Source organism: Streptomyces sp. NPDC104367, from assembly GCF_055583825.1.
Genome location: NZ_JBVJND010000028.1, coordinates 1 through 56,881 on the forward strand (window position 1 = coordinate 1; position 56,881 = coordinate 56,881).

At 72.5% G+C, this 56,881-nt stretch carries 51 protein-coding genes (1 of these 51 cut by a window edge); 40 read left to right on the plus strand and 11 right to left on the minus strand.

Annotated elements, in window-relative coordinates; all coding sequences use genetic code 11:
• The 3 genes from ACZ619_RS33265 to truA all read left to right on the plus strand — a co-directional run.
• A partial coding sequence (locus tag ACZ619_RS33265; RefSeq protein WP_469606919.1) for a DNA-directed RNA polymerase subunit alpha C-terminal domain-containing protein occupies positions 1-321 on the plus strand: 321 nt, incomplete at its 5' end.
• A 117-nt stretch (positions 322-438) separates the two neighbouring features.
• Positions 439-933, plus strand: a complete 495-nt coding sequence (gene rplQ / locus ACZ619_RS33270; RefSeq protein ID WP_351487365.1) for a 50S ribosomal protein L17 — start codon at positions 439-441, stop codon at positions 931-933.
• A 127-nt stretch (positions 934-1,060) separates the two neighbouring features.
• Positions 1,061-1,918 carry a tRNA pseudouridine(38-40) synthase TruA gene (gene truA / locus ACZ619_RS33275; protein WP_469606922.1) on the plus strand — a complete coding sequence of 286 codons (858 nt, stop codon included), beginning with the start codon at positions 1,061-1,063 and terminating at the stop codon, positions 1,916-1,918.
• Positions 1,919-1,934: 16 nt separating this feature from the next.
• Here truA and ACZ619_RS33280 read toward each other — a convergent pair whose 3' ends face one another.
• Positions 1,935-2,816, minus strand: coding sequence for a hypothetical protein (locus tag ACZ619_RS33280; RefSeq protein ID WP_469606923.1), 882 nt, complete (start codon positions 2,814-2,816; stop codon positions 1,935-1,937).
• A gap of 314 nt (positions 2,817-3,130) precedes the next feature.
• Here ACZ619_RS33280 and rplM point away from each other — a divergent pair, with 314 nt between their 5' ends.
• The 3 genes from rplM (at position 3,131) to glmM (ending at position 5,682) form a co-directional block, all read left to right on the plus strand.
• The gene (gene rplM / locus ACZ619_RS33285; RefSeq protein WP_020941688.1) at positions 3,131-3,574 is read left to right on the plus strand and encodes a 50S ribosomal protein L13; all 444 of its coding nucleotides are present in this window, start codon (positions 3,131-3,133) and stop codon (positions 3,572-3,574) included.
• A gap of 42 nt (positions 3,575-3,616) precedes the next feature.
• On the plus strand, positions 3,617-4,144 hold the full coding sequence (gene rpsI / locus ACZ619_RS33290; protein WP_469606926.1) for a 30S ribosomal protein S9: 528 nt from the start codon (positions 3,617-3,619) through the stop codon (positions 4,142-4,144).
• A gap of 179 nt (positions 4,145-4,323) precedes the next feature.
• A complete protein-coding gene (gene glmM, locus ACZ619_RS33295; protein ID WP_469606929.1) occupies positions 4,324-5,682 on the plus strand; it encodes a phosphoglucosamine mutase in 1,359 nt (452 codons plus the stop codon).
• A 112-nt stretch (positions 5,683-5,794) separates the two neighbouring features.
• Here glmM and coaA read toward each other — a convergent pair whose 3' ends face one another.
• On the minus strand, positions 5,795-6,784 hold the full coding sequence (gene coaA / locus ACZ619_RS33300) for a type I pantothenate kinase (protein WP_469606932.1): 990 nt from the start codon (positions 6,782-6,784) through the stop codon (positions 5,795-5,797).
• A 168-nt stretch (positions 6,785-6,952) separates the two neighbouring features.
• On the opposite strand from coaA, the gene glmS reads away from it, so the two are divergent.
• From glmS to ACZ619_RS33340, 8 genes are all read left to right on the plus strand, one after another.
• Positions 6,953-8,800, plus strand: coding sequence for a glutamine--fructose-6-phosphate transaminase (isomerizing) (gene glmS / locus ACZ619_RS33305; protein WP_469606934.1), 1,848 nt, complete (start codon positions 6,953-6,955; stop codon positions 8,798-8,800).
• Between the two features lie 16 nt (positions 8,801-8,816).
• Entirely contained in the window at positions 8,817-9,188 is a 372-nt protein-coding gene (locus ACZ619_RS33310; RefSeq protein WP_469606937.1) for a holo-ACP synthase, read from the plus strand.
• Positions 9,189-9,243: 55 nt separating this feature from the next.
• Positions 9,244-10,680 (plus strand): NAD(P)H-hydrate dehydratase, encoded by a 1,437-nt coding sequence (locus ACZ619_RS33315; protein WP_469606939.1) that lies wholly within the window; start codon positions 9,244-9,246, stop codon positions 10,678-10,680.
• Between the two features lie 152 nt (positions 10,681-10,832).
• A complete protein-coding gene (locus ACZ619_RS33320; RefSeq protein ID WP_469606942.1) occupies positions 10,833-11,735 on the plus strand; it encodes a L,D-transpeptidase family protein in 903 nt (300 codons plus the stop codon).
• A 71-nt stretch (positions 11,736-11,806) separates the two neighbouring features.
• Positions 11,807-13,003 (plus strand): alanine racemase, encoded by a 1,197-nt coding sequence (gene alr / locus ACZ619_RS33325; RefSeq protein ID WP_469606945.1) that lies wholly within the window; start codon positions 11,807-11,809, stop codon positions 13,001-13,003.
• Between the two features lie 122 nt (positions 13,004-13,125).
• Positions 13,126-14,379 (plus strand): alpha/beta fold hydrolase, encoded by a 1,254-nt coding sequence (locus ACZ619_RS33330; protein ID WP_469606947.1) that lies wholly within the window; start codon positions 13,126-13,128, stop codon positions 14,377-14,379.
• The gene (tsaE, locus tag ACZ619_RS33335; RefSeq protein ID WP_469606951.1) at positions 14,345-14,857 is read left to right on the plus strand and encodes a tRNA (adenosine(37)-N6)-threonylcarbamoyltransferase complex ATPase subunit type 1 TsaE; all 513 of its coding nucleotides are present in this window, start codon (positions 14,345-14,347) and stop codon (positions 14,855-14,857) included. The genes ACZ619_RS33330 and tsaE overlap by 35 nt, the downstream gene beginning before the upstream one ends.
• Before the next feature lie 130 nt (positions 14,858-14,987).
• Positions 14,988-15,149, plus strand: coding sequence for a hypothetical protein (locus ACZ619_RS33340; protein ID WP_469606954.1), 162 nt, complete (start codon positions 14,988-14,990; stop codon positions 15,147-15,149).
• A gap of 7 nt (positions 15,150-15,156) precedes the next feature.
• On the opposite strand, the gene ACZ619_RS33345 is transcribed toward ACZ619_RS33340, so the two are convergent.
• Positions 15,157-15,720, minus strand: coding sequence for a hypothetical protein (locus tag ACZ619_RS33345; RefSeq protein ID WP_469606955.1), 564 nt, complete (start codon positions 15,718-15,720; stop codon positions 15,157-15,159).
• 112 nt (positions 15,721-15,832) lie between these two features.
• On the opposite strand from ACZ619_RS33345, the gene tsaB reads away from it, so the two are divergent.
• Genes tsaB through ACZ619_RS33365 form a run of 4 tightly spaced genes read left to right on the plus strand, consistent with a single transcriptional unit; the run spans position 15,833 to position 18,342 of the window.
• A complete protein-coding gene (tsaB, locus tag ACZ619_RS33350) occupies positions 15,833-16,489 on the plus strand; it encodes a tRNA (adenosine(37)-N6)-threonylcarbamoyltransferase complex dimerization subunit type 1 TsaB (protein WP_469606957.1) in 657 nt (218 codons plus the stop codon).
• Positions 16,490-16,506: 17 nt separating this feature from the next.
• Positions 16,507-17,004: a ribosomal protein S18-alanine N-acetyltransferase gene (rimI, locus tag ACZ619_RS33355; protein WP_469607219.1), complete on the plus strand. Its 498-nt coding sequence runs from the start codon at positions 16,507-16,509 to the stop codon at positions 17,002-17,004.
• A complete protein-coding gene (gene tsaD, locus ACZ619_RS33360; RefSeq protein ID WP_469606960.1) occupies positions 16,997-18,085 on the plus strand; it encodes a tRNA (adenosine(37)-N6)-threonylcarbamoyltransferase complex transferase subunit TsaD in 1,089 nt (362 codons plus the stop codon). The genes rimI and tsaD overlap by 8 nt, the downstream gene beginning before the upstream one ends.
• The gene (locus tag ACZ619_RS33365) at positions 18,082-18,342 is read left to right on the plus strand and encodes a hypothetical protein (RefSeq protein WP_469606962.1); all 261 of its coding nucleotides are present in this window, start codon (positions 18,082-18,084) and stop codon (positions 18,340-18,342) included. Before tsaD ends, ACZ619_RS33365 begins: the two co-directional genes overlap by 4 nt.
• Positions 18,343-18,380: 38 nt before the next feature.
• Here ACZ619_RS33365 and ACZ619_RS33370 read toward each other — a convergent pair whose 3' ends face one another.
• Positions 18,381-20,678 (minus strand): beta-xylosidase/alpha-l-arabinosidase, encoded by a 2,298-nt coding sequence (locus ACZ619_RS33370; RefSeq protein WP_469606964.1) that lies wholly within the window; start codon positions 20,676-20,678, stop codon positions 18,381-18,383.
• A gap of 171 nt (positions 20,679-20,849) precedes the next feature.
• Between ACZ619_RS33370 and ACZ619_RS33375 the strand changes: the two genes are divergently transcribed.
• The 5 genes from ACZ619_RS33375 to ACZ619_RS33395 all read left to right on the plus strand — a co-directional run bounded on the left by ACZ619_RS33375 (position 20,850) and on the right by ACZ619_RS33395 (position 26,359).
• Entirely contained in the window at positions 20,850-21,881 is a 1,032-nt protein-coding gene (locus ACZ619_RS33375; protein WP_469606966.1) for a LacI family DNA-binding transcriptional regulator, read from the plus strand.
• A gap of 121 nt (positions 21,882-22,002) precedes the next feature.
• The gene (locus ACZ619_RS33380; protein ID WP_469606968.1) at positions 22,003-23,343 is read left to right on the plus strand and encodes an endo-1,4-beta-xylanase; all 1,341 of its coding nucleotides are present in this window, start codon (positions 22,003-22,005) and stop codon (positions 23,341-23,343) included.
• A gap of 95 nt (positions 23,344-23,438) precedes the next feature.
• Positions 23,439-24,500: an LCP family protein gene (locus ACZ619_RS33385; protein ID WP_469606971.1), complete on the plus strand. Its 1,062-nt coding sequence runs from the start codon at positions 23,439-23,441 to the stop codon at positions 24,498-24,500.
• Positions 24,501-24,683: 183 nt separating this feature from the next.
• Positions 24,684-25,040, plus strand: a complete 357-nt coding sequence (locus ACZ619_RS33390; protein ID WP_469606974.1) for a YciI family protein — start codon at positions 24,684-24,686, stop codon at positions 25,038-25,040.
• A gap of 47 nt (positions 25,041-25,087) precedes the next feature.
• A complete protein-coding gene (locus ACZ619_RS33395; protein WP_469606976.1) occupies positions 25,088-26,359 on the plus strand; it encodes an RNA polymerase sigma factor in 1,272 nt (423 codons plus the stop codon).
• Here ACZ619_RS33395 and ACZ619_RS33400 read toward each other — a convergent pair whose 3' ends face one another.
• A complete protein-coding gene (locus ACZ619_RS33400; protein ID WP_469606979.1) occupies positions 26,360-27,529 on the minus strand; it encodes a THUMP-like domain-containing protein in 1,170 nt (389 codons plus the stop codon).
• 90 nt (positions 27,530-27,619) lie between these two features.
• Between ACZ619_RS33400 and ACZ619_RS33405 the strand changes: the two genes are divergently transcribed.
• The 4 genes from ACZ619_RS33405 (at position 27,620) to groL (ending at position 31,574) form a co-directional block, all read left to right on the plus strand.
• Positions 27,620-28,519 carry a polysaccharide deacetylase family protein gene (locus ACZ619_RS33405; RefSeq protein WP_469606980.1) on the plus strand — a complete coding sequence of 300 codons (900 nt, stop codon included), beginning with the start codon at positions 27,620-27,622 and terminating at the stop codon, positions 28,517-28,519.
• Positions 28,516-29,328: a polysaccharide deacetylase family protein gene (locus ACZ619_RS33410; RefSeq protein ID WP_469606983.1), complete on the plus strand. Its 813-nt coding sequence runs from the start codon at positions 28,516-28,518 to the stop codon at positions 29,326-29,328. Before ACZ619_RS33405 ends, ACZ619_RS33410 begins: the two co-directional genes overlap by 4 nt.
• Positions 29,329-29,531: 203 nt before the next feature.
• On the plus strand, positions 29,532-29,840 hold the full coding sequence (groES, locus tag ACZ619_RS33415) for a co-chaperone GroES (protein WP_004955293.1): 309 nt from the start codon (positions 29,532-29,534) through the stop codon (positions 29,838-29,840).
• A gap of 111 nt (positions 29,841-29,951) precedes the next feature.
• A complete protein-coding gene (gene groL, locus ACZ619_RS33420) occupies positions 29,952-31,574 on the plus strand; it encodes a chaperonin GroEL (RefSeq protein WP_469606986.1) in 1,623 nt (540 codons plus the stop codon).
• An 87-nt stretch (positions 31,575-31,661) separates the two neighbouring features.
• Here groL and ACZ619_RS33425 read toward each other — a convergent pair whose 3' ends face one another.
• From ACZ619_RS33425 to ACZ619_RS33435, 3 genes are all read right to left on the minus strand, one after another.
• Positions 31,662-32,369 carry an ester cyclase gene (locus tag ACZ619_RS33425; RefSeq protein WP_469606988.1) on the minus strand — a complete coding sequence of 236 codons (708 nt, stop codon included), beginning with the start codon at positions 32,367-32,369 and terminating at the stop codon, positions 31,662-31,664.
• A gap of 61 nt (positions 32,370-32,430) precedes the next feature.
• Positions 32,431-33,204 carry an SDR family NAD(P)-dependent oxidoreductase gene (locus ACZ619_RS33430; protein ID WP_469606990.1) on the minus strand — a complete coding sequence of 258 codons (774 nt, stop codon included), beginning with the start codon at positions 33,202-33,204 and terminating at the stop codon, positions 32,431-32,433.
• Between the two features lie 97 nt (positions 33,205-33,301).
• Positions 33,302-33,970 (minus strand): MOSC domain-containing protein, encoded by a 669-nt coding sequence (locus ACZ619_RS33435; RefSeq protein ID WP_469606993.1) that lies wholly within the window; start codon positions 33,968-33,970, stop codon positions 33,302-33,304.
• An 80-nt stretch (positions 33,971-34,050) separates the two neighbouring features.
• On the opposite strand from ACZ619_RS33435, the gene ACZ619_RS33440 reads away from it, so the two are divergent.
• Entirely contained in the window at positions 34,051-34,953 is a 903-nt protein-coding gene (locus ACZ619_RS33440) for a LysR family transcriptional regulator (RefSeq protein WP_469606996.1), read from the plus strand.
• Positions 34,954-35,008: 55 nt separating this feature from the next.
• Here the strand turns inward: ACZ619_RS33440 and ACZ619_RS33445 are convergent, their stop codons facing one another.
• A complete protein-coding gene (locus ACZ619_RS33445; RefSeq protein ID WP_123974752.1) occupies positions 35,009-35,338 on the minus strand; it encodes a WhiB family transcriptional regulator in 330 nt (109 codons plus the stop codon).
• Between the two features lie 381 nt (positions 35,339-35,719).
• On the opposite strand from ACZ619_RS33445, the gene ACZ619_RS33450 reads away from it, so the two are divergent.
• The 4 genes from ACZ619_RS33450 to ACZ619_RS33465 all read left to right on the plus strand — a co-directional run bounded on the left by ACZ619_RS33450 (position 35,720) and on the right by ACZ619_RS33465 (position 40,106).
• The gene (locus tag ACZ619_RS33450) at positions 35,720-36,331 is read left to right on the plus strand and encodes a response regulator transcription factor (RefSeq protein WP_003948568.1); all 612 of its coding nucleotides are present in this window, start codon (positions 35,720-35,722) and stop codon (positions 36,329-36,331) included.
• 277 nt (positions 36,332-36,608) lie between these two features.
• Positions 36,609-37,196 (plus strand): sigma-70 family RNA polymerase sigma factor, encoded by a 588-nt coding sequence (locus tag ACZ619_RS33455; protein WP_469606999.1) that lies wholly within the window; start codon positions 36,609-36,611, stop codon positions 37,194-37,196.
• Between the two features lie 177 nt (positions 37,197-37,373).
• Entirely contained in the window at positions 37,374-38,876 is a 1,503-nt protein-coding gene (gene guaB, locus ACZ619_RS33460) for an IMP dehydrogenase (RefSeq protein ID WP_469607002.1), read from the plus strand.
• Between the two features lie 105 nt (positions 38,877-38,981).
• The gene (locus ACZ619_RS33465; protein WP_469607005.1) at positions 38,982-40,106 is read left to right on the plus strand and encodes a GuaB3 family IMP dehydrogenase-related protein; all 1,125 of its coding nucleotides are present in this window, start codon (positions 38,982-38,984) and stop codon (positions 40,104-40,106) included.
• Between the two features lie 194 nt (positions 40,107-40,300).
• On the opposite strand, the gene ACZ619_RS33470 is transcribed toward ACZ619_RS33465, so the two are convergent.
• A complete protein-coding gene (locus ACZ619_RS33470) occupies positions 40,301-41,509 on the minus strand; it encodes a nucleotide sugar dehydrogenase (protein ID WP_469607007.1) in 1,209 nt (402 codons plus the stop codon).
• 289 nt (positions 41,510-41,798) lie between these two features.
• On the opposite strand from ACZ619_RS33470, the gene ACZ619_RS33475 reads away from it, so the two are divergent.
• Positions 41,799-43,505, plus strand: coding sequence for a glycerol-3-phosphate dehydrogenase/oxidase (locus tag ACZ619_RS33475; protein WP_469607010.1), 1,707 nt, complete (start codon positions 41,799-41,801; stop codon positions 43,503-43,505).
• A 97-nt stretch (positions 43,506-43,602) separates the two neighbouring features.
• Here ACZ619_RS33475 and ACZ619_RS33480 read toward each other — a convergent pair whose 3' ends face one another.
• A complete protein-coding gene (locus tag ACZ619_RS33480) occupies positions 43,603-44,646 on the minus strand; it encodes a serine hydrolase domain-containing protein (RefSeq protein WP_469607013.1) in 1,044 nt (347 codons plus the stop codon).
• A 171-nt stretch (positions 44,647-44,817) separates the two neighbouring features.
• Here ACZ619_RS33480 and ACZ619_RS33485 point away from each other — a divergent pair, with 171 nt between their 5' ends.
• From ACZ619_RS33485 to ACZ619_RS33515, 7 genes are all read left to right on the plus strand, one after another.
• Positions 44,818-46,986, plus strand: a complete 2,169-nt coding sequence (locus ACZ619_RS33485) for a serine/threonine-protein kinase (protein ID WP_469607221.1) — start codon at positions 44,818-44,820, stop codon at positions 46,984-46,986.
• A 137-nt stretch (positions 46,987-47,123) separates the two neighbouring features.
• A complete protein-coding gene (locus ACZ619_RS33490; RefSeq protein ID WP_469607016.1) occupies positions 47,124-50,093 on the plus strand; it encodes a protein kinase in 2,970 nt (989 codons plus the stop codon).
• Between the two features lie 110 nt (positions 50,094-50,203).
• Positions 50,204-51,844 carry a serine/threonine-protein kinase gene (locus ACZ619_RS33495; RefSeq protein WP_469607223.1) on the plus strand — a complete coding sequence of 547 codons (1,641 nt, stop codon included), beginning with the start codon at positions 50,204-50,206 and terminating at the stop codon, positions 51,842-51,844.
• A gap of 112 nt (positions 51,845-51,956) precedes the next feature.
• On the plus strand, positions 51,957-53,576 hold the full coding sequence (locus ACZ619_RS33500) for a serine/threonine-protein kinase (protein ID WP_469607018.1): 1,620 nt from the start codon (positions 51,957-51,959) through the stop codon (positions 53,574-53,576).
• A 114-nt stretch (positions 53,577-53,690) separates the two neighbouring features.
• Positions 53,691-54,743, plus strand: coding sequence for a serine/threonine-protein kinase (locus ACZ619_RS33505; protein ID WP_469607021.1), 1,053 nt, complete (start codon positions 53,691-53,693; stop codon positions 54,741-54,743).
• Positions 54,744-54,878: 135 nt separating this feature from the next.
• Positions 54,879-56,507 carry a succinic semialdehyde dehydrogenase gene (locus ACZ619_RS33510; RefSeq protein ID WP_469607023.1) on the plus strand — a complete coding sequence of 543 codons (1,629 nt, stop codon included), beginning with the start codon at positions 54,879-54,881 and terminating at the stop codon, positions 56,505-56,507.
• 44 nt (positions 56,508-56,551) lie between these two features.
• Positions 56,552-56,881 carry the 5' end (the start) of a GMC family oxidoreductase N-terminal domain-containing protein gene (locus tag ACZ619_RS33515; RefSeq protein ID WP_469607026.1) on the plus strand. It continues 1,461 nt past the right edge of the window, so the window shows 330 of its 1,791 coding nt (coding positions 1-330); the start codon lies at positions 56,552-56,554; its stop codon lies beyond the right edge, outside the window.

A 56,881-nucleotide genomic window follows, 5' to 3' on the forward strand; every position in this document is an offset into this window, starting at 1 on the left:
GGCCCGTCCCCGACGGACGCCGCCCTCGCCGCCGACCTCGCGCTGCCGATCGAGGAGCTGGAACTGACCGTCCGCTCCTACAACTGCCTCAAGCGGGAGGGCATCCACTCGGTGGGTGAGCTCGTCGCGCGTTCCGAGGCCGACCTGCTGGACATCCGCAACTTCGGTGCGAAGTCCATCGACGAGGTCAAGGCGAAGCTGGCCGGCATGGGCCTGGCCCTGAAGGACAGCCCGCCCGGATTCGACCCGACCGCCGCCGCGGACGCCTTCGGCGCGGACGACGATGTGGACGCGGGCTTCGTGGAGACCGAGCAGTACTGAGTCCCCACCTTTCCGGGGCCCGCAGCGACGGACCCCGGATCTTCGACAGACAACCGTCTGCTCGGATACTGACCCCGGTACCTGACACGGCCGGGGCAGACACACAGGAGAAGAACAATGCCGAAGCCCACCAAGGGTGCCCGTCTGGGCGGCAGCGCCGCGCACGAGAAGCTGCTCCTCGCGAACCTCGCGAAGAGCCTCTTCGAGCACGGCCGTATCACCACCACCGAGGCGAAGGCCCGCCGCCTGCGCCCGTACGCGGAGCGTCTGGTCACCAAGGCGAAGAAGGGCGACCTTCACAACCGCCGTCAGGTGCTCCAGGTCATCACGGACAAGAGCATCGTGCACACGCTCTTCACCGAGATCGGTCCGCGCTACGAGAACCGCCCGGGTGGCTACACCCGTATCACCAAGATCGGTAACCGCCGTGGCGACAACGCGCCCATGGCCGTCATCGAGCTGGTCGAGGCGCTGACGGTGGCGCAGCAGGCGACCGGTGAGGCCGAGGCCGCGACGAAGCGCGCGGTCAAGGAGGCCGAGGAGGCCACGGTCGAGGAGACCAAGGCCGACGAGGTCGTCGAGGACGCCAAGCCGGAGGCCGAGGAGGCGTAAGCCCTCCTCGGGCTGCCGGTCCGTCGTGGCCGGTCGCGCAGTTCCCCGCGCCCCTCACGGGGCGCATGAGCGGGTCCGTTCCTTTCGAGGGACGGGCCCGCTTTTCTTCTCCTGAGAGGATCTCCGTGTGAGTGACGAAGTGCAGCCCGGCCGTGTCCGTGTCCGTCTCGACCTGTCCTACGACGGGAGCGGGTTCCACGGGTGGGCCAAGCAGGCCGGCGGGAAGCGGACCGTGCAGGGGGAGATCGAGGACGCCCTGCGGGTCGTGACGCGGTCGCAGGACACGGCGTACGAGCTGACCGTCGCCGGGCGGACCGACGCCGGGGTGCACGCGCGCGGGCAGGTCGCCCATGTGGATCTGCCGGCCGGGCTGTGGGAGGAGCAGGGCGGGAAGCTGCTGAAGCGGCTCGCCGGGCGCCTGCCGAAGGACGTGCGGGTGTGGTCCCTCACCGAGGCCCCCGAGGGCTTCAACGCCCGTTTCTCGGCCGTCTGGCGCCGGTACGCGTACCGGGTGACCGACAACCCGGGCGGGGTCGACCCGCTGCTGCGCAACCACGTCCTGTGGCACGACTGGCCGCTGGACGTGACCGCCATGAACGAGGCGGCGGCACGGCTGCTCGGGGAGCACGACTTCGCCGCGTACTGCAAGCGCCGGGAGGGCGCGACGACCATCCGGACCCTCCAGCAGCTGAGCCTGGAGCGGGGGGCCGACGGGATCGTCACGGCCACGGTGCGGGCCGACGCCTTCTGCCACAACATGGTGCGGTCGCTGATCGGCGCGCTGCTGTTCGTGGGGGACGGGCACCGGGGCCCCGAGTGGCCCGGCAAGGTGCTGGCCGCGGGCGTCCGGGACTCGGCCGTGCACGTCGTACGACCGCACGGCCTGACCCTGGAGGAGGTCGGCTACCCGGCGGACGAGCTGCTCGCGGCGCGCAACAGGGAAGCGCGCAACAAGCGGTCGCTGCCGTCCGCCGGCTGCTGCTGAGCGCCGGCCCCGCCGGTCACTGGTCGGCGGCGGCCGACGCCTGGGCCTCGCCCCGCCGGCGGATCTGCCGGAAGGTGAACTCCGCCAGGTCGTCGCCGGTCTGGAAGACCTTGGTGTCCTTGGTGGTGACGTCCTTGCCGTCGAGGAAGCCGGCGGTGGTGAAGTAGGCGTAGCGGCCGTAGGAGTTGGTCGTCGTACGGCAGACGCCGGAGGCGCAGAAGTTCTTCACCCCGGAGCCGGCCAGGGCCGTCACGAAGCCCTTCTTGTCGGCCTCGCCCTTGGCCTTGGTGGCCTGTGCTTCGGTGTTGAACACGGCCACGCCGACCGTCACCGCCACGCCGTCCTTGAAGTAGGTGACGCGCAGCAGACGGGTGCAGTTGTTCTTGGTGAGGATGTCCGGGAGCGTGCCCCTGGCGGCCGTGGCGCACTTCTTGGTGTCGGCCGTGGCGCCCTTCTTGTAGACCGTCTCGCCCATGGTCAGCTGGGTGCCCGGGAAGAGGGTCTCGGCGCTGAGCGGTGCCGTGTCCTTCTGCACGCTGCCGATGAAGTCCTCCGGGTCCAGCGGCGGTGGCGCGCTGGTCGGCGCGAAGGACGGCGTCGCGTCCGCCGAGCCGCTGGGGAGCGAGGCGCTCGCCGGCAGGTTGGTGGGCGTGCCGGAGGCGTTGTTGTCGCCGTTCGCGGACACCACGGCCATGGCGACGGCGGTGCCGACGGCCAGGGTGGCGACCACGCCACCGCCGATGAACAGCACCTTGCGCCGCTTGGTCCGCGTTTCCGAGGCGTCCGCCAGCGCTGCCCAGTCCGGGGTCGGTCCGGAACTGCTGTCGCGCCAGGGCTGCTGAGACTGCGGTTTCCAGGGATCCCACTGGGACTGGGGTCCCCCCTGCCCATAAGTCATGGGGCGCATCTTAGACGGGGGCCGGGGGCGCCGGTGTGACAGTACGAACGGCGATAGTGGACCTTTGGGGCGGGATGGCGCATCCCGGCGTCCACGTCAGCTCGTTTTGACCCTTCCGGGTGTGCCCTTGTAGGCTTGCTCTTCGTTGTGTATTGGCTTGCTCATTCTCACGGGACGGGCCCTTACACCGGTCCACCGGGCCGATGACCAGCGACCCCACTACGCGGTATGCGTCGCCGCCGTGCGGTCCAGGCTGTCGTGATCGTTTCGGTGACCTGTTCAGGACCATTCACTCGAAGCGAAGGCTACGAACCGTGCGTACGTACAGCCCCAAGCCCGGCGATGTGACGCGCCAGTGGCACGTCATCGACGCTCAGGACGTCGTCCTGGGTCGTCTCGCCACGACCGCCGCGTCCCTTCTGCGGGGCAAGCACAAGCCGATCTACGCCCCTCACGTCGACACCGGTGACTTCGTCATCATCATCAACGCCGACAAGGTGCACCTCTCCGGCAACAAGCGGACCCAGAAGATGGCGTACCGCCACTCCGGCTACCCGGGTGGTCTGCGCTCCGTCCGTTACGACGAGCTCCTCGACAAGAACCCCGAGAAGGCCATCGAGAAGGCCGTCAAGGGCATGCTCCCCAAGAACACGCTGGGCCGTCAGATGCTCTCGAAGCTGAAGGTCTACAAGGGTGACGTGCACCCGCACGCTGCGCAGCAGCCGGTGCCGTTCGAGATCACCCAGGTCGCGCAGTAGTTCCGGCCACCCCCTAAGACAGAAAAGAATCTGAGGAGCATCGTGGCCGAGACCACTGTTGAGCAGCCGGTCGAAGAGACCGAGACCGAGCTCGTCGACATCGACAGCTACACCACCGAGTCGGACGTCCCCGTCGAGGGCGAGTACACCTCCGAGTCGCTCGCGTCCCGCTTCGGCGACCCGCAGCCGGCCGCCGGCCTGGGCCGTCGCAAGAACGCCATCGCCCGCGTCCGGATCGTCCCGGGCACCGGCAAGTGGAAGATCAACGGTCGCACCCTCGAGGACTACTTCCCGAACAAGGTGCACCAGCAGGAAGTCAACGAGCCCTTCAAGGTGCTGGAGCTCGAAGGCCGTTACGACGTCGTCGCCCGCATCGCCGGTGGCGGTGTCTCCGGTCAGGCCGGTGCGCTCCGTCTCGGTGTCGCCCGCGCGCTGAACGAGGCCGACGTCGACAACAACCGCGGCCCGCTCAAGAAGGCCGGCTTCCTCAAGCGCGACGACCGTGCGGTCGAGCGCAAGAAGGCCGGTCTGAAGAAGGCCCGCAAGGCCCCGCAGTACAGCAAGCGCTAACCACAGTCGCCTGCACGTACTCCGAACGCCCCGGCGGCACGCCACATGTGCCGCCGGGGCGTTCGTTTATCTCGGCCGAGGGCGTATAACGACACAAGACGCTCAAAGGCTGGTGTGATCGCATGACAAAGCGCCTGCCATCATTTCCAGGCAGCAAGGACGCTTCCTCAGGAGGACAAGTGGGACGACTCTTCGGCACGGACGGCGTGCGCGGTGTCGCCAACGCGGACCTGACCGCCGAGATGGCGCTCGGCCTGTCCGTCGCGGCGGCGCACGTGCTGGCCGAGGCGGGCACGTTCGAGGGCCACCGGCCTACGGCGGTCGTCGGACGCGATCCGCGTGCGTCCGGGGAGTTCCTGGAGGCCGCCCTGGTGGCCGGCCTGGCGAGCGCCGGCGTCGACGTGCTGAAGGTCGGTGTCCTCCCGACCCCCGCGGTCGCCCACCTCACCGCCGAACTCGGCGCCGACCTCGGTGTCATGCTCTCCGCCAGCCACAACGCGATGCCCGACAACGGCATCAAGTTCCTCGCCCGCGGCGGGCACAAGCTCGACGACGAGCTGGAGGAGCGGATCGAGTCCGTGTACGAGGCCCACCGGCACGGCGAGCCGTGGGAGCGGCCGACCGGCGCGGGCGTCGGCCGGGTGCGGTCGTACGACGAGGGGTTCGAGCAGTACGTCGGCCATCTGCTGGCGGTGCTCCCGAACCGGCTCGACGGCCTGAAGATCGTCCTGGACGAAGCGCACGGCGCGGCCGCGGGGGTCTCGCCGGAGGCGTTCCGCCGGGCGGGCGCGGAGATCGTCACCATCGGCGCCGAACCGGACGGCCTCAACATCAACGCCGGCTGCGGTTCGACCCACCTGGGCCCGCTGAAGGCCGCGGTCGTCGAGCACGGGGCCGACTTCGGCATCGCGCACGACGGGGACGCGGACCGGTGCCTGGCCGTGGACCACACCGGCGAGGAGGTCGACGGCGACCAGATCATGGCCGTGCTCGCGCTCGCCATGCGGGAGCGCGGTGCGCTGCGCGCGGACACCGTCGTCGCCACCGTCATGTCCAACCTGGGCTTCAAGCTGGCGCTGGAGCGGGAGGGGCTGCGGCTCGTACAGACCGCGGTGGGCGACCGGTACGTGCTGGAGGGGATGAAGGAGCACGGCTACGCCCTCGGCGGCGAGCAGTCCGGGCACGTCATCATCCTCGACCACGCGACGACCGGTGACGGCACGCTGACCGGGCTGCTGCTGGCGGCGCGGGTCGCACAGACCGGGAAGTCCCTGCGGGAGCTGGCCGGTGTGATGGAGCGGCTGCCGCAGGTGCTGATCAACGTCCCGGACGTCGACCGGACGCGGGTGAAGACCTCGGCGGACCTGGCGGCGGCGGTGGCCGAGGCGGAGCGGGAGCTGGGGGAGACGGGGCGCGTGCTGCTCCGCCCTTCGGGCACCGAGCCGTTGGTGCGGGTGATGGTGGAGGCCGCCGACATCGAGCAGGCGCGGTCGGTGGCGGGGCGGCTGGCCGACGCCGTCAAGTCCGCGCTGGGGTAGGTGTCTTCCCCGGGTACGGGGTGGGGGGGTCTGCGGGGGCGGGCCGCGGGTGGGCCGTGGCTGGTCGCGCAGCTCCCCGCGCCCCTTACGGGGCTCTCCGGCTGACGGGGTGTCACAGCTTGCGCAGCCTGAGGCGCTGGACCTTGTGGTCCGGGCCCTTTCTGACGACGAGGGTGGCGCGGCCGCGGGTGGGGGCGATGTTCTCCACCAGGTTGGGCTTGTTGATGGTGCGCCAGAGACCGCGGGCGTAGTCGAGGGCCTCCTCCTCGGACACCTGGGTGTACGTGCGGAAGTACGAGTCGGGGTCCTGGAAGGCGGTCTGGCGCAGCTTCTTGAAGCGGTTGAGGTACCAGTGCTCGATGTCCTCGGTGCTCGCGTCGACGTACACGCTGAAGTCGAAGTAGTCCGCGAGTCCGACCCGGGTGCGGCCGTCCTGGCCCGGGAGGGCGGGCTGGAGGACGTTGAGGCCCTCGACGATCAGGATGTCGGGGCGGCGGACCGTGAGTTTCCGGTCCGGCACGATGTCGTAGATCAGGTGTGAGTAGACGGGTGCGGTGACCTCGTCCTTGCCGGCCTTGATGTCGGCGACGAAGCGGGTCAGGGCCCGGCGGTCGTACGACTCGGGGAAGCCCTTGCGGGACATCAGGCCGCGGGCCTCCAGCTCCCTGGTGGGCAGCAGGAAACCGTCGGTGGTCACCAGCTCGACCCGCGGGTGCTCGGGCCAGCGGGAGAGCAGGGCCTGGAGGAGCCGCGAGACGGTGGACTTCCCGCAGGCCACGGAGCCGGCGACGCCTATCACGAACGGGGTGCCGGACTGGGTGCCCTGCTCGCCCAGGAACGTGTTCAGGGCCCCTCTGAGGCCGTCCGTCGCGCCGACGTACAGATTGAGCAGCCGGGAGAGCGGGAGATAGATGTCCCGCACCTCGTCGAGGTCGATGACGTCGCCGAGGCCGCGCAGCTTCTCGACCTCCTCGGCGGTGAGCGGCAGCGGCGTCTTGTCGCGCAGCGCGCTCCACTCGGAACGGGTGAGGTCGACGTAGGGAGTCGCCTCCGGCCTGTGCCGGTGGGCGCTCCGGGAGATCGAGGAGACCGGAGAGATCACATTCCATTGTTAACGGAGTTTGAACGGAACGGCGGGTGGGGTCGGTCACGTGCGGACCACGGTGAGTGCCGGGAGTGCCGCCGGCCGGGTCCCGACCCCCGGGATCATTTCCGATTTCGGGCATGCTGAGCCGTGTTCGGGCGGCTTGCGGCACTTAGGCTGCGGCCCATGTGCGGAATCGTGGGATACGTGGGGGCGCAGTCGGCGCTCGATGTGGTGGTCTCCGGGCTGAAGCGGCTGGAGTACCGGGGTTACGACTCGGCGGGCGTCGCCGTGCTCGCGGACGGCGGACTGGCCTCGGTGAAGAAGGCCGGGAAGCTCGTCAACCTGGAGAAGGAACTCCAGGAGCGGCCGCTGCCGGACGGCTCCACCGGGATCGGGCACACCCGCTGGGCCACCCACGGCGGACCGACGGACGCCAACGCGCACCCGCACCTCGACAACGCGGGCCGGGTCGCCGTCGTCCACAACGGGATCATCGAGAACTTCGCCGCGCTCCGCGCCGAGCTGGCGGAGCGGGGGCACGACCTGGAGTCCGAGACGGACACCGAGGTGGTGGCGCACCTGCTGGCCGAGGAGTTCTCCGGCACCGCCGACCTCGCCGAGGCCATGCGGCTGGTGTGCCGGCGTCTGGACGGCGCGTTCACGCTGGTCGCGGCGCACGCCGACGAGCCGGACGTGGTGGTGGGCGCGCGCCGCAACTCCCCGCTCGTGGTGGGCGTCGGCGAGGGCGAGGCCTTTCTCGCCTCGGACGTCTCCGCGTTCATCGACCACACGCGGTCGGCGATCGAGCTGGGCCAGGACCAGGTGGTGGAGCTGCGCCGGGACGGCGTGACCGTGACCGGCTTCGACGGCGCCCCGGCGGACGTCCGCTCGTACCACATCGACTGGGACGCGTCGGCCGCGGAGAAGGGGGGCTACGACTACTTCATGCTCAAGGAGATCGCCGAGCAGCCCAAGGCGGTCGCCGACACCCTGCTGGGCCGTATCGACGCGAACGGCTCGCTGACCCTGGACGAGGTCCGGATCGGCGCGGCCGAGCTGCGCGAGGTCGACAAGGTCGTCATCGTCGCGTGCGGCACGGCCTTCCACGCCGGCCTGATCGCCAAGTACGCGATCGAGCACTGGACGCGCATCCCGTGCGAGGTGGAGCTGGCGAGCGAGTTCCGCTACCGGGACCCGATCCTCGACCCGCGCTCCCTGGTCATCGCCATCTCGCAGTCCGGCGAGACCATGGACACCCTGATGGCGCTGCGGCACGCGCGGGAGCAGGGCTCCAAGGTGCTCGCCATCTGCAACACCAACGGCTCGACGATCCCGCGCGAGTCCGACGCGGTGCTGTACACGCACGCGGGCCCGGAGGTGGCGGTCGCCTCCACCAAGGCGTTCCTCACCCAGCTGGTGGCGTGCTACCTGGTCGCCCTCTACCTCGGCCAGGTCCGGGGCACCAAGTGGGGCGACGAGATCGGCGCCGTGATCCGGGACCTCTCGCACATCTCCGGCGAGGTCGAGCGGGTGCTGGAGACCATGGAGCCGGTCCGGGCGCTGGCGCGCTCGCTGGCGGACAAGAAGACGGTGCTGTTCCTCGGCCGGCACGTCGGCTACCCGGTCGCGCTCGAAGGCGCGCTCAAGCTCAAGGAGCTGGCGTACATGCACGCCGAGGGCTTCGCGGCGGGCGAGCTCAAGCACGGGCCGATCGCGCTCATCGAGGAGGACCTGCCGGTCGTGGTCGTGGTGCCGTCCCCGCGCGGCCGCTCGGTGCTGCACGACAAGATCGTCTCCAACATCCAGGAGATCCGGGCCCGGGGCGCCCGCACCATCGTCATCGCGGAGGAGGGGGACGAGGCGGTCGTGCCGTACGCCGACCACCTGATCCGCATCCCGGCGACGCCGACCCTGCTCCAGCCGCTCGTCGCGACGGTCCCGCTCCAGGTCTTCGCCTGCGAGCTGGCGACGGCGCGCGGCAACGAGGTGGACCAGCCGCGCAACCTGGCGAAGTCGGTCACCGTGGAGTGACCGTAGGGTGCTGACCATGAGCATCATCGGGGTCGGAATCGACGTCGCCGAGATCGACCGGTTCCGGGAGTCGCTGGAGCGCACTCCCGGGCTGGCCGGGCGGCTGTTCGTCGAGCGGGAGTTGTTCCTGCCGAGCGGGGAGCGGCGTGGCGCCGCCTCGCTCGCGGCGCGGTTCGCGGCCAAGGAGGCGCTGGCCAAGGCGCTGGGCGCGCCGCCCGGACTGCTCTGGACGGACGCGGAGGTCGTCGTCGAGGACAGCGGGCGGCCGCTCCTGCGGGTGCGGGGCAGCGTGGCCGAGTGCGCGGCGCGGCTCGGGGTGCGGTCGTGGCACGTGTCGCTCAGTCATGACGCGGGTGTCGCCTCGGCCGTGGTGATCGCGGAGGGCTGACCCGGCGGGGCGGCGGCGGATGCGCGTCCCGCCGGTTCCGGGGGAGACTCGGGACATGCGGACTGCTTACAGCGTGGAGACGGTACGGGCGGCCGAGCGGGAGCTGATGGCGCGGCTGCCCGAGGGGGCGCTGATGCAGCGGGCCGCGGCCGGGCTGGCCGTCGCCTGCGCGCAGTTGCTCGGACGGGTGTACGGCGGGCGGGTGGTCCTGCTGGTCGGCAGCGGGGACAACGGCGGGGACGCGCTGTACGCCGGAGCGCGGCTGGCGCGGCGGGGCGCGGGGGTCACGGCTGTGCTGCTCGCGCCGGAGCGGACCCACCAGGACGCGCTGGCGGCGCTGCGCCGGGCCGGTGGCACCGCCGTACCGCCCGGCGCCGCCGAGGAGTTGGTCCTGCGGGCCGATCTGGTGGTCGACGGGATCGTGGGCATCGGGGGGAAGGGCGGGCTGCGCCCGGAGGCGGCCGCGCTGGCCGAGGCCGTGGCGCGGTCGCGGGCCGCCGTGGTCGCGGTGGACCTGCCGAGCGGGGTGGAGGCGGACAGCGGCGAGGTGCGCGGGGCGGCGGTACGGGCCGATCTCACCGTCACCTTCGGGACGCACAAGCCGGCGCTGCTGGTCGATCCGGCGCGCGAGTACGCCGGTTCGGTACGGCTGGTCGACATCGGGCTCGAACTGCCCCGGCCGGCCGCGCTGGAGGCGCTCCAGGACGCGGACGTGGCCCGGCTGCTGCCGGCGCCGGGCGCGGAGAGCGACAAGTACCGGCGGGGGGTCGTCGGCATCGCGGCCGGGTCGGCGCGCTATCCGGGCGCGGCGGTGCTGGCCGTCGCGGGGGCGCTCAGGGGCGGGGCCGGGGCCGTGCGGTACGTCGGGCCGGCCGGGGACGAGGTGCTGGCGCGGTTTCCCGAGACGCTGGTGTCGGACGGGGGGCCGCACAAGGCCGGGCGGGTGCAGGCGTGGGTGGTCGGACCGGGGATCGGGGACGACGCCGGGGCCGTCGCCGAGGTGGTCGCCGAGGACGTGCCGGTGCTCGTGGACGCGGACGGGCTGCGGCTGGCGGACCGGGACGCGGTACGGCGGCGGACCGCGCCGACGCTGATGACGCCGCACGCCGGGGAGGCGGCCGCGCTGCTGGGGGTGCGGCGCGAGGAGGTCGAGGCGGGCCGGCTGGCCGCGGTGCGGGAACTGGCGGCGGCGTACGGGGCGACGGTGCTGCTCAAGGGGTCGACGACGCTGGTGGCTTCGGCGGACGGAGGGGCGGTCCGGGTCAACGCGACGGGGACGCCGTGGCTGGCCACCGCCGGGAGCGGGGACGTGCTGTCGGGGCTGGCCGGGTCGCTTCTCGCGTCCGGGCTGTCCGGGGTGGACGCGGGGAGTGTGGCCGCCTATCTCCACGGGCTGGCCGGGAGGTTCGCGGCGCAGGGCGCACCGACGCTCGCGCACGCGGTCGCCGAGGAACTCCCGTCGGCCTGGCGGGGAGTCTTCGCACGGCGGTAGTCCGGCCGCGGGGCCGTGGGGGCTCGGCGCGCACGCGGCGGGGCCGCATGTCCGAGGCGGCCCCGCGCCCTTGCGGGGCGCTCCTGCATCCCCCGGGTGACCTTGCCGCGCGGCTTCCCGGAATCCACGGCCGTACGGGGTTGTCTGATCACATGATCAGTGGACGAATCGTGCGTGGTCGGTGTGGTGCCGGGCTCGTCGCCGCCGTGACCGTTCTCTCGCTCGGGACCGGCGCCGCCACCGCCGCCACCCCGCCCGAACCCCCCGCCGCCGTCCCGGAGTCGGACCTGGTGCCCGGGGTCGCGCCCGGGCCGGCGCAGCCGTGGCAGATCGACACCCCCGACCAGCGGCTGCCGCCGAAGGTGTACACGCCCGGCGCCGCGGAGGACGCCGTCGAGCCGAGGGCCGCGGCGCCCGGCACGTACGACCTCGTCGAGTACGTGCCGCTCAGCGACGCCGTCGCCAAGGTGACGTGCTCCAAGCTGACGGGGCCGTACCAGCGGCAGATCGAGCAGTGGCTGAAGCTGAAGGTGGACGGCAAGCAGTCCGCGTCCGACTGCAAGGCCGTCCAGAAGTTCCAGAAGCAGTACAGGATCAAGCCCGCCATCGGGTTCGCGGGTCCGGTGACCTGGTACCAGATGATGCTGCTCTCGGCGAAGAAGAACCCGAACGCCAAGAAGAACTGCCCCGTGAAGTCGTACCGGGTCGCCTGCGTCGACCTCGACCGGCAGGTCACCTGGGTGCAGAAGGGCGGCAAGGTGGTCTTCGGACCGGTGCCGATCCGCAGCGGGCGCAAGGGCTACGCCACCCGGGCCGGCTGGCACTCCGTCTACTGGCGGCACAAGAACCACTGGTCGACCCTGTACAACTCGCCCATGCCGTATGCCCAGTTCTTCGACGGCGGGCAGGCCTTCCACGCCGTCTACGGCTCCATCTACACCACCGTCGGCTCCTGGGGCTGCGTGAACCTCAGGCTCGATGACGCGAAGAAGCTGTGGGGCGTGCTGAAGAAGGGCGACAAGGTGTACGTGTGGGGGCACCGGACGGGTAGCTGACCCGGTGCCGGCGCCGGTACCAGGGCCTGTGCGGGAGGGCTGTCCGGGGCCTCTGAGACACTGGGGGCGCGATGACTGAGACAGCGACTGCACCGACCGCCCCCCTGCGGGCCCGCGCCGAGATCGACCTGGCCGCCCTGCGGGCCAACGTGCGGACCCTGCGCGCCCTCGCGCCGGGCGCGGCCCTGATGGCCGTGGTGAAGTCCGACGCGTACGGCCACGGGGCGCTCCGGTGCGCCCGCGCGGCCGTCGAGGCCGGCGCGAGCTGGCTCGGCACGGCCACCCCCGAGGAGGCCCTGGCGCTGCGCGCGGACCCCGGGCTGCCGGCGGACGTGCGCGTCATGTGCTGGCTGTGGACCCCGGGCGGACCCTGGCGGGAGGCGATCGAGGCCCGCGTCGACGTGTCGGTGAGCGGCCTGTGGGCGCTGCGCGAGGCGGTGGCGGCGGCCCGGGAGGCCGGTCGCCCCGCCCTCGTCCAGCTCAAGGCCGACACCGGGCTCGGACGCAACGGCTGCCAGCCCGCCGACTGGCCGGAGCTGGTGGCCGAGGCGCTGCGCGCCGAGGCGGCGGGGCTGGTCCGGATCACCGGGCTCTGGTCCCACTTCGCCTGTGCCGACGAGCCCGGCCACCCCTCCGTCGCCGCCCAGCTCGGCCTCTTCCGCGAGATGCTCGCGCACGCCGAGGAGCAGGGCGTGCGGCCCGAGGTGCGGCACATCGCCAACTCGCCCGCCACCCTCACCCTTCCCGAGAGCCACTTCGACCTCGTCCGCACGGGCATCGCGCTCTACGGCGTCTCGCCCAGCCCCGAGCTGGGCAGCGCGGCCGACTTCGGCCTGCGCCCGGTGATGACCCTGTCCGCCTCCCTCGCCCTGGTGAAGCACGTACCGGGCGGGCACGGCGTCAGCTACGGCCACCACTACGTCACGCCCGGCGAGACCACCCTCGGGCTGGTCCCCGTCGGCTACGCGGACGGCATCCCGCGGCACGCCTCCGGCACCGGCCCCGTGCTGGTGGGCGGCAAGTGGCGGACGGTCGCCGGCCGCGTGGCCATGGACCAGTTCGTCGTCGACCTCGGCGGCGACGAGCCCGAAGTCGGCTCGCGGGCCGTGCTGTTCGGCCCCGGCGACGCCGGCGAGCCCACCGCTGAGGACTGGGCGCAGGCCGCGGGGACCATCGCGTACGAGATCGTCACCCGCATCGGAACCCGGGTGCCCCGCGTCTACGTGAACGAGCGACCGAGTGGGCAGGAACCAGGGCGGGACGCGTAGTCCGTCCGGGGTTCGGCGACGGCCCCGCCCGGTTACACCTGTAACAGCAGCACCGGTCACCTCGTCAGCATCACCCGTGTCACCGGACCAGCGAACTGCAGTACGGCGAAGAGGAGCGGTACGTGAGCGAGAGCAGTGCGGAGGCCGTAGCGGACGCCGCGGCGGCCGTCGCCTCCGCCACGGGGGTGGACGGGAGCTGGCGCAGGGTGACCGGGGTCGCCGGCGCCGCCATAGGAGTGCTCGCCGCGGGCGCGGCCGCCGGGGTCGCCCTGGAGCGGATGACCGTCGGCCGCGGGATGCGCCGCCGGGCCCGGCTCGCCCTGGACTCGGCCGGACCGTACGGCACCCTGCGCGGCACGCCCGGCAAGGCACGGGCCGACGACGGCACCGAGCTGTACTACGAGGTCGACGACGCGGTGCCCGACACCGGCGCGGCCGTCTCCCCGCGCCGCCGCCGGCTCTTCGGCCGCAAGTCGCCCGCCCCCGTCACCGTCGTCTTCAGTCACGGCTACTGCCTCAACCAGGACGCCTGGCACTTCCAGCGCGCGGCCCTGCGCGGGGTCGTGCGCACCGTGCACTGGGACCAGCGCAGCCACGGCCGCTCCGGGCGGGGCGTCGCCCAGCACGAGGACGACGTGCCGGTCACCATCGACCAGCTGGGCCGGGACCTCAAGGCCGTCCTCGACGCGGCCGTGCCCGAGGGGCCGATCGTGCTGGTCGGGCACTCGATGGGCGGCATGACCGTGATGGCGCTGGCCGCGCAGTATCCCGAGCTGGTGCGGGAGCGGGTGGTGGCGACCGCCTTCGTCGGCACCTCCTCGGGACGCCTCGGCGAGGTCAACTTCGGGCTGCCGATCGCCGGGGTCAACGCGGTGCGCCGGGTGCTGCCCGGGGTGCTGAAGGCGCTGGGCACGCAGGCCGCGCTGGTGGAGAAGGGACGCCGGGTCACCGCCGACCTGTTCGCCGGGATCATCAAGCGGTACTCGTTCGCGTCCAAGGACGTCGACCCGGCGGTGGAGCGGTTCGCGGAACGGATGATCGAGTCGACGCCGATCGACGTCGTCGCCGAGTTCTACCCGGCCTTCGTCGACCACGACAAGACCGCGGCCCTCGCCCACTTCCAGGACCTGCCGGTGCTGGTGCTGGCCGGGGTCCAGGACCTCGTCACGCCCAGCGAGCACAGCGAGGTCATCGCCGACCTGCTGCCCGACGCCGAACTGGTGCTGGTCCCGGACGCCGGGCACCTGGTCATGCTGGAGCACCCGGAGGTGGTCACCGACCGCCTCGCCGACCTGCTCACCCGCGCGGGGGCCGTGCCGGCAGGGGCTACGGTAAGTGGCTATGGAAGCACCAGCAGCACGGCACGACCGGGCTGAGACCGAGCTGATCATCAACTCCCCCGAGCAGATGGGGGAGCTGGGCCGCAGACTGGCCGAGTCGCTGCGCGCGGGCGACCTCGTGATGCTCAGCGGGGAGCTCGGCGCCGGCAAGACCACACTGACGCGCGGGCTGGGGGAGGGCCTCGGCGTGCGCGGCGCCGTCACCTCCCCGACGTTCGTGATCGCGCGCGTCCATCCGTCCCTGGGGGACGGGCCGCCGCTCGTCCACGTCGACGCGTACCGCCTGGGCGGCGGGCTCGACGAGATGGAGGACCTCGACCTCGACGTCTCGCTGCCCGAGTCCGTGATCGTCGTGGAGTGGGGCGAGGGCAAGGTCGAGGAGCTGACCGAGGACCGGCTGATGGTACAGATCCACCGGGCGGTCGGGGACACCACCGACGAGGTACGGCACGTGACCCTGACCGGGCTGGGGGAGCGCTGGGCCGCGGTGGAGCTGGGCGCGCTGTCGGCCTGAGGACCTCGTGAACATTCCGACAAGGCGTCGGCAAGATGTTGCATCGGACGCGTCGGGCGTGGTCACATGGTATCCAGTCCGTGGTTAGGTGTGCCTAACTTCGTCCGCCCCCGTACGTCAGGAGGCGCCCGTGTCCGTGTCCCAGTCCGAGGAGCGGCGGCCGGTGGTGGCCGCCGGGGTCTCCATGCGCGAACTCCTGGCCTCGTGCGCGGCGGCCGACGCGGTGTCCAGGCCGCCGAGAGCGCCGGAACCGGTCGCTCCGCGGGGCGAACAGGACCGCAAGGCCGCGTAGCGCGGCGTCAGCGGATCACGATCACCTTGACGCCGATCGTCGCGAACTTCCACATCGCGTCGCCGTCGGAGCGTCCCTCGCGGATGCCGCCGGTCTTGACCAGGGGCTCGGCCTCGGCCGGGGCGGCGGTCGACATGAGGGCACTGAAGCCGATCGCCGAGCCGTCCGGGGTCGTGGTGAAGCGGACGACGTGCTCGACGGGGAGGCCGTCCGTGCCCGTGACCGCCTTCGAGCGGGACGTGACCCAGTAGGCGCCGGGCGCCGGATCGAGCATGCCGGGGCTCACCTTGAAGGTGCGTTCGACGCGCTCCCGTTCGCTGACGAGCCAGACCCGGTCGTCGTCCACCGAGTACACCACCCGTTCACCTGTTCCCGAGCCGTTCGGCAGGGCGGTGGGATGGCGGTGGTCCCGCGGCGCCTTGGTCGCCGACGCCCCGGGCGCCGGGCTGACCGACGGTCTGCCGCCGAGGCCGGGCGGGACGGTGGCCGAGGCCTGGTAGGCGAGGAGACCGACCGCTCCGACAGCCGCCGCGGTGAGGCCGGCCACGATTGCCGAGCTGGTCCCTGCCACGTGCGCCACCTCTGACTCGCCGTATATGTCGTACTTCGTACAGACCGTAGCAGTCGGTCACCGTCCGTCCCGGGCGGGCGTGCTCGCGGCGCCGGAGCCGTAGGCTGTTCGCGTGCTCTTGCTCGCTCTGGATACCGCCACCCCCGCCGTCACCGTCGCGCTCCACGACGGTACGGCCGTCATCGCCTCGTCGAGCCAGGTGGACGCGCGCCGGCACGGCGAGCTGCTGCTGCCGGCCGTCGACCGCGTCCTCGCCGACGCCGGGCTCAGGCTGGACGCCGTCACCGCGGTCGTCGTAGGCACCGGACCCGGTCCGTACACGGGTCTGCGCGTCGGACTGATGACCGCCGACACCTTCGGGCTCGCGCTCGGGGTGCCCGTGCACGGCGTCTGCACCCTCGACGCACTGGCCTACGCGGCCGACATCGGGAAGGGCCCGTTCGTCGTGGCCACCGACGCCCGCCGCAAAGAGGTGTACTGGGCCACGTACGCCGACTCGCGCACCCGGCTCACCGAACCCGCCGTGGACCGGCCGGCGGACATCGCCGAGCAGGTCGCCGGACTGCCCGCCGTGGGCGCCGGGGCGCTGCTCTACCCCGACACCTTCCCGGCCGCGCACGAACCCGAGCACGTCAGCGCCGCCGCCCTCGCCTCGCTCGCCGCCGAACGGCTGGCCGCCGGCGAGGAACCGCCCGCCCCACGGCCCCTGTACCTGCGCCGCCCGGACGCGCAGGTGCCCAAGAACTACAAGGTGGTCACCCCGAAGTGACCGCACAGCTGCGCGAGATGCGCTGGTGGGACATCGACCCGGTCCTGGAGCTGGAGAAGGACCTGTTCCCCGAGGACGCCTGGTCCCGGGGCATGTTCTGGTCCGAACTGGCGCACGCCAGGGGACCGGAGGCGACCCGGCGCTACGTCATCGCCCTGGAGGGCGACCGGGTCGTCGGCTACGCGGGCCTCGCCGCCCAGGGCGACCTCGGCGACATCCAGACCATCGCGGTACGCCGGGACCAGTGGGGCACCGGGCTCGGCGGCGAGCTGCTCACCGAGCTGCTGCGGGCCGCGACCGCCTTCGAGTGCGCCGAGGTCATGCTCGAGTGCCGGGTCGACAACATCCGCGCCCAGAAGCTCTACGAGCGGTTCGGCTTCGAGCCCATCGGCTTCAGACGCGGCTACTACCAGCCGGGGAACGTGGATGCCCTGGTGATGCGCCTGACCACTGTGTCCGACAGCGGCTCCGCCGCGGGGTCCTCCTCAGTACAAGGAACCGAGAACAATGACTGACGAACCCCTGGTCCTGGGGATCGAGACCTCCTGCGACGAGACCGGCGTCGGCATCGTGCGGGGCACCACGCTGCTGGCCGACGCCATCGCCTCCTCCGTCGACGAGCACGCCCGCTTCGGCGGTGTGGTCCCCGAGGTGGCGTCCCGGGCGCACCTGGAGGCGATGGTCCCGACCATCGACCGCGCGCTCAAGGAGGCCGGGGTGAGCGCCGGGGACCTGGACGGCATCGCGGTCACCGCCGGCCCCGGCCTGGCCGGCGCGCTGCTGGTCGGCGTCTCGGCGGCGAAGGCGTACGCGTACGCCCTCGGCAAGCCGCTGTACGGCGTGAACCACCTCGCCTCCCACATCTGCGTCGACCAGCTCGAACACGGTCCGCTGCCGGAGCCGACGATGGCCCTCCTGGTCTCCGGCGGCCACTCCTCGCTGCTCCTGTCCACGGACATCACCTCCGACGTACGGCCGCTCGGCGCGACCATCGACGACGCGGCCGGCGAGGCCTTCGACAAGATCGCCCGCGTGCTGAACCTCGGCTTCCCCGGCGGCCCGGTCATCGACCGCTACGCGAAGGAGGGCGACCCGCAGGCCATCGCCTTCCCGCGCGGTCTCACCGGCCCCCGCGACCCCGCCTACGACTTCTCCTTCTCCGGTCTCAAGACCGCGGTGGCCCGCTGGATCGAGGCCAGGCGCGCCGCGGGCGAGGACGTGCCGGTCCGCGACGTGTCCGCCTCCTTCCAGGAGGCGGTCGTGGACGTCCTGACCCGCAAGGCCGTCCGCGCCTGCCGTGACGAGGGCGTCGACCACCTCATGATCGGCGGCGGTGTCGCCGCCAACTCCCGGCTGCGGGCGCTGGCCCAGGAGCGCTGCGAGGCGGCCGGCATCCGGCTGCGCGTCCCGCGCCCGAAGCTGTGCACGGACAACGGCGCGATGGTGGCCGCCCTCGGCGCGGAGATGGTCGCCCGCAACCGGACGGCGTCGGACTGGGACCTCTCCGCGGACAGCTCCCTCCCGGTGACCAGCCCGCACGTCCCCGGCCACCACGACCACGTGCACGAGGTCAGCAAGGCGAACCTCTACTCATGACGGTCGCGCTGATGTGGGAGGCGCGGGCGGCCGCCGGCCGGGGCGCGGAACTGCTCGCCTGGGCGCGGCGGCAGGATCTCGCGCCGGCCCCGCTCCGCCGCGAGACCTTCCGCGCACCGCAGGACCGGGTCCTGGTCATCACCTGGTGGCAGGCCCCGTACGACGCCCCGGACCTTCCCGAACTCCCCGACCCGCCGTCCGGCCTGGTCACCCGCGCGCCGCACCGCTGGCGCTTCGAACAGGCCGACGAGGACTGACCGGGAACACCCGGGGCCGAGCGGAGAGCGGCCCGGGGCTAACCGACCTCCGTCTCGCAGCGAAGTACCCGGTCCTGGCCCACATGCCGTACCGGGCCGGTCAGTTGGAGCCGTACCGTGGACCGGGTGTCGGCGCTCGACGCGGCCGCCCGCAGCTCCAGCGCGCCCGGCTCGACCACGCGGATGCCGTCGCGGTCCGTGAACGCCGACAGGTCCGGGTGGAAGCGGAACGTGACGCTGCGGGACTCGCCCGGGGCCAGGTCCACGCGCTGGTAGCCGATGAGGCGGACGTCGGGGCGGGTCACCGAGGCCACCGGGTCGTGCAGGTAGAGCTGGACGACCTCGGTGCCCGGGCGGTCGCCCGTGTTGCGGACCGTCACGGTCACGTCGTGGGAGCCGTCCGTGGGGATCTCGGCCGTCTCCGGTGACCGCAGGGTCCACTCGAACGTCGTGTACGAGCGGCCGTGCCCGAAGGGATACAGCGGGGTCGGGTCCAGGTTGCTGACCTCGCCCGCGAGGCCGAGCGGGGGCTGGAGGTAGGTCCACGGCTGGCCGCCCGGCACCCGCGGGACGCTCACCGGGAGGCGGCCGGACGGGTTGACGCGGCCCGACAGCACTCCCGCCACCGCCGGACCGCCCTCCTCCCCGGGGAAGAACGCCTGCACCACCGCGCCGAGCCGCCCGTGCCAGCGGCCCAGCGCGTACGGGCGCCCGGTGAGCAGGACCAGGACGACCGGGACACCCGTCGAGACCAGCGCGTCCAGCAGACCGGCCTGGACGCCCGGCAGCCCCAGGTCCGTGACGTCGCAGCCCTCGCCGGACGTGCCCCGGCCGAACAGGCCCGCGCGGTCGCCCAGTACCGCCACGCACACGTCCGCCTCCGAGGCGCGGGCCACCGCCTCCTCGAAGCCGGACGGGTCCGGGTCCGTGACGTCGCAGCCCTCGGCGAACGTCACCTTCGCGTCCGGGAGTCCGGCGCGCAGGGACTCCAGGACCGTGGGGATGGAGATGCCGGTGTCCACCTCGGGGTGGTGGGCGAGGACGTGGGAGGGGAAGGAGTAGCAGCCGAGCATGGCGAGGGCGTCGGCGGCCCGCGGCCCCACCACCGCGATCCGGGTGTCGGGGGCGAGGGGGAGGACGCCGTCCGGGTTGTCCAGCAGGACCACCGACTCCTCGGCCAGGCGGCGGGCCAGGGCGCGGTTCGCCGTCGAGTCGAGGTCGACCGGGCCCTCGGGCGCGGGCTCCCAGTCCTCGTCGAGCAGGCCGAGTGCGCACTTCTGGAGCAGGACCCGGCGGGCCGCCCGGTCGATCAGCGCCTCCGGGACCGTGCCCGCGCGCACCGCCGCCACCAGCGGCCGGCCGTAGCACTTCAGCGTGGGCAGTTCGACGTCGATGCCCGCGGCGAGCGCGAGATGCGCCGCCTCCGCCTCCGTGCCGGCCACCCGGTGCAGGGACTGGAGGAAGCCGATGCCGAAGTAGTCGGCGACCACCGTGCCCTCGAAGCCCCACTCCCCGCGCAGGAGTCCGGTCAGCAGACGGGGATCCGCCGAGGCCGGGACGCCGTCCGTGTCGTTGTAGGCCGCCATCACCGAGCGCGCCCCGCCCTCGCGCAGCGCCATCTCGAACGGCGGCAGGGTGATGTCCGCGAACTCCCGGACCCCGGCGCGGACCGGGGCCAGGTTGCGGGCGCCCGCGGAGGAGGCGTACCCGGCGAAGTGCTTGAGGGTGGCGACGATCCCGGCCGACTCCAGGCCCCGGACGTACGCCGTGCCGACCGTGCCCACCAGGTACGGGTCCTCGCCGATCGTCTCCTCGACCCGCCCCCAGCGCGGGTCGCGGACCACGTCCAGGACGGGGGCCAGGCCCTGGTGGACGCCGACCGAGCGCAGGTCCTCGCCGATCCTTTGGCCCAGCTCCTCGACCAGGGACGGGTCGAAGGAGGCGCCCCAGGCGAGCGGCACCGGGTAGGCGGTGGCCTGCCAGGCGGTGAAGCCGGCCAGGCACTCCTCGTGGGCGATCGCTGGGATGCCGAAGCGGCCGGCGGCGGTGATCCGGCGCTGGGCGCGGGCCAGGGCGCGCGCGCCCAGCGCCGGGTCCACGGGGGCGGTGCCGAAGGAACGGGTCAGCTGGCCGAGGCCGAGGGTGATCAGCTCGTCCCACTCGTAGTCCGCGGTCATCTCGCGCTGCAGCGGAGCGACCCCGTCGCCGTCCGTGGCCGCGCCCACCCACACGCCGTACAGCTGGGCGGTCTTCTCCTCCAGGGTCATCCGGGAGAGCAGGTCGTCGACGCGGGTGGTGGCGGGCAGTGCGGGGTCGCGCCAAGGAGCGGTGGTCATGAAACTCCCGTCTCTGCTCTCTGCGGGGTGCTCCGCGGGTTCGCGGGTGCTCCGCGGGATCTGTGCCGTGCACGCTGCTGCGAATGTTTCGTACCACACTCCGAATGTTCCGGGAACCTATGGCGCACCAAGGTCTTCGTCAAGGGGGAGCGCGGGGATACGATCGCGGGCATGACGCCTCCGAAGCCCGCAGAATCGCAGACGGCGACGCTCGCCGAAATCGCCCGTGAGGCCGGTGTGTCCGCTCCGACTGTTTCGAAGGTCCTCAACGGCCGCGCCGACGTCGCCCCGGCCACCCGCACCCGGGTCGAGGAGCTGCTGCGCGCCTACGGCTACCGGCGGCGCCGCGCCGAGGCCTCCCGGTCGCCGCTGATCGACCTGGTCTTCCACGAGCTGGAGAGCGCCTGGGCGATGGAGGTCATCCGCGGGGTGGAGAACGTGGCGCGGGACGCCGGCCTGAGCGTCGTCCTCTCCGAGTCCGCGGGGCGGCTGACCCCCGGGCGGACCTGGGCGGACCAGGTGGCGGCGCGGCGGCCGCACGGGGTGGTGCTGGTGCTGTCCGGGCTCGACGAGTCGCAGCGGGCGCTGCTGATGAGCCGGTCCATCCCGTTCGTGGTGATGGACCCGGCCGGCGACCCGGGGCCGGACGTGCCGTCGATCGGCGCCACCAACTGGCAGGGCGGGCTGGCCGCCACCCGGCACCTCGTCGAGCTGGGGCACCGGCGCATCGGGGCGATCAGCGGACCGTCCCGGATGATGTGCAGCCGGGCCCGGGTGGACGGGTACCGGGCCGCGCTGGAGACCGCCGGGCTCCCCGTCGACCAGGGGCTGGTCAAGGCCGGCGACTTCCACCACGACGCCGGCTACCGGCTCGGCCTGGAGCTGCTGCGCATGCCCGACCGGCCCACCGCGGTCTTCACCGGCAACGACCTCCAGGCGCTCGGGCTGTACGAGGCCGCGCGCGAGCTGGGGCTGCGCATCCCGGAGGACGTGAGCGTGGTCGGGTTCGACGATCTGCCGGTGGCCCGCTGGGTGGGCCCGCCGCTGACGACCGTGCGGCAGCCGCTGACCGAGATGGCCGAGGCGGCGGCGCGGCTGGTGCTGGAGATGGGGCGGGCCGAGGAGGCGACGACCGCGACCCGGGTGGAGCTGGCGACGAGTCTGGTGGTGCGGTCGAGCACGGCGGCGCCCCCGGCGCCGTGACCCGCCGTGACCCGCCGGGCGGGAGTGGCCGGATGCCGACGTATTGACGGGTGGTGCGGCCGTCCCCACACTCCTCCGAAGCCAATCGGTTGCACGACCGAAACTTTCGGAGGCACCCGCAATGAGATCTCTGAGAACATGCTTACCGCTGGCGGCCCTGGTCACCGGCGCCGCCCTCCTGGTCACGGCGCCCGCGGCGCACGCCGCCGACACCCCGCTGCGCGACCTCGCCGCCGCCCAGGGCAAGGTCATCGGCACCGCGGTCACCGGCTCCAAGCTCACCGGGAGCTACGGCGACATCGCCGGCGGCCAGTTCAGCTCGCTGACCCCGGGCAACGCCATGAAGTGGGGGACCGTCGAGCCCACCCAGGGCACCTTCAACTGGACCGAGGCCGACCAGATCGTCGCCTTCGCCCAGGCCCACGACCAGCAGGTGCGCGGCCACACCCTGGTCTGGCACAGCCAGAACCCCAGCTGGCTGACGAACGGCACCTGGACCTCGGCCCAGCTCGGCAGCCTGCTGCAGAACCACATCAGCACCGAGGTCGGCCGCTACAAGGGCGAGATCGCCGCCTGGGACGTCGTCAACGAGCCCTTCAACGAGGACGGCACCTACCGGTCCACGCTCTGGTACGACGGCCTCGGTTCCGGCTACATCGCCAATGCCCTGACCTGGGCGCACGCGGCCGACCCGGACGCCAAGCTGTACATCAACGACTACAACGTCGAGGGCGTCAACGCGAAGAGCACGGCCCTGTACGACCTGGTCAAGTCGCTGAAGGACGCGGGCGTCCCGATCGACGGCGTCGGCCTCCAGGCCCACCTCATCCTCGGGCAGGTCCCCGCCACCCTCCAGCAGAACATCCAGCGCTTCGCCGACCTCGGCGTCGACGTGGCGATCACCGAGCTGGACGTGCGGATGGCGCTGCCGTCCGACAGCACCAAACTCGCCCAGCAGAAGGCCGACTTCAAGTCGGTGGTGGCCGCGTGCGCGGCCGTGACCCGCTGCGTCAACATCACCGTGTGGGGCTTCACCGACTCCGACTCCTGGGTCGACAGCACCTTCCCGGGGTACGGGGCGGCGACGCCGTACGACGCGAGCTACGCGCCGAAACCGGCGTACTACGGGATCTCGGAGGCGCTCGGCGGTACCACCACCCCGCCGACGGGTGCCTGCACCGCCGCCTACGCCGTGAGCAGCCAGTGGAACACCGGCTTCACCGGCCAGGTGACCATCTCCTGCTCCGGGGCCGCGCTGTCGTCCTGGAAGGCGACCTGGACGTACGGCGCCGGGCAGCAGATCACACAGGCCTGGAACGCCACCTGCACCCAGTCGGGCGCGGACGTGTCGTGCGTGAACGCCTCCTACAACGGCACGGTCCCGGACGGCGGTTCGGTGACCTTCGGGTTCAACGCGTCCTGGAGCGGCAGCAATCCGGTGCCCACCGTGACCCTGGGCTGAATCCGGACTGAGAAGGGTGAGATTTTCCGAAGAAAACCGTCTCGCGGCGCCCGCGCTAACAGTCCCCTAATAATTCGGACTTACGTTCCTGCCTTGTGACGGGACACGAGGAGCAGGGCGACACGGTCAGACAGGTGGGCCGGCGGTCGAGAACGCTGAAGATCGTCGGCCTCACCCTGGCGGGGGCCATGATGCTGGGCGTCGCAGGCGCGGGGTGGGCCTACTGGCACCTCAACGACAACATCAAGAGCGTCGACATCAACAGCGCGCTCGGGGACGACCGCCCGGCCAGGGCGGTGACGACGCCGACGGCCACCGCGTCCGCCTCGGCAAGCGCGAGCCCGCTGCCCACCGGGTCCGTGAACATCCTGGTGCTGGGCTCGGACTCGCGCAGCGGCAAGGAGAACAAGAAGCTCGGCGGCGGCAGCAGCTCGGGCGCCCGCTCCGACACGGCGATGGTCGTCCACATCGACGCCGGACGCACCGAGGCCACGGTCGTCAGCATTCCGCGCGACACCCTGGTCACCCGGCCCTCCTGCCCGCTCTCCTCCGGCGGCTCGACGGCCGTCGCCTACAACGCGATGTTCAACAGCGCCTACTCGGTGGGCGGTGCCGTGTGCGCGGTGAAGACGGTCGAGTCGATCACGGGCGTGCGGATGGACCACTACCTGGAGATCGACTTCTCGGGCTTCGCGAAGCTGGTCGACGCGCTCGGCGGGGTCACCGTCACGACCGACCAGGACATCGACGACGACGACAGCCACCTGCACCTGAAGAAGGGCACCCACCACCTCGGCGGCACCCAGGCGCTGGCGCTCGCCCGCACCCGGCACGGCATAGGCGACGGCAGCGACCTCGGCCGGATAGGCCTCCAGCAGAAGCTGGTGAAGGCGCTGCTGGACCGGATGGCCTCCATCAGCCTGCTCTCCGACCCGGCGAAGCTGTACGAGGTCGCCGACGCGGTCACCGCCAGCCTCACCACCGACACCGGCCTCGACTCGCTCAGCGAGCTGATGCGCCTCGGACAGAGCCTGAACGGCCTGACCTCGGACCACGTCAGGACGGTGATGATGCCCGTGGTCACCGCGCCCTCCGACCCCAACCGGGTGGTCGCCGAGGAACCGGCGGCGAGCAAGCTCTGGAAGTCGCTCGGGTAGGTCCGGCGTGGCCCGGCGGGGGTCGGCGTGGCCCCGCGTGGCCCCGCGTGGCCCGGCGAGGTCCCGCGTGGCCCGGAAAAAACTTCGGGAGATCCCTGAGGGCGTGTCGATCCCGGCCCTGGCCGTTCGACGCAAGGGTGAGAGGCGGGGAAAGCGCCCCGCCGCCCTACCGAAGGAGTCACCATGCCCCGTTACCTGTCGCTCGTGCGGATCGACGAGGCCACCGCCCCCGCCGAGGGCCCCAGCGAGGAGCTGATGCAGCGCATGGGCGAGCTGATCGAGGAGGTCACCAAGGCCGGCGTGATGCTGGACACCGCCGGGCTGACGCCGTCCGCCGAGGGCACCCGGGTGCGCTGGGAGGGCGGCCGGCTCTCCGTCACCGACGGGCCGTTCACCGAGTCCAAGGAGGTGATCGGCGGTTACGCGATCATGCAGTGCAAGGACCGGGCCGAGGCGCTGGAGTGGGCCAAGCGGTTCGTGAAGGTGCACGAGGACTTCTGGACGGTGACCTGCGAGGTGCGGGAGATCGCGGAGGGCTGAGGGGCTTTCCCCGGTTGTCGTGGCCGTCCGGCCGGCCCCGGTGTCGAATGGGGGCTGTGAGCACACCGCCCTCCGCCGGGGCCGACCCGCGGCACGCCATCGAGACCGTCTTCCGCCTGGAGTCGCCCCGCGTGATCGCCGGCGTCGCCCGGATCGTCCGGGACGTCGGCATCGCGGAGGAACTGGCGCAGGACGCCCTGGTGGCCGCCCTGGAGCAGTGGCCCCGGGACGGGGTGCCCGACAACCCGGGCGCCTGGCTCATGGCCACCGCCCGCCATCGCGCCGTCGACCTGGTCCGGCGCCGGGAGAACTACGCCCGCAAGCTCGCGGAGATCGGCCGCGGCACCGAGACGGCCGTCGCGCCCGAGGAGCCCGCCGACCCGGACGGCATCGACGACGACCTGCTCCGGCTGGTCTTCACCACCTGCCACCCGGCGCTGTCCCCGCAGGCCCGCACCGCCCTCACCCTCCGCCTTCTCGGCGGCCTGAGCACCGCCGAGATCGCCCGCGCGTTCCTCGTCCCCGAGCCGACCGTCGCCCAGCGCATCGTCCGCGCGAAGCGCACCCTCGCGACCCGGAACATCGGCTTCGAGGTGCCCTGCGGACCCGACCGCGAGGCCCGTCTCGGCTCGGTCCTGGACGTCATCTACCTGATCTACAAAGAGGGTTACGCGGCCACCGCGGGCGACGACTGGCTGCGGCCCTCGCTGTGCGAGGACGCCCTCCGGCTGGCCCGGGTGCTGGCCTCCCTGATGCCGAAGGAGCCCGAGGTGCACGCGCTCGCCTCGCTCCTGGAGTTCCAGTCCTCCCGCACGGCCGCCCGCACCGGTCCCGACGGCGAGCCCGTCCTGCTCCGGGACCAGAACCGCCGCCGCTGGAACCGCATGCTCGTCGCCCGCGGCATCCGGGCCCTGGCCCGCGCCGACGCCGCCTCGGCCGGCGCCCCGGGGCCGTACGCGCTCCAGGCGGCCATCGCGGCCTGCCACGCGCACGCGTACACCTACGAGGAGACCGACTGGAGGACGATCGCCACCCTCTACGCGCTCCTGTCGGCCCGCGCCCCGTCCCCGGTCGTCGAGCTGAACCGGGCGGTCGCCGTGTCGATGGCCGAGGGCCCGGCCGCGGCCCTGCGCATCGTGGACGGGCTGACGGCCGAGCCCGCCCTGCGCGACTACCACCTCCTCCCCAGCGTCCGCGGTGACCTCCTGTCCCGCCTCGGCCGCACGGCGGAGGCCCGCACCGAGTTCGAACGGGCGGCGGCCCTCACCCACAACGCACGAGAGCGCGCACTGCTGCTGCGCCGGGCACAGGACGCCTAGCTAGGGGCGGGCCGGGTGGCCCACCAGCATCGTGGGGGCGCCGGCCACCCGGGTCAGGAACACCGTCGCCGCGTTCGGGCCCTGGGGCCTGACCTTCCGGCGCAGTTCCTCCGGCTCCACGGCCGAGCCGCGCTTCTTCACGGTGAGGTTCCCGACCCCGCGCTCCCGCAGCAGGGCCTTCAGCTTCTTGACGTTGAAGGGCAGCCGGTCGGTGATCTCGTACGGCGTCGCGTACCCGGTGGGGGTGAGCGCGTCGGCGGTGACGTACGCGATCGTCGGGTCGACCAGGCCGCCGTCGAGCCGTTCGGCCACCTCGGCGACCAGATGGGCGCGGATGACGGCGCCGTCCGGCTCGTAGAGGTAGCGGCCGACGGGGCGGACGGCCGGGTCGGGCAGGCCCTTCCCGAGGAGCGTGCGCGGACCGGGCAGGAGGGTGGCGCGGACCGCGCCCGGCTCGGTCCCGAACCACAGGACCGCCTCCTTCACGTCGCCCCCGTCCGAGATCCACTCCGCCTCGGCGTCCGCCGGGACCGCCTCGTGCGGGATGCCCGGGGCGACCTTCAGCGCGGCGGTGGCCGCCGTGCGGGCCGCCCCGACCGCCCAGGACAGCGGCGGGGAGTAGGCCTCCGGGTCGAAGATCCGGCCGCGGCCGCCGCGCCGGGCCGGGTCGACGAAGACGGCGTCGTAGGCGGCCGTGTCGATCTCCGTGACGTCGGCCTCGCGGACCTCGACCAGCCCGGCGAGGCCGAGCGCGTCGGCGTTGGCGCGGGCGGCGGCGGCCGCCGCCGGGTCCCGGTCCACGGCCAGCACCCGGATGCCGGCCCGGGCGAGCGCGATCGCGTCGCCGCCGATCCCGCAGCACAGGTCGGCCACCGAGGTCACCCCGAGCGCCTTCAGCCGGTCCGCCCGGTACGCGGCCACGCTCGCCCGCGTCGACTGCTCGACCCCGTTCGGCGTGAAGAACATCCGGCCCGCGTCCGCGTCCCCGAACTTCGCCGCCGCCCGCTGCCGCAGCCGGGCCTGGCCCAGCGCCGCCGACACCAGGTCGGCGGGGTGCGTGCGGCGCAGCCGGGTGGCCACGGCGAGCTCGTCGGCGGGCGCGGTGCCGCGCACCTCGTCGAGGAGGGCGCGGCCTTCGGGGGTGAGGAGCGGGGCGAGGTGGTCGTTCACCGGGTCATTGTCGGCCAGTCGGTGGATGGTTCGCCTCCGGCGGCGGTTTCTGCCGGGGTTCCGGGCGGGGGACTGGAAGGATCCGACGCCATGCGAGTAGTCGTACAAAATGACAAAAATGGATTCAAGAAGGGCGGGACGGGTCTCGCGGTCCTCGCCCTCTCCGCCGTCGTCGTCTCCGGCTGCGCCGGGCCGACGCAAGAGGCCGACGTCCACCCCGCCGCGGGCCAGCAGGCCCACCGCGCCCCCGCTCCCGCCCCCGACTCCCGTGCCGCCCTGGTCGCCGCCGCCAGGCGCTGGGGGCTGGACGCGGTCCCGCTCAAGCCGCCGGCCCCGCCGGAGCACAAGCCGACGATCACCGCTCGCGACGGCTTCGAGGTGGACGGGCAGGTGGAGGACGACCTGCCCCCGGTCTTCACCACCGTCCCGACCAAGCAGAAGGTCCTCTTCCTCACCATCGACGACGGGGCGAACAAGGACCCCGACTTCCTGCGGATGATGGACCAGCTGAAGATCCCCTACACGGCGTTCCTCAGCAACTACCTGGTCAAGGACGACTACGGCTTCTTCCGCAAGATGCAGTCCGAGGGCCACACCCTCAACAACCACACCCTGACCCACCCCTACCTGCCCGGGCTCTCCTACGAGGAGCAGAAGAACGAGATCTGCGGCATGCAGGCGATCATGAAGAAGCAGTTCGGCAAGGCGCCGACGGTCTTCCGCCCGCCCTACGGCAACTACAACGGCGACACCCTGCGCGCCGCCAAGTCCTGCGGCATCAAGTACGCGCCGATCTGGGACGAGGAGGTGTTCGTCGACCACTGGGAGTACCGCGAGTGGGACCGCGGCCTGCACCCCGGCGACATCGTGCTCACCCACTTCCGGGGCCGCGACGACTGGGACGGCACCATGGTCGACGACATGCGCCGCTTCCTGAACAAGGTCACCCGCGAGGGCTACGCGGTGGCGCGCCTGGAGGACTACCTGTGAGGCGGCCGAGGGCGACGGCCGCGTTCCTGACCGCCGCCCTCCTGGCCGTCTGCGCCTGTGCCTGCGCCCAGTCCGTCGACCCCATCGAACGGCTGGGCAAGAAGGCGGCCGACCGGGTACGACCGCACGGCCCGGCCGCCGAACAGCCCTACCGCCACTGGGGCCTCAGCGCCCCGCTGCCGGCCGCCCCGCACCCGCCGGCCCGCCCGCTCGCCGCCCGCACCACCCTGCCCCCGGTCGTCGACCGCGTCCCGACCGCCGACAAGGTGGTCTTCCTCACCTACGACGACGGCGCCGAGAGGGACCCCCGCTTCGTGGACATGGTCCGCGAACTGCGCCTGCCGGTGAGCATGTTCCTCACGGACAGCGTGGTCGGCCCCGGCTACGGCCACTTCGCCCGGCTCCGCTCCGTCGGCGCCAGCGTCCAGAACCACACCCTGGACCACCCGGCCATGCCCGGCCTGCCCTACGCCGGCCAGCGCGCCGAGATCTGCGGCCAGCAGGAGAAGCTCAAGTCCCGCTTCGGCATCCGCCCCCGCCTCTTCCGCCCGCCCTACGGCACCTACGACACCACCACGCTGCGCGCGGCGGCCGACTGCGGCGTCACGGCGGTGGTCCTGTGGCGGGCGGCCGTGACGGCCGACGGCATCACCTACCGCAAGGGCGAGAAGCGGCTGCGCCCCGGGGACATCGTCCTGGTCGGCCAGGACGAGGCCCCGGGCCCCACCCTGCGCGAGCGCACCACCCGCCTGCTGCGCCGAGCCCAGGCGAGCGGGCTTACGGTGGCGCGGCTGGAGGACTACCTGTAGGCGGGATTTCCGGCGCCGCGCCAGCGGCAATTGGCACTCCGCTTGACCGAGTGCTAATCGCGGTCATAGTCTCGGCTCTGGCACTCGGCAGATGAGAGTGCCAACAAAGCGACGGGCAGGTCCGGCACCCGCGACGACGGATCGACCTGGTCGCCACCTCAGACAGTTAACCCCGTGAGATCTCCGAAGGGGGAGGTCGGATCGTGACGACCGCCAGCTCCAAGGTTGCCATCAAGCCGCTTGAGGACCGCATTGTGGTCCAGCCGCTCGACGCCGAGCAGACCACGGCCTCCGGCCTGGTCATCCCGGACACCGCGAAGGAGAAGCCCCAGGAGGGCGCCGTCCTCGCCGTGGGCCCGGGCCGTTTCGAGAACGGCGAGCGCCTGCCGCTCGACGTCAAGGTCGGCGACGTCGTGCTGTACAGCAAGTACGGCGGCACCGAGGTGAAGTACAACGGCGACGAGTACCTCGTCCTCTCGGCTCGCGACGTGCTCGCGATCATCGAGAAGTAATTCACCCAGTTCTGCAGTGAACTGCGCCCCTGGCCCCGCGACCTTGTGAAGCCGGGTGCCGGGGGCGCAGTTCGTTTCTTTCAAGCTTTCCGAGAGGGCTGAACCGCTCCCATGGCGAAGATCCTGAAGTTCGACGAGGACGCCCGTCGCGCCCTTGAGCGCGGCGTCAACAAGCTTGCCGACACGGTGAAGGTGACGATCGGCCCCAAGGGCCGCAACGTCGTCATCGACAAGAAGTTCGGCGCCCCCACCATCACCAACGACGGTGTCACCATCGCCCGCGAGGTCGAGATCGAGGACCCGTACGAGAACCTGGGCGCCCAGCTGGTGAAGGAGGTGGCGACCAAGACCAACGACATCGCGGGTGACGGTACGACCACCGCCACCGTGCTGGCCCAGGCGCTCGTCCGCGAGGGTCTGAAGAACGTCGCCGCGGGTGCCTCCCCGGCCGCCCTGAAGAAGGGCATCGACGCCGCCGTCGCCGCCGTCTCCGAGGACCTCCTCGCCTCGGCCCGCGCGATCGAGGACAAGTCCGACATCGCCGCCGTCGCCGCGCTGTCCGCCCAGGACCAGCAGGTCGGCGAGCTCATCGCCGAGGCGATGGACAAGGTCGGCAAGGACGGTGTCATCACCGTCGAGGAGTCCAACACCTTCGGTCTGGAGCTGGACTTCACCGAGGGCATGGCCTTCGACAAGGGCTACCTGTCGCCGTACTTCGTGACGGACCAGGAGCGCATGGAGGCCGTCCTCGAGGACCCCTACATCCTCATCAACCAGGGCAAGATCGGCTCCATCGCCGACCTGCTGCCGCTGCTGGAGAAGGTCATCCAGTCCGGCGCCTCCAAGCCGCTGCTGATCATCGCCGAGGACGTCGAGGGCGAGGCCCTCTCCACCCTGGTCGTGAACAAGATCCGCGGCACCTTCAACGCGGTCGCGGTCAAGGCCCCCGGCTTCGGTGACCGCCGCAAGGCGATGCTCCAGGACCTCGCGATCCTCACCGGCGCCACGGTCATCTCCGAGGAGGTCGGCCTCAAGCTCGACCAGGTCGGCCTGGACGTGCTGGGCTCCGCCCGCCGCGTCACCGTCACCAAGGACGACACCACGGTCGTCGACGGTGCCGGCGACTCCGAGGCCGTCGTCGGGCGCGTCGCCCAGATCAAGGCCGAGATCGAGAACACCGACTCCGACTGGGACCGCGAGAAGCTCCAGGAGCGCCTCGCCAAGCTGGCCGGCGGCGTGTGCGTGATCAAGGTCGGCGCCGCCACCGAGGTGGAGCTGAAGGAGAAGAAGCACCGTCTGGAGGACGCCATCTCCGCGACCCGCGCCGCGGTCGAGGAGGGCATCGTCTCCGGTGGCGGCTCCGCGCTCGTCCACGCCGTGAAGGTCCTGGAGGACAACCTCGGCAAGACCGGCGACGAGGCCACCGGTGTCTCCGTGGTCCGCAAGGCCGCCGTCGAGCCGCTGCGCTGGATCGCCGAGAACGCCGGCCTGGAGGGCTACGTCATCGTCTCCAAGGTCGCCGAGCTGGAGAAGGGCAACGGCTACAACGCCGCCACCGGCGAGTACGGCGACCTGGTCAAGGCCGGCGTCATCGACCCGGTCAAGGTCACCCGCTCCGCCCTGGAGAACGCCGCCTCCATCGCCTCCCTGCTCCTGACGACCGAGACCCTGGTCGTCGAGAAGAAGGAAGAGGAGGAGCCCGCCGCGGGTCACTCCCACGGCCACGCCCACTGAGCGTCGCCACGGCACGTCACGAAGCCCCCGTCCCCGGTCGTCCGCCGGGAACGGGGGCTTCGCCCCTCGCGGGCTTTCACTGTGGTCTCAGTTCTCCAGCGCGTCCAGTGCGCCGAGCTGACCCATCAGCCCGAGCCGGTCGTACTGCCACCAGCCCTCGGCGATCTTCCCGCTGTCGTCGAAGCGGTGAATGGTCGTCCCGGACATGGTCACCTGCCGTCCGGTGTTCGGCAGCCCCATGAACTCCGCCTTCTGCACCCCGGTCCAGAGCCACCGGGTGCACACCCGGTCCTCCTGCGCCATCTGGTCCTCGACGAGGAACGTGAAGTCGAAGGCGCCCCGCCACATCTCCATCTCGCGCCGCAACGCGTCCATGCCGATGATGTCCTGCCCGTCGGCCGGGTCGTGGCCGTGGTAGTCCTCGGTGACCAGACCGTGCAGCGGAGGCAGCGGACCGGCCGCGCCGATCGTCTCCAGGTACCGTCGCGCGGTACCCGCGTACAGCCGCTCGTCCCGCACCACGTCCAGGTCGGTGAAGACCGGCATCTCGTCGCAGAGCCCGAGCATCTGGTGGAAGATCCGGTCGGTCTCCGGGAGCCGCGAGTTCCGCATCGCCTCCTCGTACGACGGGAACTCCACGATCTCGACGACGTGCGACGCGTCGGAGCGGTCCTGGCCGACCACCGCGTGCGACGCCGTCCGCTTCCCCTTGGTCTGCTCGACCCACCTGTCCATGAGCCGGTCCATCTCGTCGAACCGGCTGGTCCTGCACTCGATGAGCTGCACGAACGTCATGACACCGCCTCCGGCCCCCCTGGGTCCGGTACCTCACGCCCATTTTCCCACCGGGGCGCGGCTACTGCGGCCCGTACCTGCGGCCCGTCCGCGAGCTGATGCCGCCCACCAGGCCGCGCGGGGCCAGCTTCGCCAGGCCCGTGAGGATCTTGTAACGGGGGTCCGGGATCGACAGCGTCCTGCCCCGGGACAGGTCCGCCAGGGCCGCCTCGACCAGTTTGTCGGCGTCCAGCCACATCCAGCCCGGGATGTTGTCCGTGCCCATCCCGGCCCGCTGGTGGAACTCGGTCCGCACGAAACCGGGCGCCAGCGCCATCAGCCGCACCCCGCTGCCGTCGAGGTCGCGCGCCGCGCCCTGGGTGAACTGCACGACCCACGACTTGGACGCCCCGTAGGTGCCGCGCGGCACGAAGGCCGCCACCGACGCCACGTTCACGACACCGCCGCGCCCGCGCTCGCGCATCGCCTCCGCCGCCGCGGCCGTCAGCCGCAGCACCGCCTCGCAGTGCACCTTGAGCATGCGCAGCTCGTCCGCCATCGGCACGTCCAGGAAACGGCCCTTGTTGCCGAAGCCGGCGTTGTTGATCAACAGGTCGACCGGGTTCTTCCGGTCGCCGAGACGGCCGGCGACCGCCTCGATGCCGGCGTCCTCGGCGAGGTCGGCGGTGAGCACCTCCGCCTCGATCCCGTGCCGGTCGTGCAACTCGGTCGCCTGCTCGCGCAGCCGCTTGGTGTCCCGGGCCACCAGGACGAGGTTGTGCCCGTCAGCAGCCAGCCGCCGCGCGAAGGCGGCACCGATCCCCGCGGTGGATCCCGTAATCAGAGCCGTTGTCATGGCCCAAGGGTAGTTACCCGGACTGACGGCGTCCGCTGCCCGCACCAGCTCTCCCGAAGCGTGAAGTGCCGGTGAACGGCGAACACGTGACGCCCGCTCACTCGCCCCGGTCCGCCACGTACTTCCGCGCCCGGGCCAGCGCCTCGGGGTGCAGCGCCTCGCCCGCCGCGAGAATCCGCGGCAGCAGCTCCCGCTCCGTGGTGACCGCGCGGAACTGCATCGCCGCCGTCACCCCGTGCTCCGGCCGGTGGACGATCTCGATCGGGTCGCCGGCCCGGATCTCACCCGGCTCGATCACCCGGAGGTAGGCACCGGACGCACCCTTCCGCGTGAACCTTCGCACCCACCCCCGCTCGCCCAGATGGCCCTGGAAAGTACGGCACGGGATGCGCCCGGAGGTGACCTCCAGTACGACCTCGGAACCGACCCGCCAGCGCTCGCCGATCAGCGCATGCGACACGTTCAGCCCGTTTGTCGTGAGGTTCTCACCGAAACAGCCGTTCGGCAGCGTCCGGCCGAGCTCCGCGCCCCACTCGTCGAGGTCCTCGCGCGCGTACGCGTACACGGCCTGGTCGTCACCGCCGTGATGGCGCAGGTCGCACACGGCGTCCCCGGCCAGCCCGCTGCCCGTGACCCCCTTCGCCCCGGGCGCCGCCACCCGCACCGGGCCGTCCACCGGCCGCTTGTCGATGCCGGTCACACCGTCCTTGTGGTCCGTGTACGGCACCGCACGCGCGCGTCCGACGTTCACCGAGAGAAGCTCCATGACTCCGACGGTACGGGACCCTTCCCAAAGTATCGACGCGTTATGGGGCGTCGTACCCAAGTCCGGCTTATGCTCGAAGTGTGATCGAGGCCCGTCATCTCCGCGTCCTGCGCGCCGTCGCCACCACCGGTTCCTTCTCGGCGGCGGGGCGTGAGCTGGGCTGCACCCAGCCCGCCGTCAGCCAGCAGATGAAGGCGCTGGAGACCTCCGTCGGCACCCCGCTGCTGGTCCGCAGCGGCCGTGAGATGCGGCTGACCCAGGCCGGCGAGGCCCTGGTCAGGCACGCCTCCGGGATCCTCGCCGGGCTCACCGCCGCCGAGGAGGAGGTCGCCGCGATCGCCGGGCTGCGCGCGGGCCGGGTCCGGCTGGTCTCCTTCCCGAGCGGCAGCTCCACCCTGGTCCCGACGGCTCTCGCCGCCCTGCGCGCGGCCCACCCCGGCACCCGCGTCTCCCTGGAGGAGGCCGAGCCCCCGAAGTCCGTGGAACTGCTGCGCGACGGCGACTGCGACATCGCGCTGGCCTTCCGCTACGAGAGCGCGGCGGGCGCGGAGGAGTGGGACGACCTGGTCGTACGGCCGCTGCTGACCGACCGCCTGGTCGCCCTGGTGCCCGACCGGCACCGGCTCGCGCGCGCCGGGTCGGTCGCCCTCGGGGAACTCGCCGGCGAGCCCTGGATCGCGGGCTGCCCGCGCTGCCGGGGACAGCTCGTGGAGGCGTGCGGGAGCGCGGGCTTCACCCCCCGCATCGACTTCGCCACCGACGACTACCCGGCCGTGGTCGGCCTGGTCGGCGCGGGTCTGGGCGTCGCCGTCCTGCCCCAGCTGGCCGTCGAGTCGGTGCGCCCCAGGGGTGCCCGCACGGTGACGCTGGAGCCCGCGGTGCGGCGCGAGATCGTCGCCCTCACCCTGCCCGACCTGGCGCAGGTGCCGGCCGTCGCGGCGACGCTGGAGCAGCTGGGCCGGGCAGCCGAGAGGCCGGCCTAGCGCGCGTCGGCGGCCGGCCGGGACACGTTGTCCAAGAGAGTGAAGAAACGTTCTTTCATGTGTCGGAGGCGGAGCCGCCGCTGGTCGTCGACGCCGACACCAGCCTGTTGCGCGCCCGCCCCATGAGCTCTTCGCGCTCGTCCTCGGTCAGGCCGCCCCACACGCCGTACGGTTCGCGGACCGCCAGCGCGTGCGCCGCGCACTCCGCGCGGACCGGGCACCTCATGCAGACCTCCTTGGCCGAGTTCTCACGGGCACTCCGAGCCGCCCCGCGCTCGCCCTCGGGATGGAAGAAGAGCGAGCTGTCCACCCCGCGACAGGCGGCGAGGAGCTGCCAGTCCCACAGGTCCGCGTTCGGTCCGGGAAGGCGGGAGAAATCTGCCATTACGTGACCCCTTGTAGCCGTTCTGGGCGGATACGGTGCCAACGACCGTACATCTCCGGTCTAGAGAGATGAAAATATGACTCATTGGCAATCTAGCCCCAGACACCGTGAAACGGGAAGAAAAAGGGCTAAATGGGGCATTGGTTGTGATGAAAAGTTGAGGGTCTGACGTCCATGTCTGCACCGTGTCCGCCCCCTCACGTAGAGTGCCGAAGACGGCATGCAGCCCCGTAACTCTTTCGAGTGACCGTCGTTGAGAGTGCGGTGGCGGTTGAAGCAACAAGCGCTCGGGCAGGCGTCCGAGACGTTCGACCGCACAGGTGACGATTCCGTACCAGCCTGGAGGCTCAAGGTGACGCGCATCAGCTGCGGAGGGCGGTCATGACATCCGTCCTCGTCTGCGACGACTCCCCGCTTGCCCGAGAGGCGCTGCGCCGCGCGGTGGCGACCGTGCCCGGCGTCGAGCGCGTGACGACGGCGGCCAACGGCGAGGAAGTCCTCCGCCGCTGGGGCGCCGACCGCTCCGACCTGATCCTGATGGACGTGCGCATGCCCGGACTGGGCGGCGTCGAGACCGTGCGCCGGCTGCTGTCCGCCGACCCCGGCGCGCGCATCATCATGCTCACGGTCGCCGAGGACCTGGACGGCGTGGCCCTGGCCGTCGCCGCCGGCGCCCGCGGCTATCTGCACAAGGACGCCTCGCGCGCGGAGCTGCGCGCGACCGTCACGCAGGCCCTCGCCGACCCGACCTGGCGACTGGCGCCCCGCCGTCTGCGCTCGGCCGAGATGGGCGCCGCGCCCACCCTCACCGCGCGTGAGATCCAGGTGCTGGAGGGCATGAGCCACGGCCGCTCCAACGCCGAGATCGGCCGCGAGCTGTTCCTCTCCGAGGACACCGTGAAGACCCACGCCCGGCGTCTGTTCAAGAAGCTCGGCGCGTCCGACCGGGCCCACGCGGTTGCCCTCGGCTTCCGCTGGGGACTGGTCCGTTAGTACGGCGGTGAGCTGCGCCGCAGCGGGACCGCGGACCCACCGGTAGCCCCCGCCCGCCCCACGGCGGGCGGGGTCCGCGCGACGGATCACCGGAGGCCCGCTGCTCGTTTCGGCGCGGATGCCGCATCCTTGAGGTGTGGAGTCTCTCGGGGACGAGTCGTTCGAGCGGAAGGGGAGGGCGCAACGGATGAGTGCCGGCGCACCTGCTCATAACGCTTCGGTGCACAACGACGGACGCGGTGCCACACCGCCGACGGCAGCAGGGCACCATGGACCGATGCGCGACGACGAGGCGGTCAGTGCCATAGGGACGATCGGCGCCCTCGTCCACCGCGCCGTCGACGGGGACGAGCAGGCCACGCATGACCTGCTCGCCCATGTCCACCCGCTGGCGCTGCGCTACTGCCGCACCCGGCTGTCCCGTCTGCCTGGCGACGCCCGGCACTTCGTCGAGGACCTCGCGCAGGAGGTCTGCGTGGCGGTCCTGCTCGCCCTGCCCCGCTACCGCGACACCGGCCGCCCCTTCGAGGCCTTCGTCTTCGCGATCGCCTCCCACAAGGTCGCCGACCTCCAGCGCGCCGCGATGCGCCACCCCGGCTCCACCGCCGTCCCCTCGGACGAGATGCCCGAACGCCCCGACGACTCCCTCGGCCCCGAGGAGCGGGCGCTGCTCAGCAGCGACGCCGAGTGGGCCAAGAAGCTCCTCGCCAACCTCCCCGAGAACCAGCGCGAACTGCTCCTGCTCCGTATCGCGGTGGGCCTCACGGCCGAGGAGACCGGCCAGATGTTGGGAATGTCACCGGGAGCGGTCAGAGTGGCCCAGCACCGGGCGCTGAGCCGGCTGCGGGCACTGGCGGAGCAGTAGCCGCGGGGCCGCCGCCCTCATGGCCGAACGGGTTGATCCGCCCCCGATGAACAGGTGCACGCCCATTTCCGTACGAACATACGAAGCCCGGAGCTGAGTCGTACCGTGGAATTTGGGACCCTTGCTTCCCGTTAGCATGGGCATCCGCACCGTTCAAGGCCATTTGGGGAAGGTGTCATGACTGCCAACGTCGACGGAGTGCCCGGAAAATTCGCGACACTCGGGCTGACCTACGACGACGTGCTGCTGCTGCCGGGTGCATCCGAGGTGCTCCCCAACGCGGTCGACACCTCGTCCCGCATCTCCCGCAACGTGCGGGTCAACATCCCGCTGCTCTCCGCGGCGATGGACAAGGTGACCGAGTCCCGCATGGCGATCGCGATGGCCCGGCTCGGCGGCGTCGGCGTGCTGCACCGCAACCTCTCCGTCGAGGACCAGGTCGGCCAGGTGGACCTGGTCAAGCGGTCCGAGTCGGGCATGGTCACCGACCCCATCACCGTGCACCCGGAGGCGACCCTCGCCGAGGCCGACGCCCTGTGCGCGAAGTTCCGCATCAGCGGTGTGCCGGTCACCGACCCGGCCGGCAAGCTGCTCGGCATCGTCACCAACCGCGACATGGCCTTCGAGTCCGACCGCAGCCGCCAGGTGCGCGAGGTCATGACCCCGATGCCGCTGATCACCGGCAGGGTCGGCACCACCGGTGTCGAGGCCATGGAGCTGCTGCGCAAGCACAAGATCGAGAAGCTTCCGCTGGTCGACGACGCGGGCGTCCTCAAGGGCCTGATCACCGTCAAGGACTTCGTCAAGGCCGAGAAGTACCCGAACGCCGCCAAGGACGCCGAGGGCCGCCTGCTCGTCGGCGCCGCCGTGGGCGCCAGCCCCGAGGCCCTGGACCGGGCCCAGGCGCTCGCCGAGGCCGGCGTGGACTTCCTGGTCGTCGACACCTCGCACGGCCACAACAGCAACGCCCTCAGCTGGATGGCGAAGATCAAGTCGAGCGTGAACGTCGACGTGATCGGCGGCAACGTCGCCACCCGCGACGGCGCGCAGGCGCTGATCGACGCCGGCGTCGACGGCATCAAGGTCGGCGTGGGCCCCGGCTCGATCTGCACCACCCGCGTGGTCGCCGGCATCGGCGTCCCGCAGGTCACCGCCATCTACGAGGCCTCCCTCGCGGCCCGCCCGGCCGGCGTCCCGCTCATCGGCGACGGCGGCCTGCAGTACTCCGGCGACATCGGCAAGGCCCTCGTGGCCGGCGCCGACACCGTGATGCTCGGCAGCCTGCTGGCCGGCTGCGAGGAGTCGCCCGGCGAGCTGCTCTTCATCAACGGCAAGCAGTTCAAGTCGTACCGCGGCATGGGCTCGCTGGGCGCCATGCAGTCGCGCGGCCAGGGCCGGTCGTACTCGAAGGACCGCTACTTCCAGGCCGAGGTCGCCTCCGACGACAAGCTCGTCCCCGAGGGCGTCGAGGGCCAGGTGCCCTACCGCGGCCCGCTCGCCAACGTGCTGCACCAGCTCGTCGGCGGTCTCCGCCAGACCATGGGCTACGTGGGCGCGGCCACCATCGACGAGATGGAGTCCAAGGGCCGGTTCGTCCGGATCACGTCCGCGGGCCTCAAGGAGAGCCACCCGCACGACATCCAGATGACCGTCGAGGCACCGAACTACAGCCGGAAGTAACCGGCGGGGTCTTACCAGGGCGGTCCCGGGCGTACCGGGGCCGCCCTCGCCGTGCCCGTCGGCGATACTGGAAGACGCTGAAACGCAGAGGGAAAGGCCACAGACGTGACTGAGATCGAGATCGGGCGCGGCAAGCGCGGCCGCCGGGCGTACGCCTTCGACGACATCGCCGTCGTCCCCAGCCGCCGTACGCGGGACCCGAAGGAGGTCTCGATCGCCTGGCAGATCGACGCCTACCGCTTCGAGCTGCCGTTCCTGGCCGCTCCCATGGACTCGGTCGTCTCCCCGGCCACCGCGATCCGCATCGGCGAGCTCGGCGGTCTCGGCGTGCTCAACCTCGAAGGTCTGTGGACCCGGCACGAGGACCCGCAGCCGCTGCTCGACGAGATCACCGGGCTGGACGCCGACACCGCCACCCGCCGGCTCCAGGAGATCTACTCCGCCCCCGTCAAGGAGGAGCTGATCGGCGCGCGCATCAAGGAGGTGCGCGACTCCGGCGTGGTCACGGCGGCCGCGCTCTCCCCGCAGCGCACCGCGCAGTTCTCCAAGGCGGTCGTGGACGCGGGCGTGGACATCTTCGTCATCCGCGGTACGACGGTCTCCGCGGAGCACGTCTCGTCCTCGCACGAGCCGCTGAACCTGAAGCAGTTCATCTACGAGCTCGACGTCCCGGTGATCGTCGGCGGCTGCGCCACCTACACGGCGGCCCTGCACCTGATGCGCACCGGTGCCGCGGGCGTGCTCGTCGGCTTCGGCGGCGGCGCCGCGCACACCACGCGCAACGTCCTGGGCATCCAGGTCCCGATGGCCACGGCCGTCGCCGACGTGGCCGCGGCCCGCCGCGACTACATGGACGAGTCCGGCGGCCGGTACGTGCACGTGATCGCCGACGGCGGTGTCGGCTGGTCCGGCGACCTCCCGAAGGCCATCGCCTGCGGCGCCGACTCGGTGATGATGGGCTCCCCGCTGGCCCGCGCGACCGACGCGCCGGGCAAGGGCCACCACTGGGGCATGGAGGCCGTCAACGAGGAGCTTCCGCGCGGCAAGAAGGTCGACCTCGGCACGGTCGGCACCATCGAGGAGATCCTCACCGGCCCGTCCCACACCCCCGACGGCTCGATGAACTTCTTCGGCGCCCTGCGCCGCGCCATGGCCACCACCGGCTACAGCGAGCTCAAGGAGTTCCAGCGCGTCGAGGTGACCGTCGCGGACTCGCAGCACAGCCGCTGACGCCGTACGGCGGACGAAGGGCCGGTCACCCGGGTGGTGACCGGCCCTCTCGCGTGCCCGCGCGGGCGGGCGGCAGCGGCTGCCGGTCGGGCCGCCGTCTTCTTCGCGCCGGAGAACGCCGCCCACACCGCGATCGCGAAGAAGACGAAGGCCGGCGGGTCGGACTCCTCCTTTTCGCGCGCCGAGGGGACCGCTCAGAGCCGGTGTGCCGCCCCCGTCGGCGTCGCCCCGCGCGTGTCCAGCAGCAGCTGCGCCTTCACCGACAGGCCCTGGAGGTCGTACGTCCGGTGCTGCTGGACCAGGATCGTCAGGTCGGCGTCGGCGGCCGCCTCGTAGAGGGAGTCCGCGCGCGGGACCGGACGGTCCAGGACGTTCCAGGACGAGATGTGCGGGTCGTGGTAGCTGACCGAGGCGCCCAGCTCCATCAGCCGGATCGCGATCTCCTGGGCGGGTGTGCCCTGCTGGTCGGCGAGGTCCGCCTTGTACGTGACGCCGAGCAGCAGCACGCGCGCGCCGCGGGCCGACTTGCCGTGCTCGTTGAGGAGGGCGGCGGCGCGCTGGACGACGTAACCGGGCATCCGGCTGTTGACCTGCTGGGCCAGTTCGACCATGCGCAGCCCGCGGCTGGCGAGGCCGGTCAGGTCCTGGGGGGCGCCGTGGCCGCCGACGCCGGGGCCCGGGCGGAAGGCCTGGAAGCCGAACGGCTTGGTCTCCGCGCAGCGGATGACGTCCCAGAGGTCGACGCCCAGGTCGTGGCAGAGGACGGCCATCTCGTTGACGAGGGCGATGTTGACGTGCCGGAAGTTGGTCTCCAGGAGCTGCACGGTCTCGGCCTCGCGCGGGCCACGCGCGCGTACCACCTTGTCGGTGAGCCGGCCGTAGAACGTGGCCGCCGACTCGGTGCAGGCGGGTGTCAGGCCGCCGATGACCTTCGGGGTGTTGGCCGGGGTGAAGTCCCGGTTGCCCGGGTCGACCCGGCTGGGGGAGTAGGCGAGGTGGAAGTCGCGGCCCGCGCGCAGGCCCGAGCCCTTCTCCAGCAGGGGGCGCAGGAAGTCCTCGGTCGTCCCCGGGTGGACCGGTGACTCCAGGATCACCGTGGTGTGCGGGCGCAGCCGCTCGGCCAGGGTGCGGGCGGCGGCCTCCACCTGGCTCAGGTCGAGTCCGCCGTCGGCGCCGCGCGGGGTGGGCGCGCAGATCACGGCCGTCCGCACGCGTCCCAGTTCGGCCGGGTCCTCGGTCGGCCGGAAGCCCCCCGAGAGCATCCGGCGCACCTCGGCGGGGCTGAGCGGGCCGGCCTCGGGGCCGGTGGCGTAGCCGATCGTGGCGATGCCGGCCGCCACGGCGGCCTGGGCGAGCGGCAGGCCGTAGGGACCGAGTCCGATGACGGCGAGGTCTGCGGGCATGGCGTGGGCCGTCCTTCCCAGTAACCGAAGCGGGACAGGTGCGCAAGCCCTGTGGACAGGACGGGCGAAGCGCAATGTCAGACTAGGAGTAAATATGACCGTTATGTGGGATTGTGTTCATGTGTCTTCCGGGGGTTCGGTGGCCGTTGTCCACAGGCTGGGGGCGAGTGGTGGCTGAAGTCGGGCAAGCCGGTCAGAATTTGGTCATGGCCCCGCCCTCGGGGCGCGGCCTGCACGACCGATGACCGACGACGAGCGATGACCGATGGCGGCAGAGCGGGAGGCAGCGGTGAGGACAGCGACACTGGGCCCGGAGCAGCGAGCGGAGTCCCTTGCGGCCATGGCCGAGCGCGAGCTGGACGTGCTGGTCGTGGGCGGCGGGGTGGTCGGCGCGGGCACCGCGCTGGACTCGGCCACCCGCGGTCTGAGTACCGGCATAGTCGAGGCCCGCGACTGGGCCTCCGGCACCTCCAGCCGGTCCAGCAAGCTCGTCCACGGCGGCCTGCGCTATCTGGAGATGCTCGACTTCGCCCTCGTCCGCGAGGCGCTCAAGGAGCGCGGCCTGCTCCTGGAGCGGCTCGCCCCGCACCTGGTCAAGCCCGTCCCGTTCCTCTACCCGCTCCAGCACCAGGGCTGGGAGCGGCTGTACGCCGGCTCGGGCGTCGCGCTCTACGACGCCATGTCGATGGCCCGCGGACACGGCAGGGGCCTGCCCGCCCACCGCCACCTCTCCCGCCGGCACGCCCTGCGCGTCGCGCCCGCGCTGCGCAAGGACGCCCTGGTCGGCGCCATCCAGTACTACGACGCCCAGATGGACGACGCCCGCTACACGGCGACCCTGGTGCGCACGGCGGTGTCCTACGGCGCGAAGGCCGCCAACCGCGCGCGCGTGACCGGGTTCCTGCGCGAGGGCGAGCGGGTCGTCGGCGCCCGGGTGCAGGACGTGGAGGCGGGCGGGGAGTACGAGATCCGCGCCCAGCAGGTCGTCAACGCGACGGGCGTGTGGACCGACGACACCCAGGCGATGGTCGGCGAGCGCGGCCAGTTCCACGTCCGCGCCTCCAAGGGCATCCACCTGGTCGTCCCCAAGGACCGCATCCACTCCACGACCGGCCTGATCCTGCGCACCGAGAAGTCGGTCCTGTTCGTCATCCCCTGGGGCCGGCACTGGATCGTCGGCACGACCGACACCGACTGGGACCTCGACAAGGCGCACCCGGCCGCCTCCAGCGCCGACATCGACTACCTGCTCAACCACGTCAACTCGGTGCTCGCGGTGCCGTTGTCGCGCGACGACGTCCAGGGCGTGTACGCGGGACTGCGCCCGCTGCTGGCCGGCGAGTCCGACGCCACCAGCAAGCTCTCGCGCGAACACACGGTCGCCCACCCGGTGCCCGGGCTCGTGGTCGTCGCGGGCGGCAAGTACACGACGTACCGGGTGATGGCGAAGGACGCCGTCGACGAGGCGGTGCACGGCCTCGACATGCGGGTCGCGGAGTGCGTCACCGAGGACATCCCGCTGCTCGGCGCGGAGGGCTACCGCGCGATGTGGAACGCGCGGGCGCGCATCGCCGCCCGCACCGGCCTGCACGTGGTGCGCGTCGAGCACCTGCTGAACCGGTTCGGCTCGCTGGCCGATGAGGTCCTCGACCTCATCGCCGCCGACCCGGGCCTCGGCGAGCCGCTCTCGGCCGCCGACGACTACCTGCGCGCCGAGGTCGTCTACGCCGCCTCCCACGAGGGCGCCCGCCACCTCGACGACGTCCTCACCCGCCGGACCCGCATCTCCATCGAGACCTTCGACCGCGGCACCCGCAGCGCCCGCGAGGCGGCCGAGCTGATGGCACCCGTCCTCGGCTGGGACAAGGACCAGATCGAGCGGGAGGTCGAGCACTACGAGAAGCGGGTGGAGGCCGAGCGCGAGTCCCAGCTCCAGCCCGACGACCTGACCGCGGACGCGGCGAGGCTGGGGGCGCCGGACATCGTGCCGTTGTAGACCGCCGTCCCGGGACCGGTCCCGGCCGCGGGGCGGCTCCCCGCTTCACCCGATCGAGCGACCCGGGGCCGGGATCCTCTTCCGGCGCCCGGCCGTTCTACCAAGTGCGAGAGCAGAACTCGGCCGCGAGCAGAGCGGGTTCGAGGCCGGGGTCCGCGATCGTCGTCGTGTTCACGCGGAAGGTGAGCACATGCCGGCCGTCCCGCGACACGGCGCTGCGCACATAGCTGCCCGCGATCCGGCCGTTGTGTCCCCACACCGTGGTCCCGCACGGCAGCTTCACCGGAAAGATCCCCAGCCCGTACGCCCCGTGCGTGGCACGGGTGTCGAGCATCTCGCGGAGCAGGCGCGGGGGCAGCAGCTCGCCGTCCAGCAGCGCCGCGTAGAAGCGGTTCAGGTCGTCGAGGGTGGTCACCAGCTCGCCCGCCGCGCCGGCCACGCGCGGGTCGAGCCGGGTGACGTCGGTGCCGTCGGCCGCGTAGGCGCGGCCGTGCGGGAAGGGCAGCGTGGTACGGGCGCCCGGGAAGGAGGTGCCCGTCAGACGGAGGGGGGTGATGATGCGGCGCCTGGCCTCGGCGGCGTACGAGCGGCCGGTGACCCGCCGGATGACCATGCCGAGGACGACGTAGTCGGTGCTGGAGTACGCGTAGCGGCCCAGCCGGGTCGACCGGAGGGAGAGTGAGATGCCCACCGCCTGAAGGGGGGTGAGGGGGACCGACCCCCGGGTGACCGTGGTGAAGTCGGCGAGCCCGCTGGTGTGAGCGAGCAGGGCCCGCAGGGTGATCCGGCGTCCGTCGACGCCGTGGCCGCGCAGCAGCCCCGGCAGGTACCGGTCCGCGGTGTCGGACAGCGACAGCCGGTGTTCCGCGGCCAGTTGCAGCACCACGGTGGCGATGAAGGTCTTGGTGACGCTGCCGGCGCGGAAGTGGTCGGCGCGGGTGATGCCCAGGCCGGCGGCCGCGTAGCGGACGTCGTCGCCGTCCTGTTCCAGGAGGGCCGCGGCGGGCGCCCTGCCTTTGGTGACGAACTGTGACAGAAGCGGGTCCGTGGCCTCGGCCGAGGAGGCGGAACCGGCCGTGACCGGGGCCAGCAGCAGGGCAAGGAATACCGGTATGGCCACCAGTGTCCGAAGCGACGGCATCCCGGTTCCTCCCCTTGTCGCGGCTCATCATCCCGGCCCGAGTGACGCCCTCGTCACCGGGGGTTCCGATCGGCCGGGCCCGATGCGGGATCAGGGGGCCCCAGGGCGTCGGGCACTTGTCGGGTGAGGGACAATGGAGGCTCTGTCAGGGCGGGTTGCATGAGGGGACGCATGTCGGAGGCGGAGCGGGCGGGTACTTCTCGTCAAGAGACTCGTCAGGACAACAGCGAGCGTCTTCTCGCCGGGCGGTACCGGCTGGGAGGAGTGCTCGGCCGCGGCGGCATGGGCACGGTGTGGCGGGCGGAGGACGAGACCCTCGGCCGCACGGTGGCCGTCAAGGAGCTGCGGTTCCCGTCGAACATCGACGACGAGGAGAAACGGCGCCTGATCACGCGCACCCTGCGCGAGGCCAAGGCGATCGCCCGGATCCGCAACAACAGCGCGGTGACGGTCTTCGACGTGGTCGAGGAGGACGACCGGCCCTGGATCGTGATGGAGCTCGTCGAGGGCAAGTCGCTGGCCGAGGTCATCCGGGAGGACGGCCTGCTGAAGCCCAGGCGGGCGGCCGAGGTCGGCCTCGCGATCCTGGACGTGCTGCGGTCGGCGCACCGCGAGGGCATCCTGCACCGGGACGTGAAGCCGTCCAACGTGCTGATCTCCGAGAGCGACGGCCGGGTCGTGCTCACCGACTTCGGTATCGCGCAGGTCGAGGGCGACCCGTCCATCACCTCCACCGGCATGCTCGTCGGCGCCCCCTCCTACATCTCCCCGGAGCGGGCCCGCGGTCACAAGCCCGGCCCGGCGGCCGACCTGTGGTCGCTCGGCGGCCTGCTGTACGCGGCGGTCGAGGGAGCGCCGCCGTACGACAAGGGGTCGGCGATCGCCACGCTGACGGCGGTGATGACCGAGTCGCTGGAGGAGCCCAAGAACGCGGGACCGCTGCGGGACGTCATCTACGGCCTGCTCAACAAGGACCCGGACAAGCGGCTCGACGACGCGGGCGCCCGCGTGATGCTCAGCGCCGTCGTCAACACGCCGGAGGAGGCACCCGCCGACGCCACGCGGGTGGTGCCGCTGCCTCCGCAGCCCGACGCGCCGCAGGAGGAGAAGGCCGCCCCGGCCGGGGCCAAGCGGGGCGAGGAGGCCGGGGAGAAGCTGCGCGGCGCGCTGCGTTCCGTGCGCAAGGCGGCGGGGGCGGCGAGCGCCTCGGCCGCGACCAGGACGAAGAGCGGTGGTGCCGGCGCTGTCGCCGAGGCGGGTGGCACGGCGGGTCCGGCCGGCGCCGCGGGAGGCTCGGGCGCGGGAACCGGCTCGGGCGCGGCTTCGGGTGCGGCCTCGGCTTCGGGGGCGGGCGCGGTCGGTAGTGCCGCCTCGCCGTCCGTCGGTATCGGCGGCGGTGCCGGTGCGGCCGGTTCGGCCGGTGCGTCGGCGGGGGCCAAGCCCGGTGCGGGGAAGCCGAGTTCGGGCTGGCCGCAGATGCCGCCGCCGGACCTGGACCTGGAGCTGGCTCCTCGGACGGTGCCCCGCGCGCCGATCACCGACGTGGTGCCGAAGCGCACCCTGGTGATCATCGCCGTGGTGGTGGTGCTCGCCGTGCTCGGCACCGTGCTCGCCCTGACCCTGGGCGGCGGTGACGACGACGGCAAGAGCAGCGGCAAGGGCGGCGGTTCCAAGGCGGTGGCGACCTCGCAGGCGAGCGCGAGCATGAGTTCCGGTTCGGGTTCCGGCGCCGGCGCCTCCACCAAGGAGGACACCGGCGACGGCACCCGGACGGACGGTGACTCGTCGACGTCCGAGGCGGCCGGGAACTCCGACGACTCGGGTTCGGACGACTCGGGCGCCGCGAGCGACGACGATTCCTCGGCATCGAACTCCAGTGGCAGTGACAGCGACGGTGACAGCGGCAGCGCGCCGGTGGTGTCGACGTACAAGGGCGGTCAGGGGTACTCGATCGGGCTGCCCAAGGGCTGGAAGTTCCAGACCAGCAGCTCCGCCGGGGACCGGTTCACCGGCCCCGACGGACAGAAGCTGCTGGTCGCGTGGACGACCACGCCCAAGGACGACCCGGTGGCCGACTGGGAGAACCAGGAGCGTTACATGGCGCGCTCCCAGTACCAGAAGATCCGCATAGCCGCGGTGAGCTACCGGGGCTGGAACACGGCCGACTGGGAGTTCACCTACGTCGAGAGCGGCACCAAATACCGGACGGTCGACCGGGGGTTCGTCGTCAGCTCGAAGCAGGGGTACGCGCTGATGTACACGGCGAAGGCCGCCGACTGGAGCAGTGAGCTGCGCAAGGACACCTGGAAGACGCTGACCGCGTCCTTCGAGCCGAAGTGACAAATTCGCATCCCCACAATGCGAATTGCCTCCGGCACGTATCGTGAGTGGTTGCGGACCGTACGCATCCAGGTATGCATACGGAACGGGCCGCGAAACGAACGGATTTGACCAACCGGACGGCCGGGGGAGGCAACGTGGACGACTATGCGGGTCGGGTGCTCGCCGACCGCTACCGCCTGCCCCTGCCCCCCTCCGACGAGTACGAACTCACCGAGAGCCGGGCCTTCGACACCTACAGCGGACAGGAAGTCCTCGTCCGCCAGGTGCCGTTGCCGGAGGTCGTCGAGGCCGAGGTGCTCGACGCGGAGGGGCTGCCGGACGGTTTCACAGCCCGTGACCGCGGCGCGCGCCGGCCGCCGTCGGCCCGTACCGCGACACGCCGGCCCAGCGATCCCGCGGTGCGGCGCGCCGTCGAGGCCGCGCAGGCGGCCGCCCGGATCCCCGACCACCCCCGGCTCGACCAGGTCTTCGACGTGTTCGCGGAGGGCGGTTCGCTCTGGATCGTCAGCGAGTCCGTCTCCGCGCGGCCGCTGGCGGCGCTGCTCGCCGAGCAGCCCCTGACCCCTTACCGGGCGGCCGAGGTCGCCTCCGACGTGCTGATGGCGCTGCGCGTGCTGCACGCCCACGGCTGGGTCCACCGCAACATCACCGCCCGCACGGTCCTCGTCTGCGACGACGGCCGCGTGATGCTGACCGGCCTCGCGGTCGGCGCGGCGGAGGAGGCGCTGTGCGGGTACGACCCGGTGCCGGTGCCGGAGGGTGAGACCGGGCCGGTGGAGAGTTCCGGCGCGCCCATGGGCCCGGCCGATCCCGCGGGCCGCGCGGGCGGTGTTCCCGGGGGCATCGGGGGCGTAGGGGGTGCGGCGGGCGCGGCAGGTGGTACGGCCGGCGCGCCGGGGGCGCATTCCGGCCAGGAGGTCGATCCCGAGGCCGCCCGGCGTGCCGCGATCCAGGCGCGGGCCGCGGGCGGGCTGCCGGGGGCCGGTTCGGAGGAGGGCGCGGACGGTTCCGCTTCCGGTTCCGGTACCGGTGCGGTGGCGCGCCGGGCGCTGGAGACCGGCGCGGACGTCCGCGCGGCCCGCGCCGGGGCGATCGCCGCGTACCGCGCGGGCGCGAGGGCCGCCGCGCGCGTCCAGGAGACCCAGCAGAACGGCCGGGCCGCGCTGCCCGGCGCCCGCCCACCCGCCGAGACCGACACCGGAGCCCCCGCACCACAGCCCCCGCACGGGACGCCCCGGAGCAACGGTGCCGCGCAGCCGCCGTACGGGGCGGGGCAGACCAACGGGCAGGCGCAGTCGCCGTACGGGCCGGGACAGGCCCAGTCCCCGTACGGGGCCGGCCAGTCCAACGGGCAGGCGCAGTCGCCGCATGGGGCCGGCCAGGCGCAGTCCCCCTACGGGCCCGGCCAGGCTCAGTCGCCGTACGGCTCCGGGCAGGCGCCGTATGTTCAGGGGCAGGTGCAGGGGGCCGGGGCTGTGCCGCCCGGGCAGATAGCCGATCCGTACGGGGTCGGCGGCGCGCCCTCGGCCTGGCACGGCGCCTCACCGCGTACCGCCCCCGGGGCGCCTCCGGCCGTCGGCGCCGGTCAGGAGCGCACCGCGCTCCCCGCCGCCCGCCCGGGCCAGGACCCGGCCCAGTTGCCCGTCCCCGGTGCCCGGCCCGGTCAGGACCCGGCCCAGTTGTCCGCTCCCGGTGCCCGGCCCGGTCAGGACGCGTCTCAGCTGCCCGTCCCCGGTGCTCGCCCCGGGCAGGATCCCGCCCAGTTGTCCGTTCCCGGTGCTCGGCCGGTGTTGCCCGCGCAGGGTGCGGCCGGGGCCGCGGCTCGCTGGGGTGAGGCCGCCGCCGCGGCCGTCCCCGGGCGGCGGGGGCCCGCGACCGCGCTGGCCGCCGAGCGCGCGCGGCAGGTGCGGATGACCGTGGTGGGGCCGGTGACCGAGCGCTGGGCGCCGGAGCAGGCCGGGCCCGTGCACGAGAACTGGCAGCTGGCGGCACCCATCGGACCGGCCACCGACCTGTGGGCGCTCGGCGCGCTGCTGTTCCGGGCCGTACAGGGGCACGCGCCCTACCCGGAGGAGTCGACGGCCGAGCTGGTCCAGCTGGTGGTCTCGGAGCCGCCCGCCTTCGCGGAGGAGTGCGGCTCGCTGAGGCCGGTCGTGGAGTCGTTGCTGCGTCAGGACCCCACCGAGCGGCTGGACTTTGAGGAGCTGCGCGGCTGGCTCCGCTCGCTGGTGCGGTCCGCGCCCGAGCCGGAGGCCGGTACGTACGTCGTCGCCACCCCGCCCGCCGACCCGAAGCGGCTGCCGATCATCCGGCGCCGCGGCGAGCTGGTCCGCAGACGCAGGGCAGGGCTCCCGGCGACCCACGGCCGGCACAAGCGTGCCCGCGAGGAGGCCAGGTCGCCGCGGCGGCTGGGCCGTACGCTCCTTCTGCTGGTGCTGCTCCTGCTGGCCGCGGCGGTCGCGTACGCCATGGTGTTCATGCCGAAGAAGGACAGCGCGGACGGCGGCGGCACGGGAAGCGGTGACCGGACCGGCGCGGCCGGTGACGTGAGTTCCGCACCGAGCCCCACGCCCACTGCGACGCCCTCGCCCACGTCGACGCAGTCCACCGAGACCCAGACCACCGCCGGTTCGACGGGCGGCTCCGACGTCGGCGGCGGCTTCACCCTGCGCGACGACCCGAACGGCTTCCGGATCGCCGTGGCCAAGGGCTGGACCCGCACCCCGAAGAACAGCAGCGGCCAAGTGATCTACTCGCACGGGAAGTTCGAGCTGATCGTGGTGGCCGGACGGGACAGCGCGGCGAGCTACGGCAGCGACCCGATGACGTACCAGCGGGACAAGGAAGCGGAGTTGCAGCCGTACCGGGACTCCAGCTGGGCCACGGCCGGCGGGCTGCGGACCATCACGGTGGGACAGCAGGTCTCCGCCGAGGGGCAGTTCACCTGGACGGACAGCCAGGACGGCGACCTGTTCGTGCGCAACATGGTCTTCCTGATCGACGGCCGCTACCACATCGTGCAGGTGCGCGGCCCGGAGTCGGAACGGGACCAGGTCACGGAGTTCTACGAGCAGGCGTCGACGACGTACAAGTACACGGGCTGAGCCACCCGAACCGTCACAGTGCTGTCTCCGTGGGACCCCGCCGGTTCCATGACCGCAGGGCGCTCCATAGTCTGACCCTGACAAGAGCATTGCGGGGCAACGTGAATCAGATGCAGGGCCTGCTCATAGCGGGCCGCTACCGGCTCGCCGACACCATCGGCAGCGGCGGCATGGGCCGGGTGTGGCGCGCACACGACGAAGTGCTGCACCGGGCGGTCGCCATCAAGGAGTTGACGGCCGCGCTCTACGTCTCCGAGGGCGACCAGGCCATCCTGCTGGCCCGTACCCGGGCGGAGGCCCGGGCCGCGGCGCGCATCAACCACTCCGCCGTCGTCACCGTCCACGACGTACTCGAACACGACGGCCGCCCGTGGATCGTCATGGAGCTGGTCGAGGGCCGTTCGCTGGCCGACGAGGTCAAGGAGCGCGGGCGCGTCGAGCCTGCGGAGGCCGCGCGGATCGGGCTGTGGGTGCTGCGGGCGCTGCGTGCCGCGCACGGCGCCGGTGTGCTGCACCGGGACGTCAAGCCGGGCAACGTACTGCTCGGACGTGACGGCCGGGTCCTGCTCACCGACTTCGGCATCGCCCAGATCGAGGGCGACACGACGATCACCCGGACCGGGGAAGTCGTCGGATCGGTCGACTACCTCGCGCCGGAGCGTGTGCGCGGGCACGATCCCGGGCCCTCCTCCGACCTGTGGGCGCTGGGCGCGACGCTGTACACGGCGGTGGAGGGCCGGTCGCCGTTCCGCCGTACCTCGCCGCTGACCACCATGCAGGCGGTCGTCGAGGACGAGGTCGCCGAGCCGCGCAACGCGGGCCCGCTGGAGCCGGTCATCACCGCGCTGCTCCGCAAGGAGCCGGCCCGGCGGCCCAGCACCGGGGAACTGGAGCAGATGCTCGCCGAGGCGGCGGAGGGGCGGCGGCCGAGCGCGGCGCAGGCGTTCGTACCGACGTCACCGAGCGGCTACGGCGTACCGGCGACGGGTTCCGGCGCCGGAACCCGGGTGCAGACGGCCGCGGCCACGCCGTATCCGCCGGTGGCGGCCGGGCCCGTGCCCGCGGCGGCGGCGCCGAAGCGGTACCGCCTGCGGACGTTCGCCGTGGTCGTCGCCCTCGCGGCGGTCGTCGGCGGAGGCGTGGCGGTCGCGTTGCAGCAGTACGGCACGGGCAGCGCCGGCGACTCCACCGCCGCCTCGTCCACCCCGACTTCCAGCGCCGACACCGACACCGACACCAGCGCCACACCGACCGGCGGCAGCGGCCAGGGATCCGTACCCGACGGCTGGGAACGCCGCGACGACCCGGTGGGCTTCAGCATCTCCCTGCCCAAGGGGTGGAAACGGTCGGTCTCCATCGACCAGGACGGCCTCCGGCAGGTCGACTACTCACCGGACAACGGCAAGCACCTGGTACGGGTCGCCGTCGACACCGCGCCGGACTTCAGTACGTCGTACGACCACATGAGCTATCTGGAGCAGAAGATCTCGGCCCGACTGCAGGACTACAAGCGGTTGAGCCTCAAGGAAGAGCTGTTCCGCGACCTGCCGGGCGTCCGCTGGCAGTACACCTGGAACGCGTTGGCCAAGAACCCTCCGCATTACTACCCGGGGCCCTACCACGCGATCGACGTCGGCTACATGAACAGTGACGGCACGGAATACGCCATCTACGCGGCCTCTCCGACCGACGACTGGCCCACCACGGAGAAGCAGTTCGACTGGATCCTGCGGAGCTTCCAGGAGGGCTGACCGTCCGGACGGCCGAACGGCGACGCCGGTTCGCTCCGCGCGAGGCCCGGGTTTCGGTAGTTGGCCTGTCAGTGTCCGGAACGTGGGCGTCCGGTGCGGCATCATGGGGCTCATGGTGAATCCGGGGGATGACGCCGTACGTCTGATCGCTGGGCGTTATCGCCTGGACGCGCGGCTCGGGCGGGGCGGGATGGGTGTCGTGTGGCGGGCGACCGACCAACTGCTGGGCCGGCAGGTCGCCGTCAAGGAACTCACCGTCGACGACTCGCTCCCCGAGGACGACGCCCGACTGCGCCGCGACCGCACCCTGCGTGAGGCGCAGGCGGTCGCGCAGCTGCGCCACCCGCACATCATCGTCGTCCACGACGTCGTGGACGACGGCGAACGGCCCTACATCGTCATGGAGTTGATCGACGGAGGCTCCCTCGCCGACCGGATCTCGCGCGGCGGCCCCGTGGACGTGGCCGAGGCCGCGCGGATCGCCGGCGACCTGCTGAGCGCGCTGCGCACGGCGCACCGGGCCGGTGTGCTGCACCGGGACATCAAGCCGGCGAACGTGCTCGTCGAGGCCGGCACCGGGCGTGTCGTGCTCACCGACTTCGGGATCGCCCAGGTCGCCGGCGCCTCCACGCTCACCGAGACCGGTTCCTTCGTCGGCTCGCCCGAGTACACGGCGCCCGAGCGGATGTCGGGGACCCGGGCCGGTCCGGCGTCCGACCTGTGGTCGCTGGGCGCGCTGCTGTGCGCCGCGCTCAGCGGTGAGTCGCCGTTCCGGCGCGACTCGCTCGGCGGCATCCTGCACGCCGTGGTCTCCGACGAGATCCGGCCACCCGCCCAGGCGGAGCCGCTGCTGCCCGTCGTACGGGGGCTGCTGGAGCGGGATCCGGAGCGGCGGCTGGGCGCCGAGGAGGCCGAGCGGATGCTGCGCGGGTTCCTGGCGACGGGAGCGGTGGCGGTCGCGAGCGCGACGGAGAGCGTCGGCGTCGCGTCGTACACCCCGACCCAGCGGGACGTGCCGCGGCCGCCCGCCCCGGAACAGGCCGTGCCGGCCGGGTACTCGACGCGCGGGATGCTGATCGCCGCGCTGCTCGTCGCCGCGATGGCCGGGGCGGGGGTGTCGGCGGCGGCGCTGCTGTTCCACGGCGGCGGGGACACCGGCACACCGGGACCGGGCCGCGGCGGCGCGACCGCCGTCTCCGCGTCGCACACGTCGTCCTCGGCGTCGCGCACGGCGTCCTCCGCGCCCACGCCGACGCGGTCCTCCTCGCCGCCGCCCACCGACTCCCGTACCGCGCCGTCCGGTTACCGGCTCGCGCGGGACCCGGGCGGCTTCTCCCTCGCCGTGCCGGAGGGCTTCACCCGGGACCCGCAGGGCGAGCGCGTCTTCTACATGTCGCCGGGACAGACCTTCCGGCTCGGCATCAAGGTCTCCGAGCCGCAGACCGGCGGGCCGGGAGCGGTGATGCGGCGGGCGGCGGCCGAGGGACCGAGCACCAACCCCGGCTACCACGACGGCCGGGTCACCGACACCACCCACTCCGGACACCCCGCCGCTTTCTGGGAGTTCACCTGGACGGGCTTCAGCGCCTCCGAGGGCCCCCGGCACACCTACGACATCTGCTGGGAGGAGGGCGGCCGGATGTACGACGTGTGGGTGTCGGCACCGGTCGGCAAGGTCCGCGAGGCCCGCGAGTACTTCGACGTCGCCGTCGACACGTTCACGGCGGCCTGAGCGGTCTCGAACGGCCGTGCGCCGGGCGCGCGTTCAGGGCGGGGAGGCCGGATACCGCACTCCGCTGACCGCGCCGCTTCGACAACGGCATGGTGCGCAAGGTACTCATGTGACATGAGCGAAGACGGCGAACAGCCGGTCGAGGGACGTCTGATCGGGGGGCGTTACCGGCTCGCCGGGCGTATCGGCTCGGGGCCCGCCGGCACCGTGTGGCGGGCCCGCGACGAGCAGGACGGGCGGGACGTCGCGGTCAAGGAGCCACGGCTGTCCGGCGCCGGAGACGGTGCCAACAAGGGCGCCGGGGACGATGCCACGGACGGCGACGGCGACGGCGACGGCGACGGCGACGGCGAGGGTGCCGGTGTCGGCGACGGTGCCGGTGTCGGGGGCGGCCGCTCTGTCGCCGACGCCCCCTCTGCCGCCGACAGTGCCGGTGGCTCCGGTGGCGCGGGTGACGAGGAACGGCAGCGTGCCGCGCACCGTCTGCTGCACGAGGCCCGGGCCGCCGCCCGGGTCGACCATCCGGCCGCCGTCGCCATCCACGACGTACTCCTCGACGGCGAACTGCCGTGGATCGTCATGGAGTTGGTGGAGGGGGAGTCGCTGCGCGCCGCTCTCGACGCGCGCGGGCCGCTGGCGGTCGACGAGGCCGCCCGGATCGGGCTCGCCGTCCTCGGGGCGCTGCACGCCGCCCACGGCGTCGGGATCGTGCACCGGGACCTCAAGCCGTCCAACGTTCTCCTCGAAGCCGGCGGCGAGCGTGTCGTCGTCACCGACTTCGGCACCGGCGGCGCGCAGGGGCACAGCGCGTTCGTCGCCCCCGAGTGCGGTGAGGAGCGCGGCGCCGGGCCCGCCTCCGACCTGTGGTCCCTGGGCGCGTTGCTCCGCGAGGCCCTCGGCGGTGCGGAGGGCGGCCTCGCCCCGCTCCTCGGACGGCTCCTCGCCACCGACCCCGAGGCCCGGCCGACCGCAGCCGACGCGGCCGAGGCGCTCGCCGAGGCCGCCGGGACGAGCCTGCCCGCGTGGGTGACCGAGCCCGTGGCGAGCCCGCCCCCGGTGCCGGCCCCCGCCCCGGACCCGGCACCCCCGGCCGCCCCCGAACCCCGCCGCCTCACCCCGCTCACCGCCCTCGGTCTGCTGCTCGCCAAAAAACCGGAGCGTGGCTGACGGCGCTGATCGTCCCCGCCCAACCCCCTGATCAGCGCATTCCCTGCCAGTGATCGCTGGCGGTGTGTGTGCACTCCGTGAAACAGGGTTACCCACGGGTACCCAAAGGCCCCGCGCCCGAATACCCTGCGGCTCATGACGGACTCGCAGGCCCCGGAGAAGACCGGTACGGACACGACCGGCACCAACCCCCTCGCCCCCGCCCCCGCGGGAGCCCGAACGGCCGCCGACGTGGTCACGCCCGAGCTGGTCGCCCAGCTCACCAAGGGCGTCGCCGGCTCCGGCCGTACGGCCAACCACACGCCCTTCACCGGCGAGAAGCTGGCCGACCTGCCCGAGTCCACCCCCGAGGACGTGGCCAGGGCCTACGACGCGGCCCGCGCCGCCCAGGCCGTGTGGGCGAAGGTGCCGGTACGGCAGCGCGCGGCCGTCCTGCTCCGCTTCCACGACCTGATCCTGGCCCGCCAGGCCGAGGTCCTCGACCTCATCCAGCTGGAGACCGGCAAGGCCCGGCTGCACGCCCACGAGGAGGTGCAGGCCGTGGCCGTCGCCGCACGGCACTACGGCCGCAAGGCCCCCGCCTACCTCCGCCCCAAGCGGCACGCGGGCGCCATGCCCACCCTCACCAAGGTCACCGAACTGCGCCACCCGCGCGGTGTCGTGGGCCAGATCGCCCCGTGGAACTACCCCCTCGAACTCTCCGTCGGCGACGCGCTGCCCGCCTTCGCCGCCGGCAACGCGGTCGTCATGAAGCCGGACACCGAGACCTGCCTGACCGCCCTGTGGGCACGCGACCTGCTGATCGAGGCGGGGCTGCCCGCCGACGTCTTCCAGGTGGTGCTCGGCGAGGGCCCGGTCGTCGGACCCGAGGTCGTCCGGCACGCCGACTACGTCTCCTTCACCGGCTCGACCCGCACCGGGCGCGAGGTCGCGCAGGGCGCCGCCGCCCGGCTGGTCGGCGTCTCCCTCGAACTCGGCGGCAAGAACGCCATGCTGGTCCTGGACGACGCCGACATCGAGAAGGCGGCCGCCGGCGCGGTCCGCGCCTGCTTCTCCTCCGCCGGACAGCTCTGCATCTCCATCGAGCGGCTCTACGTCCACGAGTCGATCGCCGACGCGTTCGTGGAGCGCTTCGCCGCCCGCACGAAGGCCCTGCGCCTCGGCCGCTCCCTCGCCTACGGCGCCGACATGGGCTCCCTGGTCGGCGAACGCCAGCTGGAGACCGTCAGGCGGCACGTGGAGGAAGCCGTCGAGAAGGGCGCCACCGTCGTCGCCGGCGGCACCGCCCGTCCCGACATCGGCCCCTACTTCTACGAGCCGACCATCCTCGACGGCGTCGAGGACGCGATGGCCGTCTGCGCGGAGGAGACCTTCGGCCCGGTCGTCTCCCTCTACCGCTTCAAGACCGAGGACGAGGCCGTCGAGCACGCCAACGGCACGCCGTACGGCCTCAACTCGTCGGTGTGGACGAAGAACGGCGGCCGCGGCCGCGCGGTCGCCGCCCGGCTCCGCACCGGCACCGTGAACGTCAACGAGGGCTACGCCCCCGCCTACGGCAGCGTCCAGTCCCCGATGGGCGGCATGAAGGACTCCGGCCTGGGCCGCCGCCACGGCTCCGAGGGCATCCTCAAGTACACCGAGGCCCAGACGGTCGCACAGCAGCGACTGCTGCCGATGGCCCCCTCCCTGGGCATGGACGACGAGAAGTACGCCCGGTTCATGAGCACCAGCCTCCGCGTGATGAAGGCGCTGAGGCTGCGGTAGCCGACCCGTTCCCACCCGCACGCGAAACTCAACGAGGAGCACCCGTGCCCCAGGACACCTACGACTACGACGTCATCGTCGTCGGCTCAGGCTTCGGCGGCTCCGTCACCGCCCTGCGCCTGACGGAGAAGGGCTACCGCGTCGGTGTCCTGGAAGCCGGCCGCCGCTTCACCCGCGAGACCCTGCCCAGGAACTCGTGGGACATCAGGAACTACCTCTGGGCCCCGCAGCTCGGCTGCTACGGCATCCAGCGCATCCACCTCCTCGGCAACGTCATGGTCCTGGCCGGCGCGGGCGTCGGCGGCGGCTCGCTCAACTACGCCAACACCCTCTACGTCCCGCCGAAGGCCTTCTTCGACGACCCCCAGTGGCGT

What these genes read in the sequence shown, in the direction of transcription:
- ACZ619_RS33445 (WP_123974752.1), bottom strand. Translation starts at nt 35,338, where the DNA reads ATGGCAGATTTCTCCCGCCTTCCCGGACCGAACGCGGACCTGTGGGAC.
- ACZ619_RS33280 (WP_469606923.1), bottom strand. Translation starts at nt 2,816, where the DNA reads ATGACTTATGGGCAGGGGGGACCCCAGTCCCAGTGGGATCCCTGGAAA.
- ACZ619_RS33480 (WP_469607013.1), bottom strand. Translation starts at nt 44,646, where the DNA reads ATGCCGTCGCTTCGGACACTGGTGGCCATACCGGTATTCCTTGCCCTG.
- ACZ619_RS33425 (WP_469606988.1), bottom strand. Translation starts at nt 32,369, where the DNA reads ATGACGTTCGTGCAGCTCATCGAGTGCAGGACCAGCCGGTTCGACGAG.
- ACZ619_RS33500 (WP_469607018.1), top strand. Translation starts at nt 51,957, where the DNA reads ATGGTGAATCCGGGGGATGACGCCGTACGTCTGATCGCTGGGCGTTAT.
- tsaE (WP_469606951.1), top strand. Translation starts at nt 14,345, where the DNA reads ATGGAAGCACCAGCAGCACGGCACGACCGGGCTGAGACCGAGCTGATC.
- ACZ619_RS33310 (WP_469606937.1), top strand. Translation starts at nt 8,817, where the DNA reads ATGAGCATCATCGGGGTCGGAATCGACGTCGCCGAGATCGACCGGTTC.
- ACZ619_RS33455 (WP_469606999.1), top strand. Translation starts at nt 36,609, where the DNA reads ATGCGCGACGACGAGGCGGTCAGTGCCATAGGGACGATCGGCGCCCTC.
- ACZ619_RS33405 (WP_469606980.1), top strand. Translation starts at nt 27,620, where the DNA reads ATGCGAGTAGTCGTACAAAATGACAAAAATGGATTCAAGAAGGGCGGG.
- ACZ619_RS33315 (WP_469606939.1), top strand. Translation starts at nt 9,244, where the DNA reads ATGCGGACTGCTTACAGCGTGGAGACGGTACGGGCGGCCGAGCGGGAG.
- ACZ619_RS33495 (WP_469607223.1), top strand. Translation starts at nt 50,204, where the DNA reads ATGCAGGGCCTGCTCATAGCGGGCCGCTACCGGCTCGCCGACACCATC.
- ACZ619_RS33450 (WP_003948568.1), top strand. Translation starts at nt 35,720, where the DNA reads ATGACATCCGTCCTCGTCTGCGACGACTCCCCGCTTGCCCGAGAGGCG.
- groL (WP_469606986.1), top strand. Translation starts at nt 29,952, where the DNA reads ATGGCGAAGATCCTGAAGTTCGACGAGGACGCCCGTCGCGCCCTTGAG.
- ACZ619_RS33370 (WP_469606964.1), bottom strand. Translation starts at nt 20,678, where the DNA reads ATGACCACCGCTCCTTGGCGCGACCCCGCACTGCCCGCCACCACCCGC.
- tsaD (WP_469606960.1), top strand. Translation starts at nt 16,997, where the DNA reads ATGACTGACGAACCCCTGGTCCTGGGGATCGAGACCTCCTGCGACGAG.
- ACZ619_RS33510 (WP_469607023.1), top strand. Translation starts at nt 54,879, where the DNA reads ATGACGGACTCGCAGGCCCCGGAGAAGACCGGTACGGACACGACCGGC.
- ACZ619_RS33430 (WP_469606990.1), bottom strand. Translation starts at nt 33,204, where the DNA reads ATGACAACGGCTCTGATTACGGGATCCACCGCGGGGATCGGTGCCGCC.
- alr (WP_469606945.1), top strand. Translation starts at nt 11,807, where the DNA reads ATGACTGAGACAGCGACTGCACCGACCGCCCCCCTGCGGGCCCGCGCC.
- ACZ619_RS33365 (WP_469606962.1), top strand. Translation starts at nt 18,082, where the DNA reads ATGACGGTCGCGCTGATGTGGGAGGCGCGGGCGGCCGCCGGCCGGGGC.
- ACZ619_RS33375 (WP_469606966.1), top strand. Translation starts at nt 20,850, where the DNA reads ATGACGCCTCCGAAGCCCGCAGAATCGCAGACGGCGACGCTCGCCGAA.
- ACZ619_RS33435 (WP_469606993.1), bottom strand. Translation starts at nt 33,970, where the DNA reads ATGGAGCTTCTCTCGGTGAACGTCGGACGCGCGCGTGCGGTGCCGTAC.
- ACZ619_RS33390 (WP_469606974.1), top strand. Translation starts at nt 24,684, where the DNA reads ATGCCCCGTTACCTGTCGCTCGTGCGGATCGACGAGGCCACCGCCCCC.
- rimI (WP_469607219.1), top strand. Translation starts at nt 16,507, where the DNA reads ATGCGCTGGTGGGACATCGACCCGGTCCTGGAGCTGGAGAAGGACCTG.
- ACZ619_RS33320 (WP_469606942.1), top strand. Translation starts at nt 10,833, where the DNA reads ATGATCAGTGGACGAATCGTGCGTGGTCGGTGTGGTGCCGGGCTCGTC.
- guaB (WP_469607002.1), top strand. Translation starts at nt 37,374, where the DNA reads ATGACTGCCAACGTCGACGGAGTGCCCGGAAAATTCGCGACACTCGGG.
- ACZ619_RS33470 (WP_469607007.1), bottom strand. Translation starts at nt 41,509, where the DNA reads ATGCCCGCAGACCTCGCCGTCATCGGACTCGGTCCCTACGGCCTGCCG.
- ACZ619_RS33395 (WP_469606976.1), top strand. Translation starts at nt 25,088, where the DNA reads ATGGGGGCTGTGAGCACACCGCCCTCCGCCGGGGCCGACCCGCGGCAC.
- ACZ619_RS33505 (WP_469607021.1), top strand. Translation starts at nt 53,691, where the DNA reads ATGAGCGAAGACGGCGAACAGCCGGTCGAGGGACGTCTGATCGGGGGG.
- ACZ619_RS33380 (WP_469606968.1), top strand. Translation starts at nt 22,003, where the DNA reads ATGAGATCTCTGAGAACATGCTTACCGCTGGCGGCCCTGGTCACCGGC.
- glmS (WP_469606934.1), top strand. Translation starts at nt 6,953, where the DNA reads ATGTGCGGAATCGTGGGATACGTGGGGGCGCAGTCGGCGCTCGATGTG.
- rplQ (WP_351487365.1), top strand. Translation starts at nt 439, where the DNA reads ATGCCGAAGCCCACCAAGGGTGCCCGTCTGGGCGGCAGCGCCGCGCAC.
- ACZ619_RS33485 (WP_469607221.1), top strand. Translation starts at nt 44,818, where the DNA reads ATGTCGGAGGCGGAGCGGGCGGGTACTTCTCGTCAAGAGACTCGTCAG.